Here is a 57,671-nt window from a genome sequence, read left to right on the forward strand (position 1 = left end):
TCGTCCCGTTGGCGCAGGCCACCGTGTCGAGCTGCGGAGCGAAGGCGGCCGCGCTCGGCGTACTCCGGCGTGCTGGTCTGCCGGTGCCGGACGGCTTCGTCGTGCCGTTCGACGCGTACCGCCGGGCCGAGGGAGAGGCCGACGCAGCGCTGCCCGACGACCTGTTCGACGCGGTGCGGCGGGGGCTGGACGAGATCGGTGATCCACCGGTCGCGGTTCGATCTTCGGCTGCGCATGAGGACTCCGCTACTGCGTCGGCCGCCGGGCAATACGACAGCGTTCTCGGCGTACGCGGTGTCGGCGCGGTGGCGCAAGCGATCCGGGCCTGCTGGGCTTCGCTGCACTCCGCTCGGGCGGTCGCGTACCAGGACGTCGCCGGCTCCGAACCGGCGACGGCGGTGCTGATCCAGCGGCTGGTCGACGCCGACGTCGCCGGGGTCATGTTCACCGGCGGTCCGGACGGCTCGACCGCCATCGAGGCGTCGTGGGGGCTCGGCCCGAGCGTGGTCGGCGGCGTTGTCACACCTGATGCGTACCAGGTGATGGACGGCGTGGTCAGCGCGACCGTCGGCGACAAGCGGGTCCGGCTGGACCGGCGGGCCGGTGGGTTGGTTCGTGACATCGTGCCGGGGTCGGACCGGGTCCGTCCGTGTCTGGACGACGCGACCGCCGTTCGGCTCGCCCGGCTGGGCGACGTCGTCGCGGGGCTGTCCGGTGCACCGCAGGACATCGAGTGGGCGATCACCGGCGAAACGATCTGGCTGCTGCAATCCCGGCCGATCACCGTCGCGCCACCGGCGGCGCTGTTGCTGACTTCGGACCCGGCAGGCGCGTTCACCGGCACACCGGCCAGCCGGGGTTCGGCGACCGGCGTCGCGCGCGTCGTCCATAGCCCGGCCGACTTCGGCCGCCTGCGCCCGGGTGACATCCTCGTGTGCCGGTACACCGATCCAGCGTGGACGCCGCTGTTCCGCGTCGCCGCGGGGGTCGTCACCGAGACTGGCGGCGTGCTGTCCCATGCCGCGATCGTCGCCCGCGAGTACCGGATCCCGGCTGTGCTCGGCCTGCCGCGGGCCATGACCGTGCTCCGCGACGGAGCCGTCATCACGGTCGACGGAACCGCCGGGACCGTCACGGCGACTGATCCACCCACCTGAGAGGAGTGGCGCGTATGCGAACGCGGCATCTCTACCTCGCCCGCCACGGCCATGCCGACGCCCTCGGCGGACTCACCGACGACGGCCGGGCGCAAGCGAGCCTGCTCGGCCGGCGCCTGGCTGCCGTCCCCGCCGCCGTCATCTGGCACTCGCCGGTGCCACGGGCCGTCGCGACCGCGCGGCACATCGCGGAGCACCTGCCCGATGCGATCGTGGCCGAAGCAGATGAACTCGCCGATCACGTGCCCTACATCCCCGTCGCCGAACAGACGCCGTCGGCCTGGCGTGGCCGATTCGACGGCTCGAGCGCCGTGGACGCTGCCGATGCCTCCCGTCGGGCTACCGCGCTGCTTGCTCGGTTCGCCACTGCCGACCCGGTGCCGGGCAGTCCGGCGGCGGACACTCACGAGATTCTGATCAGCCACGCCCCGCCGATCGCCTGGCTCGTCCGGGACGCGCTGGGCGCGCCACCGTCGCGGTGGCTCGGCCTGGACAGTGCGAACACGGCCCTGACCGTCATCCGCTACCGGACCGGCGAGCCTCCCGCGCTCGTCGTCTTCAACGACCAGAGCCATCTGCCGCCCGAGCTGCGCTGGACGGGCTTTCCCCGGACGGTGGTGCTATGAGGAGGGTCCGGCCGCTTGTGGCGACCGGACCCGGGATCACTGGGTGAATCAGGCGTGGCGGATGAAGGAATTGGCCAAGGTCAGGTCCTCCATGATCGAGACCACGTCGGGCAGGCCCTCGATGTACGTACCGTCGGCCAGTTCCCGTGAGTGCGCCTCGTAGCGGGTGGCCAGCACGTTGGTGCGGTGCTGGCCGATGCCCAGCAGGCAGTCGCCGACCGGGTCGCCGCTGGCGCCGGGAGCGCCGTTTGCGGTGCAGCCGTTCCAGACCGTCGTCTGGTTCGCCATCGGGTCGACGGGCTGCGCGCCCTCGGCGCACGCCCCGCCCGGCCCGGTCAGCGAGCAGCCGGCGTAGTTGGTCTGCGCCCGGAGGAACGCCTGGCTCATCGTGTTGATGCCGTCCAGGTCGGACGGCAGCCGCTCGCCGCCGACGGTGAGCAGGCTGAGTAGTTCGTCCTGGCTCATCGCCTTGGCGAAGCCCACCTGCGTGTACGCCCGGAGCATCGCCACCGCCCGGGTGAGGCGGGTGTTGGCGGCGAACAGGGGGACGTTGGGCGACCCGAGCGCGGTGACGACCGCGTTGTAGTACGACTTCTGCCGCCCGGTCAGGTACTCGTTCATCCGGTTCCGGGCGTAGGTCGCGGGGGTCTCGTCGGTCTGGGTCGTCGCCCCAGCGGTGAACCCGGCGAGGTACGACGCGTCCCACTTGTTCAGGTAGTAGGTGAGGTTGTTGCAGAAGCCGCCGGGCGCGCCGGTGACGTAGCTGCGGCAGATCTCACCGAGGTACCACGACGAGTGCCAGGTGCGGTAGTCCCACTCCTGGCCGCCCCAGGTGACCTTGATCTTGAAGGTCATGTCCAGGTCGGCGTACGTGTGGTTGAACTTGTAGTCCTCGGCCGTCTCCACGTTGGCGAAGCCGGCCGTGTAGCAGAGCCGCACCACGGGCTGCTGCGGGTGGGCGTACTTGGCGAACTGCAGCGCGCTGGGCGCCTGAGTGATCGACATCGTGGACGGCCGGGTCAGCGACGGCGTCGCGCCCGTGCACGGGCCGACCTTCGCCGGATCGGTCAGCTGGGCCGCCGAGTTCAGCGACTGGTCGGCGTTGCGGAACATGTCGTAGATCTTGTTGTCGGGGTTGGCGCCCCGGATCGCGCCTAGCTCGGCCGAGAACGACTGCAACGCGGTGCGGTACTCGGCCATCGCGTTGGTGAACAGGGCGTTGGTCCGGTTGCCCTGAGCGTCCGGTGTGGAGCGGGGAGCGCTGAACCGCCGGGCGGCGGCCAGAATGCCCTGACCCTTGGCGAGGATCCCGTTGGTCTGGCTCTCGCTGACCTGGACGGCGTAGTTCGGGTTCTCCGCCACCATCCGGGCGTACGCCCGAGCCGACATCGTCCACGGCGCGATCGCGGCCGGCTTCTGGTCCAATGACCGGGTTCCGCCGTAGTACCTGGCCGCGTACCAGTCGAGGTAGTCGATGGCGGTGGCCGGGCCGGTGTCGCCGTCGTCGAACGCCCGCGTGGTCGTCACCGGGTCCAGACCCTCGTACTGGGACTCGACGAACGGGAAGAACGGCGTGCCGTAGGCCTTGTACGTGGTGGCCATGACGTCCAGCTCGTTCACCGTGTCCTGGTATTCGCCATAGGTCTGGATCGGCTCGTTGTAGGTGTACTTGTGGCCCACATACTGGTTGATCGCCACGATGGCGTCGTGCATCTCGGCCTTCGCCAGCGCCCGGACGATGGCCGAGCCCCAGTTGTCGACCTTGACGTTGAGCGCGTAGAGCTCCTGCTCCAGGTAGGTCAGCTCGGCGAGCGTCGCGTGCTGAAGACCGATGACCTGGTCGAACCGGTCCAGCATCGACCCGTACATGACGGTCAGCGCGTGGTCGACGCGGTCGAACCGGGAGGTCATCGTGGTGGCCAGCTGGCCGACCTGGTCGCGCAGCTTGTGGATCTCGTCCATGAGCAACTGGTCGGGGGTCGGCCCGGTGGCGAAGACCGGCAGCAGCGCACCGATCGCGCCGAGGATGTTGCCGGTCAGCGCGACCGTGCTCATCGAGGTCAGCGCCTGGGCCAGGCTCAGACCGGCGATCGACGGGATGTACTTGTTGATCGCGGTCGCCACCTGCATCAGCGACTTGCCGACCCCACCGACGATCCGCCCGGCGGTCGGGTCGGCGAAGCCGAGTGCCGTGGCGAGCGCCTGGATCGCCATGCCGGCGGCGTCGATGTCCTTCTGCCGATTGACCGCCGCCTCCCGCTGTGTGTTGAAGGTGGCCGGACTCGGGGGCGCAGTCGTGGAGGTCACCGGGAACTGCTGCCCGAGCTGGCCCACCTGGCCGATGAGCTGGGCGTTCTGGGACTCCAGCCGGGTGATCGCGGAGACGATCTGCGCCCGCGCCTCGGTGATGTAGTTCTCGGTGTTGTTGGCGTGCTCCAGCAAGGCGTTGACGTTCATCCAGGTGGCGATCGCGGGATCGGCGGCGAGCTGCTCCTCCGACGCGGTCGACAGCACGCCGAGGCGCGCGCCGAAGTTGCTGTCCCAGGCGGTGGCGAAGGTCGGATCACCCTGTGCCTGCGTCGTGATCCGGCGCCAGATCATGTCCTGCACCGGGTAGAACCGCTCGAACTGGTCGTAGGAGAACTGCGCCGTCGCGACCTGGTTGATCCGTTCGCCGTAGTCCTTACTCACCGGCCCGACCGTCATCTCGAGCAGTTCCTTCATGATCGGCGCTGCGACCGCCGCCTGCGGCCAGGCCGACATCATGGTCAGCACGTGCGGCAACGCCTCATAGGTCTGCAAGGCGAAGTCGGTGCCGTCCAGATGGCTGTCGTACCACTGGCTCATCAGCGCCGCGTGCGCCAGGATCTCGTCCTTGGTCTTGGCCGGGAACCGCTGGTGGTAGCCGAGCATCTCGGCGCTCAGCACCAGATCCTTCAGCCCTTGCGCGCCTTGGGTGCGGGAGTGCACCGACGCGACGAACAAGTCGTCGCGCAACTGCTGTCCCTCGATCTCCACCGGGTCGGCGTACGCGGCTGTGCTGACCGCGAACACCGCGGCGACCGCGACAGTGGTCGCGATGGCGACCCTCCGCAGGTTGGCCGTGAGTCTCACGTTACGTCCCTTCTAGATGGCGAGGCACGGTCGTGCTCGCTTCGCCAGGACAGCGGACGCGACTTGGGAACGACTTGGGCCAGACATCGACGACTGTGCGCTCAGCTGGGGGCCGTGACGTAGGCCACGCTCGGGTTGTCGATTTCTCGACGAAGCAACGAAAGCGATGGAACCAACCGGGGGAGAGGCCGTACTTTGCGTTCCCATGTCCACAGTTGAGATTCGAATCCTCGGCAGTCTCAGCGTCCTCGTCGACGGCGCCGAGGCGTCGCTGGGCGGCCCCAAACAGCGGGCGGTCCTCGCCAGCCTGCTGCTGGCCCGGCCGCGCTCGGTCTCGACCGCCCGGGTCGTCGACGACGTGTGGGACGGCGAGGCCGCGCCGTCGCCGACCACCCTGCACGCGTACATCGCCGAGTTGCGGCGTGTGCTGGAACCCGGCCGGCGCGTACGCACCGCGGCCCGGGTGCTGACCACCGAAGGCAACGGGTACGCCTTGCGCGTGGACGCCGCCCAGGTCGACAGCGCCGAGTTCGCCCGGCTGGCCGCCGACGGAGCGCGGCTGTTGCGCGACGGCGACTGCGCGGCCGCCCTCGCCGCGCTCGACGCCGCGATCGCGTTGTGGCGCGGGCCGGCGTACGGGGATCTGGCGGGCTTCGCCTTCCTGGCCGCCGAGATCCGCCGCCTCGAGCAGTTGCACGACACCGTCACACTCGACCGCTTCGAGGCGATGACCGGCCTGGGCCGGCACGGCGAACTGCTCGGCGACCTGGATGCGTACACGGCCGAGCATCCGCTGGCCGAGCGCGGCTGGCGGCTGTACGCCTTGGCGCTCTACCGGGCCGGCCGGCAGACCGACGCGCTCGACGTGCTACGTACCGCCGAGGACCAGTTGGCCGACAGCTTCGGGCTGGACGCCAGTCCGGTGCTGCGGGATCTGCGTACGGCGATCCTGCGGCACGAGCCGCAGCTGACGCTCGCTTCCGTCGCGCAGCCGGAAACGATTCCGAACCTGCCGCATCCGGTGTCGTCGTTCATCGGCCGCGACAGCGAACTGACCCTGGTGGCCCGCGCGCTTTCCGGGTCCCGGCTCGTCACCGTCACCGGCCCGGCCGGCATCGGCAAGACCCGGCTGGCGATCGAAGCCGCCCATCGCCTGCCCGGCCCGGACGGCCCCTGGTTCGTCGACCTCGCCGACCTGCGCCAGCCCGAACTGGTCCCCACCCAGATCGGTCAGGCGCTGGGCGTACCGGCCGAAGCGCTGACCCACGTGCTCGCCGCCCGGCAGACCGTCATCGTCGTCGACAACTGCGAGCACCTCGTCGACGCCGTCCGGGACTGGTGCGAGCAGATCCTCAGCCGCTGTCCCGGCGTGCGCGTCCTGGCCACCAGCCGCGAAGCGCTCGGCATCACCGGCGAGGTCATCGCCGACCTGCCGCCGATGACCACCGACGCCGCGCGGCTGTTCACCGACCGGGCCGCCAACGCCCTGCCGGGCTGGACGCCGGACGCCGACGAGTCACGGCTCATCGACCAGATCTGCGTCCAGCTCGACGGGCTCCCGCTCGCGATCGAACTGACCGCCGCCCAGTGCCGCGTGCTGTCGCTGAGCCAGCTCGCCGCCGGGCTGCCAGGCCCCATGGCGCCGGCCGAACCCGACCGCGCCGCCCGCCACCGCGACCTCAACCTCGCCATCGCCGTGAGCTACGACCTGCTGCGACCCGCCGAACGCGCTCTGTTCGAGCGGCTCAGCACGTTCGCGGGCCGCTTCGACCTCGACGCCGCCGCACACGTCACGGGCACTTCCAACGCTCTGCCCTCGGTGGCCGAGCTGGTGCGCAAGTCACTGCTGCGCGTCGAATACGGCCCCGGACCACGCCGCTACCGCATGCTCACCGCGCTGCGCGCGTTCGCCGCCGCCAAACTGTCCACTGGCGACACCGCCGAACTCGCGGCCCGGCATCGGGTCTGGGTCACCGGCTGGGTCGAGGCCGCGGAATCCGGCCTGCGGGGATTTGAAGCGTACGCGGAGATCCGCCGGCTGGAAGCCGATCAAGCCGAAGCCCGAGCGGCGCTCACCTCGGCCCTGCTCGACGGCGACGGACACACCGCACTGCGCATCGCGGCCGCCCTGCACTGGTTCTGGTATCGGCGCGGCCAGATCACCGAGGGCCTCACCTGGTTGCAGTCGGCGCTGGACCTGGCCCGCGACGCGCCCGACTCGCTGCGCGCGCGGGCGCTGCTCGCGGTCGCCGGACTGAGCTACCTGCGCGGCGACGCGGCCACCGCGATCGCAGCCGCCGAACAGGCGCACGAGGCCGCCCAGCGCGCCCACGACCGGCTCACCACCACGTACGCGGTGATGCACCTGGGCCACTTCCGTTCCCTGCTCGGCGACCTCGACACCGCGTACGCCCACGCCGTCGTGGCCGAACGACGCGCTCGGGCGCTGCGCGTACCGTGGCTGCACACCGAGAGCCTGATGGTCCTCGGCATGGTCCACCGGCTGCGCGGCGACACCGCCCGAGCCCGCGCCGACCTCGCGGCCGCGATCAGGACTGGGCGACGCTGCGGCCATCAGTGGGCGACCGGTTCCGCGGCGTGGACCGCGATGAAGTCGGCAATCGACGCGGGCGAGCCGGAAACGGCGCTGGCGATGGCCGCGGACATCGTCGGCCCGTTGGAGGCGGACCTGGATCTCACCGCGTGGCTGGTCCTGGCGCACACGACGGCCGCGGCCTTCGCCCACAGCGGCCGGCCCGAATCGGGCGCGCTGCTGCTGGGCGCGATCCAGACGCTCGGCGGCCACGTCGGGTTCTCGCCGGAGCTGATGGACCCGATCGACGGCCCACGTGAAGCCGCCGCCATACGCAGCTCGCTGTCGCCCGATATGCTCGCCGACCTCCTGGCGCAGGGCTCGCAGCTGAGCCGGGCGCAGGCCAGTGAGATCATCGCGGGCGTCGGCGTAGCGGTGTGACGGAAGCGGAACGTGTCTACACGGTCATCGTCACGCCGCCCCACGTGTTCGTCACGCTGTCATAGCCGGACAACGAGCACCCGTAGCCGACGCGGGCCTGCCCGTCCGGGGTCGCGTCGCCGCGTACCCACGCCGCGTATCGGCCGGATTCGTCCGTGCCCACGAGGTAGCTGTCCGCGAAGCCGATCTGAACGGCATGCCCGGCGCGGCGGATCAACTCTCGCTCCACCACGGTGCGGCACTTGGCCTGCGCCGCTGGGCCGGCACCGTCCGGTGGCGCGGGTTCGCCATATCGCCGTGCCGCGTACCAGCCGAGCGAACCGGCCGACGCCGCCGTCACGACGATGGCGAGCGTCATGCCGAACCACCGGCGGCGCGGTCGCTTCGGCTCGCCCTTCGCCGTCTGTGCGCCCACAGTCAGACAGTAGTGAAGACCCGCAAGATCTCTCGCCGCCCGCTACGGGCCGGGCCACTGCCAACTGATGCCGTACGCCCCGGGAGCGGGGTCGAGCGTGACGTACTGGAACGCCTGGATCTGTTCGTGCGGGCCGGTTTCGGAGGTGGTGAGCAACGGCGCGTCGACCGTCGGCTGGAAGTGGCCGACGCACCGCACCGGTACGCGCCTCGGGTCGAACACGACGCGCAACGCCACATCTCGGCAGGCCCGGCCGATCTCCACCCGGACGTAGGTGTCGAGCTGCCCGGGCGGGTAGCGCAGGCCGAACTCGACCATCGCCGTCTCGCCCGCCCGCAACGGCCGATCGAGCAGGAACTCGAAGACGCACGTGGAGGTGGGCACATCGGCGCGGAACCGGCCGGGGTGGCAGCCTTCGGTGAAGGTGACGGCCGGCGGTTGCGGCAGCGTGACGCACCGGGTGAGGAACAGGAATCGGCGTAAGCCGTCGCGGCGGGCCCGGATCAGGCGATGGACCCGGATCGCGGCCTCGTGACCGTGCTCGTCGACCCGATATGTGAAACTCTGCGAGAGCTTGACCGGATCGGCCAGGTCGGCCCGCGTCGCATCCAGCTTGGCGAGAGCACGCAGGACCGCGTCGGGCTGATGCCAGAACAGGTTCGGCGGCCGGACGTCGGGCGGCAGCGCCACGGCCCGGCGTCCCCGGGGCCGCCGTGGCCCGAGCAGCGCCGCCAGCGCGCCCGGCGACTCGCCCAGGACTTCCTCCAAAGTGGCCAGCGCGGCCAGGGAAGAGGCCCGTTCCGGCCGGTTGCCGCCGTTCTGCCAGTAACTGAGCGCGCTGGCGCTGACCGGCGTCCCGCGCTCGCGGAGCACCTCCGCCAACTCGTCGAGGCTACGGCCGCTGCGCTGGACGGCGACCCGCAACGCATCCCCGAACGCGGTCACCCTCACCCGCTCTCCGCCGCCCCTTCCGCGCGATCATGAACTATCGGTCGTGATCGACCGGCGTGTCGTGTCCCGCGCGCCCTGATCGACTCCTCAGCGCCCTGATCATCAGGACGGTACATCCAGAGTTATCCAGATGGCTATGGCCTTCACGCGTTGACGTACGCCGATGTCTGGCTAGGGTCGGTGACACCGATCGCGACACGTGGCGCCACGCCGGGCGCGTCGATCGATGCGCCCGGACCACACTTCGCCGCCGCCCGGCCCACCGGCCGGCGCGGTCCCACCTTGCGAGGAGCCATGCCTAGTCCTCACCTGCGCCGCCGCCGTGGTGGCGCGGCCGCCCTCGCGGCCCTGCTGACGATCGCCGGACTCGTTCTGGCGGCCGAACCCACTGCCGCCCGGCGCGCTTCCGGCCCCGACACCGTCGCCGAGATCGCCGAGCCGTCCGACCAGACCCCGCAGATCGCCGAGGCGGGCGCGGTCACCCACCGGCTCGCCCTGTCCGGGCGGGCGGGGGCCACAGCGCAACCGGTCTGCCAGGACGGCGCCGCGTGGCTGCGGCTGCGGTTCACCGAGCTGACCCTGCGGGGCGGCGACACGATAACGCTTACCGGGCAGGACGGCCGGTCGCTCACGCTGAGCGCTCGCTCCTGGCCCGGCCGCGCCTTCCACACCCGGGCCTTCGCAGGCGGTTGCGTGCGAGTCGCGCCCGCGCTACGCGATCCCACCAGTCGGTACGCCGTCGACGCGGTCCAGTCCGGCAGTCAGTCGCTCGCCGCCGCGACCGTGACCGTGGCCGCGGCCGGTGACATCTGCGGCACCGCCTGCAACCAGACCGACGACCTGGTGGCAGCCATGAATCCGACCGCCGTGATCACCATGGGCGACCAGGCCTACGAGAGCGGCACCCTCACCGAGTACAACACCAACTACAACCCGACATGGGGCCAGTTCAAGGCCATCACCTACCCAGTGCCGGGCAACCACGAGTACAACACCTCCGGCGCGGCCGGCTACTTCGACTACTTCAACGGCACCGGCAATCAGACCGGCCGGGCGGGGGATCGCAGCAAGGGTTATTACAGCTTCGACGTCGGTGACTGGCATTTCGTCGCGCTCAACTCCAACATCTCCACCGCCGCTGGATCGGCGCAGGAACAGTGGCTGCGTACGGATCTGGTGGCCACCACGAAGCCGTGCACCGCGGCGTTCTGGCACCATCCCCGCTTCGCCAAGGGAAACTACGGCGACAACACGGCCGTCCGGCCGCTGTTCCAAGCGTTGTACGACAATCGCGCCGACCTCGTCCTCAACGGACACGACCACAACTACGTCCGGTACGCGATGTCCCGGCCGGACGGCGTCAAGGACACCGTCAACGGCGTACGGGAGTTGCTGATCGGCACCGGCGGCCGAGCGCTCTACACCAGCACGAGCACGACCTCCGCGACCGTGGAGGCGAGCAACAACGCCACCTTCGGCGTCGGGCGGCTGACCCTGACCGCGACCGGCTACACCGCGGCGTTCGTGCCCGTGGCTGGGCGCACCTTCACCGATTCGGTCACCGGCACCTGCAAAAAGGCCGCCGCGACACCCGACTTCGCGGTGACGGCGAACCCGGCGTCGCTGGCCGTCACCCGAGGCGCCAGCACGTCGACGACGGTGAGCGTGTCGAGCACCGGCGGCTTCTCCGCGGCGACCGCCCTGTCGGTCAGCGGCCTGCCCACCGGCGTCACCGCGTCCTTCTCGCCCACCAGCGTCACCCCGCCGGCCAATGGTGCGGCGACCGCGGCCTTGACCCTGACCGCGTCGTCGACCGCGACCACCGGTTCGGCGACGCTGACCGTCTCCGGCGTCTCGGGGGCGACCACCCGCACCGCCACCCTGCCGCTCACCGTCAGCGCGAGCAGCACGACGGTCTTCTCGGACGACTTCGAGACCGACAAAGGCTGGACGGTCAATCCGTCCGGCACCGACACCGCCACGGCCGGGCTGATCGAGCGCGGCGTCGCGGAGCAGACCACCTCCACCTACAGCAACCAGATCAAGCAGCTGGGTACGCCGACCAGCGGAACCAGCTGCCTGGTCACCGGCCGGCTGGCCGGATCGTCCTACGGCGCCAATGACCTCGACGGCGGCGTCACCTCCATCCGTTCCCCGTTGATCACGCTGCCCGCTGGAACGTCGACGCTGAGCCTGAAGTACAACCTGGCCCACGGCGACAACTCCAGCGCCGACGACTATCTGCGGGTGTCCGTCGTCGACGGCACGACCGTGACCGTCGTCGTCCAGCGGCTCGGCAGCGCGACCGAGGTCGCCGGAGCCTGGCAGACCGCGACCGCCGACCTCTCGGCGTACGCGGGACGGTCGATCCGGCTGCTCGTGAGCGTGGCTGACGCCGGCACCGGCAGCCTTCTGGAAGCACAGGTCGACGACATAGCCGTCGCCGGCAGCTGATCACCAGTCCGGCCGCCTGCCGTCCAGCGGGCGGCCGGACCCCCTTCCCTCCGGAGGACACGATGCGTGTCAGGCACACCGTGAGCGCCGCCGCGCTCGCCGTCGTCATCAGCATCACCGCCGGGTACGCCGGCTGGCTGTCGTTCGACCATCGCTCCGCTGCCGCGCCACCACGAGTGGACCCCGGTCGCGGCGACACGATGATCTACCTGGACGCCGAGGCGCGAGTACGGCAGGCCACCAGAGCCGACCCAGCCCACCCGTTCGCCGAGGGGCCCACCTGCCATCGGGCGTACGCCGCCGCCGGGACGCTGATCTGCCTGCGCCCGGCCGACGGCGTGCCGGACGCGTACGAGGCGGCGATCTTCGACCGGAACCTGGTGCTGCGCAAGCGAATCGACCTCTGGGGTACGCCCAGCCGAGCCCGCGTCTCACCGAGCGGCCACCTGATCGCCTGGACGGTGTTCCACTCCGGCGACTCCTATCTGCTGGCCGGACAGTTCTCCACCATCGCCGGCATCTACGACCTGACGACCGGCGAACACCACGGCTCGCTCGAAGACTTCACCGCCCGCGTCGACGGCGTCACAGTGACCTCCACCCACGTGAACTACTGGGGGATCACGTTTGCCGCAGACGACCACACCTTCTACGCCACCATGGGCATCGACGGCCAGACCTGGCTGGTCCGCGGCGACCTTCGCGACCGAACCCTCACCGCGCTCCAGGGGAACGTCGAATGCCCGTCGCTGTCACCGGACGGCACTCGAATCGCGTACAAGAAGAAAATCGGGGGACACTGGCGCCTCCACGTGCTGGACCTGACGACGGGCCGGCAGACGCCCTTGGCCGAGCAGCGCGACGTGGACGACCAGGCCGCGTGGCTGGACACGCAGACGGTCGCCTACCGCCAGAACGGTGGGGTCTTCGCGGTGCCCGCCGACGGCACCGGAACTGCCCGCCTGTTGCTGCCCGGCGCATCCTCCCCAGCATCGCTGCCCTGATCCCGCAACACCGGTACTGTCGCGCTCATGACCGGGGCCGAGCTGAACGAACCATGCGCGACCTGCGGCGAGTCGATGGCCGGGTACGTCTCCGAGGCGATCGCGGGGCACCGGCTCGTCTGGGCGGTGTCGATGCGATGCGACGGATGTGGCGCTGCCCTCGAAATCGACGACAGCGGCGAGATGCCCGCGCCTGTGCGGGCGGCGCTAGTCGCACGAGTGGGTCTGGTCCGGCTGCACGTCGAACCGGAGTCCGCCCGGGGACTTCGCGTGCCGCTGCTTGCGGTGTTCCGGAAGCAGGGCATGACATATAGCGAAGCGATCGCTGCTTACAACGACATCATCGCTGGTGGCGTCGCCGGGACGCCCGCCGAGATGAAGCTGCTCGCAGGACTGGTGAATGCGACGGGAGCGACCCCGGTGCTGCGAGTCGTGGTTTAGATCCGACGGATTCCTCGGACAACGACGCGGAGTTGGCACGACGGCGACGAACGCGTGCACCCGTTGCGGCTGGCGGCATTCGACATCGAAGGCATCGAACGCTCGCTCGCAGCCTTCGCCGCCGACAAGTACATTCCCTAGCGGTCCTCTGTCGCCGATCGTGTCACTCGGGTGGCGCGGCAAGCATGCGCTGAAGCTGGTGATCGAAGGGTCTATGCCGTAAGCGTCGGTTTGCGGCCCGACCAGACGGGGTTGACGCGTCGTAGGACGAAGTCCTTCGCTTGCAGCGCAAGCATTCGGTCGTGGAACTCGGCGCGGCGGGCGTCCGGCAGATCGTCGATGAAGGCTCGATATCCGTGCGTCAGCGACCAGCGCCAGAGGGCTTCGGCGTCGTCGAACGGGATGGCGACCTCGGCGAAGTCCTCGCGCAGGTCGACGAAGCCCGCGTCCTCCAGCATGTCTGCCGCGTCGTCCCACTTGCCGATGCTGCCGTTGGGCGGCAGGTAGGCGGTGAACTCGGCGAACAGTTCGTTGAGGCGTACGCCCAGCTCGTCGGCGGCTGACACGGTCGGCCCGCCCTTGCTCCGTTCGCTGCCGCCGGTGAACGCGAATCGGCCGCCGGGTTTGAGGACCCGGTACGCCTCGGCCACTCCGGCCGCCGGATCGTCGAGCAGGTGGATGACGAACGATGAGGCGACAACGTCGAAGCTGTCGTCCGCAAACGCGAGCGCCTGGGCGTCCATCGTGTGCACCTCGGCGTCCGGAAATGTGGCAGCGAGGCGGCGCACCATGCCGGGTGCGGCGTCGATCGCGGTGACGTGGCAGCCTCGGGCGAGCGCGGGTGCCGTCAGCGCTCCACGTCCGGCACCGAGATCCAGCAGCCGGGCGCCCGGCGGTGGGTCGATCGTCGCCATGATGGCCGCGCCGAACGAGGCGAAGAAGGGCACGACTTCGTCGTAGTCGGCTGAGACGCGATCGAACAGCTCCCACGATGACCCGTTCATGGTCCGAGATGGTGGCGGATCCGGCCCGCCCCGGCAACAGATATTCCAACCCCGCGTTCGGTGTCGGTTAGCAGCGTGTCGCGGTGCGGACGAGCTGGGCAACCGCTTTGGACCTGCTGTGAGGTGGCCAAGCGATGACGGTCGTGACGGCCGGTGCGTCCGGCACGGGCACGGCGGCGTGACCGTCGCGTAGCTGGGTTCGCAGCGACTCGGGCACGACCGCGCAGGCCAGTCCGAGCGCGATCAGCTGGAGTAGTTGGGTATGGTCGCGCACCTGCGGGCCGGGGCCGTCGGGATAGCTGCCATCCCGGCCTGGCCAGCGCGGCAGGGGCAGGTCCGTCAGGGCCTTGACCTCGGCCAATGACACGTTCGCCCGGTTGGCGAGGGGATGGCCCGCGGGCAGGACCACGACCTGCTGCTCGGTGTGCAGATCCTCGCTGTCGAATCCGGCTGTCGTGTCGTAAGGCCGGTGGAGCAGAGCAACGTCGGCCTGCCCGGTGCGCAGCAGATCCTCCGGCTGGCCGGGCCCGCACAGCATCACCTCGACGGCCACGGCGCCCGGTTCGGCGGCGTAGGCGTGCAGCAGCTTCGACAACAGGTCGCTGGACGCTCCGGCCTTGGTGGCCAGCACCATGCCGGGTTGGCCGGCGACGGCACGGCGAGTTCGCCGCTCGGCGGCTTCGACCGCGTCGAGTGCGGCTCGGGCCTCCCGCAGCAGCACCGACCCTGCCTCGGTCAATGCGATGGCACGAGTGGTGCGGTGCAGCAGGACGACTCCGAGTCGCCGTTCGAGCTGCTGGATCGCCCGCGACAGCGGTGGCTGCGCCATCGCGAGCCGTTGTGCCGCCCGCCCGAAGTGCAACTCCTCGGCCACAGCGACGAAGTATCGCATCTCCCGCGTCTCCACCCGGGCATGGTATCCGGCGATGACCACGACTTATACCCGTGCGGTATTACCGCCCACCCGATCGGTCTTGGACGCCGTACCCGGAGCCGCAGCAGGATCGGCGGTGTGAGTGAACAGACGATTGCGCTGGTGACCGGCGCTAACAAGGGAATCGGATACGAGATCGCCGCGGGCCTGGGCGCGCTCGGCTGGCGAATCGGTGTGGGTGCGCGCGATCGGCAACGCCGCGACACCGCGGTGGAGAAGCTGCTCGCGGCCGGGATCGATGCGTTCGGGGTGCCGCTCGACGTGACCGACGACGTGAGTGTGGCCGCGGCGGCCGAGGTGATCGCCGACCATGCCGGAGGGCTCGACGTCCTGGTCAACAATGCCGCGATCACCGGCGGTATGCCGCAGACGCCGACCACGGTCGATCCTGCGACCGTGCGAGCTGTCGTGGAGACCAACGTGATCGGGGTCATCCGGGTCACGAACGCGATGCTGCCGATGCTGCGCGCCTCGGCCGCACCGCGGATCGTCAACATGTCCAGCAGCGTCGGCTCGCTGGCCCTGCAGACCACGCCCGGCATCGACATGGGCCCGGTGCCGGCCGCCTACTTGGCCTCGAAGACCTTCCTCAACGCCCTCACCATCCAATACGTCAGGGAACTGGCCGACACCAACATCCTGATCAACTCCGGCTGTCCCGGGTTCACCGCCACCGACCTCAACGGGTTTCGCGGCGTCCGTACGCCGGAACAGGGTGCGGCCATCGCAATTCGCCTCGCGACCCTGCCCGACGACGGGCCGACCGGCGGATTCTTCGACGACGCCGGAACGGTGCCCTGGTGACGGGCACCCCGGTCATCGAGGATCTGCGCTCAGGTACGCCTTTCGGCCGCTGAATCACTGATCACCAGTGCGGTCAGCGGATGGCGAAGAGCCGGTCCGACGGGTCGACCACAGCGCCCAGCACGACGCCGGGCACCAGCGCGACGTCGACCGGGCGGGTCGTCTCCGCCTCGAACGCGACGAATCCCGGCCCGCTGACGCGTACGCAGAGCTTCAGCGCCGGATCCTCGTCGCCGAGGTGGTTCGCCACGGTCAGAATCTCCGCCGTCGCGGCGACGCCGGCGGCCGCGAGCTGGCGGGCATCGCGGCGCGAGCGATTGACGACGCGAAAGCCGAACATGCCGAAGCCGACGCCGACGATCGTCGTCAGCACGCCGCCGGCGAGCAGACCCCAAGTGTCCTGAGTGGACAGCTTCCCGGCTTGCGACACGTCGGCGGCGAGCAGGATCGGCCCCGGTAGGCAGATCGCCAGAAAGGCCACCCGGCACAGGAATGCGCCGACCGGGCCGATGCTGCGTTCGGCCTCACGGGGCGTACTCGTCATGGGAGCAATCTACTGCCTCCGCTTGGTGATCAAGGAGTGCGAATGGTTCGATAGTGAGCGGCGAGCTCATCGAATCCGGACGGGGAGGATTTATGACCAGGCGTACGCTCCTGCGCGTCGTCGTATCCGCAGCTTTGGCGCTGACATCCACGGTCGCGGTCAGGCCGGCGATCGCCCAGGCCACCACCACCAATCCAGTCGTCACCTGGGACGCCAACGCCCAGCAGGCCATCTGGGACGTGGCGCAGCAGCAGCCCAACGAGCAGGCCCGCAGTTTCGCGATGGTGCACGGGGCGGTCTACGACGCGGTGAACGCGATCGCGGGCAAGCCGTACCAGCCGTATCTGGTCGCGCCGGCCGCCAAGGGCACCGAATCCACCGACGCCGCGGTCGCTGCGGCGGCGTACCAGATGCTCGTGTCCTTGTTCCCGGCGCAGCAGGCCCGCCTGCAGGCGCAGTACGACGAAGCCCTGGTCGCGATCGCCGACGGTGCGGCCAAGCAGGGCGGCATCGCGGTCGGTACGCAGGCGGCGGCCGCGATGATCGCGGCGCGGCAGAACGACGGCGCGTTCGGTTCGCAGACCTGGGTGATCGGCACGCAGCCCGGGCAGTGGCGCCCGACGCCGCCCACCTACGCCTCGGCCGGGGCGTGGACCGGGCACGTCAAGCCGTTCCTGCTCCCCAGCGCGTCGATGTTCCGCACGTCCGGCCCGCCCGCGCTCACCAGCGCTGCTTATGCTCGCGACCTCAACGAGGTGAAGCGGATCGGCGGGGTCGACAGTACGGTCCGCACCGCCGACCAGACCGAGGCGGCGATCTGGTGGCACGACCGGCACCTCGCCGAATGGGAGATCAAGCGGCAGATCGTGGTCAGCCAAGGACTGAGCCCGCTGCAGGCCGCGCGCATGTTCGCCATGGTCGACATGACCGAGGCCGACGCGCTGATCGCCTGCTACAACGAGAAGGAGTACTGGGGCTTCTGGCGGCCGGTGACCGCGGTCCAGCTCGCCGACACCGACGGCAACAAGGCGACCGCGGGCGACCCGAGCTGGATGCCGCTGCTGGTCACGCCGGCGTTCCCCGAGTACACGTCGGGCCACACCTGCTTCACCTCGGCGTCGATGACGACCTTGGCGTACTTCTTCCACCGCGACGACATCTCGTTCAGCGCGTACAGCCCGGCCGCGAACGCGACCCGGCACTACAGCAGCTTCTCGCAGGCGCTGGCCGAGGTCGTCGAGGCGCGCATCTGGGGCGGCGTCCACTTCCGCTCCGCCGACAACCAGGGCGTGCGGATCGGCCTGTCGGTGTTCGCGTACATGGCCGCCGGACCCTACTTCAAACCCCGGCGATAAGAAGGCACAGGCGTTCAGTCGTCCTTGGTCTCCGTGACGGTGGCGGTGGTGCCGTCGCAGGTCACGGAGACCACGAACTCCTGCCCGCGACCGTGGCCGCCGCCGTCCTGCTTGAACTTCACCCAGGCCGTACGCGCGGGGCCGCGTTGCGACTCGTCGAGCCGGAAGCCGGTCTTCGGAGTGATCCCCTCGACGGACGCGAGCCCGTTGCGGCAGGTCGCCCACAGGCTGCCGCCCGACCCGGTGAAATGCCGCCGGGCCGACGAAGCCGCGGGGGATGCCGTCGGAGAGGCGGCGGAGGACGACGACGGGGACGAGCTGGGCTGGGCCGTCGCCTGCGCTGTCGTCTGCGCCAGCCGGTCCTCGACCTCTTGCCGCGACAACGGCCGGCCGGGGAACTCGTCGCCGAGCGAGCTGACCGCCGTGAAGCCGAGCACGGTCGCGGTGGCCACCGCAGTGACCCAACCGGCCGTGATGAGAAGCCCTCGCCGCATCGGCCCAGTATCCGGGAGGCAAGGATAACGGGAGGATAAGGGCGGCTCATGATGCCGCAAACGGGGGTCGCGGGCGTACGCGGTCGGCGGCTAGCGTGGCCGCGTGACGAAGGTCCTGCTGGTGGAGGACGACGCGACCATTCGCGTCGCGGTGGTGCGCGCGCTCGGGCAACGGGGTCATGCGGTGGCGACCGCGCCGGACGCGCTGACCGGGCTGCAACTGGCGGTGTCCGAACGGCCGGAGATCGTGCTGCTCGACCTGGGGTTGCCGGATCTGGACGGCCGCGAGGCGCTGCGGATGCTGCGGGCGGTCAGCGCGGTCCCGGTCATCGTCGTCACCGCCGCCGGGGCGGAGAGCGACATGGTGCGCGCACTGGACGCCGGGGCCGACGACTACATCGTCAAACCGTTCGGCGCGGACCAGCTCGACGCCCGGATCCGGGCGGTGCTACGGCGGCTCGGCAGCGAAACGGCGGCCGGGCCGATCGTCGTCGGCGGGCTCGTGGTCGACGCCCGGGCCCGGCAGGCCAGCGTCGACGGGCGGCGACTGGAGCTGACCCCGCGAGAGTTCGACCTGCTGCACTATCTGGCGCAGCGGCCGGATCAAGTGGTCAGCAAGGCGGACCTGCTGACCCACGTGTGGCAGATCCCGTACGCGCGGGCGGACAAGACGGTCGACGTGCACCTGTCCTGGCTGCGGCGCAAACTGGGGGAGACCGCGCTGGAACCCCGCTACCTGCACACCGTGCGGCGGGTCGGCGTACGGCTGTCCGCGCCGGAGGCGCTGGGGACATCGCCGGAGCAGGGGACGGCCGCGTGAGACTGCGGCAAGCCGCACTGCTGATCGCGGCGATGACCCTCGTGCTGGCCGCGCTGCTGCTGCCGTTGGCTCGGCTGGTGCAGGTGCTGGCGGCCGACCGGGCCCTGTCGGCCGCGGTCGACAAGGCTCGCAACCTGGAGTTCCTCGTCACCAGCGTCAGCCAGGACGACCTGGCCGCGGCCGTCGACCAGGCCAATTCCGATCTGCCGCGATATCCGGCCACCGTCTACCTGCCCGACGGCACCGTCCTCGGCTCGGCCCAGCCGCGTACGGCGGCGGTGGAACTGGCCGCACGCGGGTCCAGCCTCACCGCCGAAGGCGACGGCGGCTGGGAGGTCGTCGGCCCGGTCGCCGGGAGCGCGTACACCGGGATCGTGGTGGTCCGCGTGTTCGTCGGCGACGACGAACTGACCCGAGGCGTCGCCCGGACCTGGACCGTCCTCGGCGTACTGGGTGCGGGTGCGCTGCTGCTCGCCGTGCTCGCGGGGGACTGGCTCACCCGCGCGGCGGTCCGCCCGATCCGGGAACTGGCCGCGCTCTCGCACCAGCTCGCCTCCGGCCGGCTCGCGGCCCGCTCGCGCGTCCACGGCCCACCCGAGGTCCAGGCCGTCGCCGAGGGCCTCAACCATCTCGCCGGCCGCATCGAAGACCTGCTCCGCGCCGAGCGCGAGTCCGTCGCCGACATCTCTCACCAGTTGCGTACGCCGTTGACGGCGCTGCGTCTGGAGGTGGAGGCCACCCCGGGCACGGCTGCGATCGCCGAACACGTCGCGAGCCTGGAAGCCGCCGTCACCCGGGTCATCGAGCAGGCCCGCCGATCCGGCGTACCGGTGGCCCCGGCGGCCTGCGACGCGGCCCTGATCGTCGCCGAGCGCGCCGAGTTCTGGGCGGCGCTGGCCGAGGACCAGGCCCGGCCGGTCACGACGGAGATCGCGGCCGGTCCGGTGCTGGTCGGCGTCGCCGAGGCGGATCTGCGTACGTGTGTGGATGTGTTGCTGGGCAACGTTTTCGCCCACACCCCGGACGGAGCCGCGTACGCCGTCAGGTTGACCGGCGGGGGACAGCTGACCGTCGAGGACGCCGGACCCGGCTTCAGCTCACCCGACGTACGCCGTGGTGAAAGCGGTGGCGGGTCGACCGGGCTCGGCCTGGACATCGCCCGGCGGACCGCCCAGTCCAGCGGCGGCGACCTGACCATCGGCCCGTCCCGGCTCGGCGGCGCCCGGGTCGTCGTCGACCTCGGCCCGCCCCGGCAACCATCCTTTGCCGTTCGTTAGCCGTCGCACTGCCCGCCCATAGGCGCCCTCCCGGCAAAGTCAGGTCCATCGAAACCGACGCTGACAGGGAGGACGTTGTGCGTACCAAATGGATTGTCGTGGCCGGGGTGACTGCCGGAGTGCTGGTCAGCGGAACCGCGGTGGCCGCCGCCACAGACCGGGTCGTGCCCACGGTCGCGAGCAGCCCGAGCGCGAGCCCGGCGGGCGTGAGCCGGGCGGAGGCCGAGCGGATCGCGCAGGCGTTGGTGCCCGGCGCGCGGGTCGTCGAGACCAAGCGGGACGTCGACGGCGGCCGGGCGGTGTGGAACGTGCACCTGATCACCGCGCAGGGGGCGAAGGTCGAGGTCAAGGTCGACCTGAGCACCGGTGCAGCTCGGATCGACGACCGCCGCGAAACCGAGCCCGGCGACGACCGCGGCCGGGACGATTCTGGAACCGACGACCACGGCGGCCGTGGCCGTGACGATTCTGAAACCGACGACCACGGTGGACACGGCAACGACGACACCGGAACCGACGACCACGGCGGACACGGCAACGACGACACCGGAACCGACGACCACGGCGGCCGTGGCCGTCACTAACCCCCAAGCGTGATCATCGCGCCAGCCATGTCGTTCCGGCGGCGAAAGGTCCGCCGAAACCGCTTGGTCGGCGCGATGATCACGCTTTCTGGTGGCGACTCCGGTACGCGAATAGGCGGTCGAGGTGGTAGATCAGAATCGCCTCGGCCGCCGCACCGTCGCGTTGACCGCCGAGCACGCTGGAACCGAGCCCGTTGGTGAGGGCGAGCAGCGCGGCGGCCACTGTCGGTGCCACCAGGTCCGGATCGACCTCGCCCTGCTCCTGCGCGGTCTGTAGCTGCCGGGTCAGGAACCGTTCCAGCGCGTCGGGATAGGTGCCACCGTGCTCCGCGCCCAAGGCCGGCTCGGCGAGCACGAGGGTGTAGTAGGCCGCGTAGGTGCGTGTCAGCCGACGGCTCTCGTCGTCGGTGGGCAGGATCGCCGACAGCGTGCCGTAGATGGTCGATTGTGGAGTCGGCGGCAGGCCCCGAGCGCGGATGTGCCGCTCCACCCGGGCCGACAGCTGCTCGCCCAGGTACACCATCGCGCCGAGCAACAGCTCGTTCTTGCTGTGGAAGTAGTACTGCACCAGGCGCAGCGACACGCCTGCCTCGGCGGCCACCTCCCGCATGCTCGCCGCCTGGAGACCTCGCGACGCCGCGATGCGTAGCAGTGCTTCACCGATCTCGCGACGGCGTACGTCGTGGTCCACCCGCTTCGGCATGCGGCTAGCCTACCTCATCGTGATACAGTCGTATCATCAAAAGCGAGGAGGCACCTCATGGGAGTCAGCTCCTTCACCAGTGACCAGGCCCGCAGCACCTTCACCCTCGCGTACGACGAGGCGATGCAACGCCTCTGGCCGGCCGGGTGGACCTCGACCGACATCACGACGGCCTACGGGCCGACGCGGGTCAACCGGTTCGGGCCGGCGGACGGCGTACCCGTGGTGTTGCTGCCGGGCGCGGCCGGGAACTCACTGATGTGGTACCGATACGTCGCCGACCTCGGCCGCGACCACCAGGTGCTCGCGGTGGACCCGGTGGGCGAGCCGGGCGGATCGCGGCAGGACAAGCCGATCGACACCGCCGACGACCTCACCGAATGGCTTGGCGAAGTGTTCACCGGGCTGGGCGTCGCCCAGGCGCACCTGATCGGCTGCTCCTACGGCGGCTGGACCGCGATGCAGTACGCCCTGCGCCACCCCGACCGCGTCGCGACGATGACCCTGCTGGATCCGGCCGGCTTCGGTAAGGTCGGCGGGCGCTTCCTCGCCTGGGTCATCCTCGGTGGACTCGCGGGGCTGGCCCCTCGGGGCGTACGCCATCGGGCCGCTCGGTGGCTTCGCAACGCCACGCTGTTGGACGACGACCTCATGGGGATGGCTCGCGTCTCGATGAGCTTCCGGCGGCGGCTGCCCGTCCCGCCCTCGTCGACCGACGACGAGCTGCGTACTTCGTCGACGCCCGCGCTGGTGTTGTTGGGTGCGAACAGCCAGCTCTACGACGCTGCTTCCGTTGCTCAGCGATTGCGTACTGTCGGCTCCTTCCACGTTGACGTGGTGCCGGATGCGGGGCACGACCTGCCGGTCAGCTGCCCATCGCTGGTCGTCGAACGTTCGCTCGCTTTCCTGGCACGGACCTCGTCGCGCGCTGCTTGATCGGCTCGTGCTGCGATCGGCTCGTGCTGCGATCGGCTCGTGCTGCGATCGGCTCGTGCTGCGATCGGGGACGCAAGATTGTCGGCGGCCGTCGATCTTGGGTGTTTTAGCCCCATGAACGGCGGCAGCCGACGATCTTCGAGGAGCGGATCGCGATGAATGGCGGCAGCCGACGATCATCGCGGCCGTGTCCGGACTGGCCGGCATCAATCGGCGGGTCGAGGGCGCGGACTCCATGATCGACGGGGCGTCAGGCCTTCGGCGTGCTCGCGCGGGCGCGGCCGTAGTCGGCTAGGGCGTGGAAGGCGGCCTTGGGCTCCCATGGCATTCCTGGATAGACAGTTCCGGTACGCCCAGCCGGGAGGATCTTCACGATCCCGAAGCTGCCGAGGTCGAAGTCCTGCTCGGGATCATCGGATGTGGGCAGATGCCGGGACGCGAAGGTGTAGACGAACGCGGTGTCCACGCCACCGGCGTCGTAGAGGTCGAGCAGCTCACGCACGTACGCAGCCTGCTCAGGTTCGTTGCGCTCCACGACCTCGGTGAGCCGGACCGCCTGCGCGGTGTTCTCGTCGTAGCCGATGATCTCCCCACGGCTGCCCCGATCCGCCGCACCGGTGAAGGGCGCGCAGCCGAACTCGGTGACGGCGAACGGCTTGCCCTGCGCGGTCATTTTCGCGAGGTTCGCGGGCAGGTCTGCCGCGTTGCTCGCGTCGCGGTAGGCGGCGTCGGTGGCGATGAAGTCGAACGGCGTCCAGTCCACCCCCTCCATAGGGAGCGAGGCGTACCCTATGAGTCCGCCGAACCGCTCGCGGGCGCCGGCCGCGGCCTGGGCCAGCAGTGCGTTGACGTCTCGCTGCAGGCCGGGGAGGATCTCGCGGATCCGCGCGGGATCGGTGAGGGCGGCTGCCCGCTCCGTGAGGGTGTCGCCGGGCAGCAGCCCGATCGTCATGATGCTGATCTCCGAGCCGGTCAGGAACCGGATGTCCGCCCCTTCCCGCCGGATCTGCTCCGCACGCTCGGCCCCATCCAGGAGGAACTCCAGCAACTGGCTGGTAGTCAGGTCGTTGGTGAACGGGCAGTACCAGACCTCCAGCCCGACTGCGGCCGCGTGCCGGGCGGCGATCTCCAGACGGTCGGCGACTCCGCCGGTGATGCGTACGGCGTCGGCGTGCAACTCGTCGCGGATGATCCGCATGTCCTCGGCGACGATGCCGGGGTCGAAGGGTTCGTGCGTGGTGCTGCCGAGATTGGTGAAGCCGGTGTCGTAGGTGACGCCCCAGGCGCGCATGACTGCCTCCTTTAAGGTACTCGCAGTACCGTACACTAAATAGCGTACGATGCGTACCGTGGCGGAAGCGCGGCGGCGAGGCGCGGAACTGGAGCAGGCGATCCTGCGGGCAGCCGCAGCAGAACTCGAGACCTCCGGCTACGCCGGCATGACCATGGACAAGGTCGCCCAGCGCGCGGGCACCAACAAGAACGCGATCTACCGCCGTTGGCCACAGCGTGCCGCGCTGGGCATTGCCGCGTACAAGTTCCTGGCCAGTGCCCGCACGCCGGCGCCCGACACGGGCAGCCTTCGCGGTGACGCGCTCGAACTGCTGAGGCAGGCCAACGCGACCTGGTCGTCACCGCGCGGCGCGATCCTGCGCGACCTCCTGGCCGCAGCCGCCGACGAGCCCGCGCTACTTGACCTGCTCCGCGAGCAAGCCGGCGGTGGTGCGATGAACGCAGCCTGGTTCACCAGCCTGAGCCGCGCGGTGGCGCGCGGCGAAGCACCTCCCGAGGCGGTCCAGCCACGCGTGGCCGCGCTGCCGATGATGCTGCTCCGCGGCGAGTACGCGCTGCGAGGCGTCCCGTCGGTGTCGGACGAGACGCTGGTCGAGATCGTCGACGAGATCTTCCTGCCCCTGGTACGCGGCCGGGGCGTAGCCGCCTGATCTCTCCAGTCGCCACCCGATCGGCGACTGCCGGATCGACTGTCGGGCGATGCGATCTCCGGACGGCTACGCACGTTTCCGCGTCACCGAAAGGTGGCCCCTCCACCGGAGATCACCTGGTTCGTCAACGGCAAGGAAGTGACCGCGTGGCGGTACTCCACGACTTCCCGGTCGCCGCGAGGGGCTCCGGCAATCTTATCGACATCGCGTTGGTAAGATGCCGACATGATGTCGATAAGATTCACAGGGGGACGCTGATGTTCCTGGCACTTCGGGAACTGCGGTTCGCCCGGGTGAGGTTCGCCTTGGTAGGCGCGGTGGTCGCGCTGATCGCGGTGTTGATGGTGATGCTGTCCGGATTGTCGGTGGGGCTCGTCCGGGACGGTGTCTCCGGCCTGCAGAACCTGCCGGTGACGTCGTTCGCTTTCGCGCACGGCGTGCAACACGATTCGGCGTTCACTCGCAGCGTCGTCGATATGTCGGCGGTGGACACCTGGCGGGCGCAGCCGGGCGTCACCGACGCGGCCCCGTTTGGGAGCATGCTGGTCAACACCCGTACCGATCGCGGGACGGAGATCGATCTGGCGTTGTTCGGGGTGCAGCCGGACTCGTTCGTCGCACCGGCGGTCGGCGCCGGTGAACGGCTCGGCTCGGCGGACGGGATCGTCGTGAGCCCGACCGCGCTGGACGCGGGCCTGCGCCTCGGTGACGTCGTCACCGTGGCCCGGTTGGGCATCACCTTGCGGGTCGTGGGTGTCACCCGCCAGCAGGACACGTTCGGGCACGTGGACGTGGCGTACGTTCCGCTGTCGCTGTGGCAGGCGATCAAGTCCGACACCCCGCCGGGCACCGCGCTCCCGGCGCATGCCTCGCGGGAGATCACGGCGGTCGCGGTCCGCGCGGACTCCGGGGGGTCCGGGCACCTTGCCGCCGGTGACACGGCGGCGGGCACCGAGAGCCTCACCCGTTCCCAGTCGTACGCCGCCTCGCCCGGGTACACGGCCGAAACGACGACCCTCCAACTGATCCAAGGCTTCCTGTACGCGATCTCGGCGCTGGTCGCGGGTGCGTTCTTCGCGGTATGGGCGATTCAGCGCAAGCAGGAGGTGGCCGTCCTGCGCGCCATGGGCGCCTCGACCGGCTGGGTGTTGCGTGATGCGCTGACACAGGCGTTCATGTTGCTCACCGGTGCCGTCATCGTCGGGGTGGGCATCGGGCTGGCGCTCGGCGTCCCCGTCGCCGGCAGCGGCGTCCCGTTCGCGCTGAGTACGCCCAGCGTCGCGGCCGCGGCGATCGCCCTGATCGTGCTGGGCCTGATCGGTGCGGCAGCAGCTGTCATCCGCCTGACCTCCGTCGACCCCGCGACCGCTCTGGGAGGAAACCGATGAGCCGCAGCGTCGCCCCGTCCGCCACCTCCTCGGTCGGCGACCCCGCGTCGCCTGGATCCGGACTCGTGCTGCAGGCGGTGTATCTGCAGCACGGTGATGCCGCGGAGACCGTGCAAGCCCTCGACGACGTCCATCTCAGCGTCCAGCCGGGTGAGCTGGCCGCCGTCGTCGGGCCGTCCGGCGCCGGCAAATCCAGCCTGCTGGCCGTCGCGGGTGGCTTGGCCCGCCCCGACCGCGGGATCGTCACCGTGGCCGGACACGACATGACCGTCGCGAGTCGGCGTCTCCGCACCAGCCTGCGGCAACGCCACGTCGGTTTCGTGTTCCAATCGGGCAACCTGCTGCCCGCGTTGACCGCCGTCGACCAGCTGCGGCTGGCGCAGCGCATCGCACCACGCGCTGAGCGCGCCGTTCGTGACCCGTACGAGCTGCTGACGGAGGTCGGCATGGCCGACAAGGCCAACCGGCGGCCCGACCAGCTGTCCGGCGGCGAGCGCCAGCGCGTCGGAATCGCCCGCGCGCTCGTGACCGAACCCAGCGTGCTGTTGGTCGACGAGCCCACCGCGGCGCTGGACCGGGCCCGCAGCCACGACATCGTGCAGCTGCTGGCCCGTGAGGCCGCCCGGCGATCGGTCGCGGTGGTCATGGTCACTCATGACCACGACGTGCTGCAATACTGTGACACGGTCTACGAGATGATCGACGGCAAGCTCAGGGCCGACAAATAGCGGCGACAGCGGGCGCGGGCGCAGACCGGCGGACCACGCGCTGCCGGGACGACAGGGGGACGGCAGTGCCGAAGATCCAAGCCTCGACCGTCGCCGAACACCGGGCCACCCAGCGCGCAGCGCTGCTGGAGGCGGCCCGCGCCCTGCTGTCGCAACACCCCGACCAGATCCCCAGCCTCGCGGACGTCGCCGAGCATGCCGGCCTCGCCCGCTCCAGCGTCTACTCCTACTTCAAGTCCCGCGCCGACATGTTCGACGCCCTCGTGACCGACACCTTTCCCCGCTGGTCGGCCTACGTCGACAAGCAGATGGACTCCGCCACCACATCAGGGCAGAAGATCCTGACCTACGTGGAGGCCAACCTGCAACTGGTCGCCCGGGGCGACCACGCGCTCGCGCGGGCGTTGGCCGCGATCGGGGGCAGCGAGACCCTCGCAAGCTCCAGCCGGCTGCTGCACGACAGTCTCGAAGTGCCGTTGCGCACCGCACTGGCCGAGCACGGAGCTGCCCAGCCCGAATACATGGCTGAGCTGATCCAGTCGATCGTCTACACCTTGAGCCGGATGATCGAGAACGGGCTGTCCCTCCGCGCGGCCACGGGCCTGGCCCGGGAGCTGCTTGCCCCGTACGTGGCGCAGAAGGCCGGCTGACCTCAACGGGTGTCGGTGGCCCAGCCCGGCGGGCGCATAACGACTGCACATTTCGCGTACATCGATGCGTTGGGCCCATCCTGCCGTTCCCGAGAAGGAACCGAGGTCAGAAGGCTTGCGTGCGGCGCTCGGGGTGAAGAAGGCAACCAGCGTCGAGGCAGTTAATCGCACACCGGGCACATCTCGTTGATCGTTACATCTTTACGTATACGAAGATCGAATTTACGGTGAGGGGCATTCCCTCGAGCGGCCATCGACACGTTCCACAGGCTGCTGGTCCCGCACCGGAGGTTCGAGACATGCGCGTCGCCCGAAGCTGGTTCACCAGAGCGGTGCTGCCGCTGCTCGCCATCACCCTGGTCGGCGCGCCGGCACCGATCGCCGCCGTGGCGGCACCATCCGCGCAGTCGGCGGCATCGGCGGCGGGGACCTCGCCCCAGCCCGGGGTTCTCGACCTGCTGAGCGGGCTCCCGGTCGAGGCGACAGACTTCGGCGCCGAGCCGGTAACCAAGGGCACCCAGCCGCCGAGCGGCGTGGCCGCAGAGGTACGCGCGGCACTGGCCGACGGCGGCACCGCCAACGTCATCATCCGGCTGCGAGCGCAGCCAGACCTGACCGCGATCACGCGGCGGGCGGCCGACGAGGGCCGGACGGCGGCCGAGACCACGCGCCGACAGCTCACCGTGGCCAGCACCTACATTGGACGGCAGGCCGTGGAGCGGCAGGTCGCCGATGCCGCTCAAAGCGCACGAGCGCGTACCGTGCGCGACGGCATGCGGCAAACCGCCGACGCCTCCCAGCCGGCCGTACGCGGGCTGCTCGCCAGCCAAGAGAAGGCGGGCCATGCTCGCGCCGTCAAGCCGTACTGGATCTTCAACGGCTTCGCCGCCACCGTCGACAAGCAGGCGCTCGACGCGCTCGCCAGCCATCCCGACGTCGCGAGCATCACGCCCGACGTCGAGATCCGGCAGGAGGAGCCCATCGCACCGGCGTCAGGTGAACCGCTGCTGCCGACCTGGAGCCTCGAGTCGATCAACGCACCGGAAACCTGGGGCGAGTACGGCGTACGCGGCAACGGTGTCGTCGTGGGCATCATGGACGGTGGCGCGGACGGCGGCCACCCGGCGCTGCATGACTCGTGGCGCGGTGTCACCGGCGACCCGGCGGCGAGCTGGTACGTGCCGACGGGGGAGAACTACCCGACGCCCGGCGACGGCGGCGGCCACGGCACCCACGTCACCGGCAGCATCGTCGGCTCCGCGCCGGGCGAGCTGACGGGCGTGGCGCCGGGCGCGCAGTGGATCGCCGCGAAGATCTTCCGAGACTCCGGCAGCACGACCGAGTCGATCATCCACGACGCGTTCCAGTGGATGATGGCGCCCGGCGGCGACCCGTCCGCAGCGCCCGACGTCGTCAACAACTCTTGGGGCGCCGACGCGCCGAACGCCACGACGTTCTGGAACGACCTGCTCGCCTGGGAGGCCGCGGGAATCGTCGCGGTGTTCGCCAACGGCAACAACGGACCCGGGCCGGGCACCGTCGGTTCGCCCGGCAGCTATCCGCACGTCATCGGCATCGGCGCGACCGACCAGCAGGACCGCATCGCCGGCTTCTCCAGCCGCGGGCCGGTCACCTGGGACGGCGTCACCCACATCAAGCCCGACGTCAGCGCACCCGGCCACCTGATCCGCTCGACCTGGCCACGGCAGTTGAGCGCGTCCGGATACAACACGATCTCGGGCACCTCGATGGCCACGCCACACGCCACCGGCGTCGTCGCCCTCATGCTCTCGGCCAATCCGGAGCTGACCGTCGCCGAGGTACGCCAGATACTCACGGGCACGGCGAGAGTCGAGTCGCACATGGGCGCGGTGCCCAACAACGCCTACGGCACGGGGATCATCGACGCGTACGCCGCCGTCACCCGGGCCGCATACTCGGGCACCGTCACCGGCCGGGTGACCGGGCCGGACGGCAAACCGCGGGCGGCCACGGTCACCATCGCGGGAGCGTTGACGACCGCCGACCCGCAGACCGGTGCGTACTCGCTGGTGGCACCGGCCGGCGCGCAGGACGTCACCGTCAGCGCGTACGGGTTCGTCACCCACCGTGGCAAGGTCGCCGTCACCATCGGTCAGTCGCTGACGCACGACGTGTCCCTCGTCGCCGCGCCCGACCGGCGGGTCGTCGGCACGGTCACCGGCCCGTCCGGTGCGGTCCGGGGCGCCCGGATCACCGTCAGCGGCACCCCGCTCGACGTCGCGACGACGGACGCCGATGGACGGTTCGAGCTGAGGATCGCCGAGGGCGTCTACCAGCTGCGTGTCGCCGCGGCCGGGTTCAAACCCGCCACCGTCGAGACCACTGTAGACGGTGACGAGAGCCTCCGATTCACCCTGGAGGCATTGAACCAGCCGACCGCAGCGGGCTGGGCGCAGTACCAGAACAACCCGAGCCGGGCCGGCCTGTCCGGTGATCGGATCGCGGGCCGCACTCTGCAGCCGGCCTGGAACGCGGCCACGGGCAGCTCGGTGGTCTTCGCCAGTCCGGTCATCGCCGACGGCCGGGTGTTCCTCGGCTCCGACGCCGGGCGGCTGACCGCGCGCGACGTCGCAACCGGGCGACAGCTGTGGGCCTTCCAGACCGGTCAGGCATTGCGGGGCAGCCCGGCCGTCGCGGACGGACTGGTGTTCACCGGTGGCGGGCTGAGCGGCGGCATCTACGCCCTCGACATCGCCACCGGCAAGGTGCGCTGGCAGGTGCCCACCCCGGATCGCTTGACCGTTTACACGGCGCCTTCGGTCGTGAACGGCGTCCTGTACGCCGCGACCGGGCCGACGCAAGGACGCGCGGACACGGTGTTCGCGCTCGACGCCGCCACCGGCCGGCAGCTCTGGGCCACCGACGTCGGCACGTCGGTCTTCGCCGGCCCAGCCGTCGGCAACGGCCTGGTCATCGTCGGCAACGCCGACGACGGGCAACTCATCGCGCTCGACGCGGCCACCGGAACCCGGAAGTGGACCTACACCCGCACCGGTGACTACTTCATCGGCGGAGCGAGCATCGTCGGCGGCACCGTCTACGTCACGACGACCGACGGCAACAGCGGCGGCAGCATGCTCGCCCTCGACGCCGCCAGCGGCGCGCTGCGCTGGGAGAACAACACCCACGGCGACGGCCAGGGCAGCACCCCGGCGGTCTACGGCGACCTCGTCATCGCCGGGTCGCACGGGCTCGGCTTCGTCGCCGCCTACGACGCGGCGACCGGCAAAGCGGTCTGGCACTACGGGCTCAACGGTGCGGTCAGCGCGTCCGTGCTCGTCAGCGACGACGGCTACGTGATCGGCGGCGCCCAGCTCGACCGGCGGATCTGGGCGCTCGACGCGGCCACCGGCGACCTGGTCTGGCAGGCCACCACCGGCGCGAACGTGACCGCCTCCCCGGCGTACGCCCAAGGACTGCTGGTCACCGCGGACGTCGACGGGAAGGTCTACGCGTACCACCCGACCGGCAAGATCACCGGCACCGTCACCGGGCCGTCCGGCCCGATCGCCGCCACGGTACGCGTACAGGAGACCGGTGCGCAGGTCGCCACCGATCCGGCCACCGGCCGGTTCGAGCTGACCCATCAGCCCGGGCGTGTCACGGTCGTCGTCACCGCGTACGGACTGGCCGGTCAGACCCGCGAGATCGACGTGGTCGCGGGCGAGACCAGCACGCTGGACGCCGCTCTCGTCTCCGTCGGCACCGGCGCGATCCGCGGTGTGGTGCGCGACGAGGCCGGGGCGCCCCTGCCGGGTGCCACCGTCACCCTGGAGTCCACCCCGGTCGGTCCGGCGACCAGCGGCACTGCGGGCGAGTTCACGTTCGCGGACGTCGCAGCCGGCACATATCGCGTCACGATCGCGCTCACGGGCTACGCGCCGCAGACGCGGTCCGTGACCGTCGTGGCCGGGCAGACCGTGGCGGTCGACACCACCCTGAAGCGGTATGACCTGGCGGTCGTCGGCGACTACGAGGGACGCATCGCCGCCGAACTCACCTCGCTCGGGTACTCCGTCCAACCCGCGACCTACGCCGAGGTGACTGCCCGGCCAGGTGATTTCCGCGCGGTCGTGGCCAACGGCACCAGTGGCAGCGATCCCGGACCGGACGCGTTCCGGGCCTTCCTCACCGCGACGGACGCGGCGGGCACCAGCGTGGTCTTCCTCGACCAGTGGTCGCTGGGCTACGGAGCGATCAACCAGCTGAGCAAGCACACTGGCGATCCGCAGGCCCTGCCGGGAGACCTGAACACCTCCGGACGCATCTCCGTCGTCGCCACGACCGCGCACCCGCTGACCGCGGGCCTCACTCCCGGCGCGCGCACCGAGATCCTCGCGCCGCGCGGCGCGTGGTCGGCCTTCACCGGCTACTCCGGCACCACGGTCGCCACCCTGAACACCGACGAATCCGGTGACGTCGGCAGCGCCATCGCCTTCGACCCGCGCGGCACCGAAAGCACCCACGTGCTGCTCGGATCGCTGGCCGCCGCGGCCTCGTGGGGGGTCCCGGCCGACGACTGGCTGCCTGCCGCGCGCACCATCCTCAAGAATGCCATCGGGTACGCCATCGACGCGCGTTACGGCGCTGTCGAGGGCACGGTCACCGATCCGTCGGGTACGCCACTGGCGGGAGTGACGGTGGCGGTGCCCGCGACGGGTGAGCGGACCACGACGGCCGCCGACGGCACCTATCGGCTGCTCGTCACCCCCGGCACGCCGACGCTGCGGTTCACCCGGGTCGGCAGCGCACCGTTCGAGCAGACGATCACGGTGACGGCGGGCGACTTGATCACCGTCAACCCCACCCTGGCGGTCTCCGGCGCCGGCGGCGTACGCGGCGTCGTCACCAGCGGACGCGACGGCTCACCGGTGAACGGCGCATCCATCGTGGTCGAGGGCACCGATCTCGCCGCGACCACAGCCGCCGACGGTGCATACGCCGTCGACCTGCCGGCCGGTACGTACCAGATCCGGACGAGCGCTGCCGGTCATCTGAGCACGACGGCCACGGTCGAGGTCCGGGCCGGCGCCGAAACGGTGTCGAATGTAGAGCTGGCTGCGGCGCCCCGGGTCGCGGTGCTGGGCGACTACTCCGGCGACAGCGTCGTCGCCCTGATGCGGGCCAACGAGATCGCCGCGGAGCCGATCGACTGGACCGATGTCGGGCGGCTGCCGCAGTTGGACGTCGTCGTCTTCAACGACCCGACCGACCCGGGCGCGGCCGTATTCGCCGGCTTCCTCACGGCCATGGACGCCGCTTCGGTGAGCGGGGTCTTCCCCGACGATCGCTACTCCACTGACGGCGGTGCGCGCCTGCTGCGCAAGTACCTGGCCGATCCGAGCGGGACGCTGCCCGTCAGCGGCGAAGGCATCATCTCGTACGCGCCGACCGTCGCCGGGCATCCGCTGTTCGCCGGTCTGCCCGAGCGGCCGGAGATCTTCCGCGCCGGTCGGACCGCCGCGGCGATCGTGGGTTACTCCGGTACGCCGCTGGCCGACGTGCACTCCGAGACGGGCGGCCGGCGTGGGGTCGCCGCCGCGTACACGGTGCGTACCACCGGCAGCGTGCACCTGGTGCTCGGCGGCTTCGCCGGCACGACGCTGCAGGGGCCGAAGGACGACTGGACGCCCGACGGTGTCAAGCTCTACCTCAACGCGATCCGGTGGACCGCCGCACCGGGGCTGGCGGGCGCGACCGGCCGGGTCGTCGGCGTCGACGCCACGGCGCTGCCGGCGACCGTCGAACTTGTCGGCGGCACGCGCCGGGTGACGACCGACGCCGCCGGTGAATACACGTTCCCGCTGGAACCCGGCACACACAGACTGCGGTTCAGCTCCTTCGGCTACACCCCGGTCGAGCGTGAGGTGACCGTCGAGCGCAACGGAACGGCCAGGCTGGATGTCGAGATGCAGCCGGGGACCGTCGGCGGTATCGCCGGGACGATCACCGCGCTGACCGACATCGAAGCCAGCGGCCGGCAGGCGAGCACCGCCGGGCCGGTCGACGGTGCGACGATCACCCTGCTGGGCACCACCGCGCACACCGTCACCGACAGCACCGGGCACTACCGGCTGCCGCTGGTCGAACCCGGGTCATACGAGCTGGAGGTGGCCTCCGACGGCTACGTCCGCACCCGGATACCGGTGACCGTGATCGGCGGCGGCGAGACCGGCGCCGACGCCGCACTGCGCCCGTCGCCGGTGGTCGGCGTCCTCGACGACTTCGAGGGCCGGCTGGCCGCATACCTCTCGTACTGGGGCTACGAGCCGCGTCCCGTCGGGTGGACCGACACGGCGGCACTCGGCGACCTCGACCTGCTCATCGGCAACATGGCGACCTACACCGGGACCGACCCGGGCGCAGCGGGCTGGGCCGCCTTCGACGACGCGCTCAACCGCTCCGGCGTACCGGCCTTGTGGCTGGACCAACTGGGGCGCGGATCGTTCCGCTACCTGAAGGCGTACGAGCAAGATCCTGGTGTGGAAGGTGAGGGACGTAACGACGGCACCGTGACCGCGCACGCGACCGTGACCGGCCACCCGCTGCTCGCGGGGCTGCCGGCGTCGTTCGAGCTGGTGCCGCCGAACAAGGAGTACTCGTGGTTCGGTGAGTTCAGCGGGACCACGATCGCGACCGTGACCTCAGACGACCCGGCGGCGGGCGGCGGCCTCGTGGGCGTGCGGCACCGCGGGGCGCGGGCCGTCGACGTGCTGCTCGGCACGTTGTCGGTGAGCACCTACGGATACCCGGGCTACGGCGACCATCCCGGGCTCACCTGGACCGGCGGCGCGGAGCGGCTGCTGCGCAACGCGCTGTCCTACGCGCTGGACACCGACGGGCGCGGCGGCGAGGTGCGCGGCACCCTGCGTACCGCGGCCCAGGCACCGCTCGCGGGCACGGTCAAGGTCGTCGAGACCGGCGACACGGTGCCCGCGCGGTCCGGTGACGGCACCTTCGTCGTGCCGCTGCCCGCCGGCCGGTGGACCCTTCAAGCGTCGAGCTTCGGGTACGCCGACGCCACGACCGTCGTCGACATCACCGCGGGCGGCGTGGTGACACTGCCGTTGACACTCACCAGCGACCCGGCCGGGACGATCAGTGGGATCGTCACGGGACCGGCGGGCCCCATCGTGGGGGCGGCCGTCGCCGTCGCCGGTACGCCGCTGAGCGCGACCACTGGCTCCGACGGCTCGTACACGATCATCGGTGTGCCGGCGGCCACCTGGACGCTGCGGGTGACCGCTGCGGGCCACCAAGTCGCCACGCGTACCGTCACGGTGCCCGCCGACGGGACCTTGCCGGTGAACGTCACACTGGTGGCCTCGCATCGGGTCGCCGTCATCGCCGACTCGTCCAACGCGATCACCGGACTGCTGCAGCGCGAGGGCTATGCCGTCGAGCAGTTCACAGCGGCCCAGATCAGCACGCTGGTCCCCCGAGTGAGCGAGTTCGATCTGATCATCGTCAACGGATCGGTGAGCACCTCGTACCGTCCGGCGCTGCTCCAGATGATCAACGAAGCGGCCGCCCGGGGCGTATCGACGCTCTATGGTGGACAGTGGGGCGGCGCTGCCGTCGGTGCGCTCTCCGACGTGCGCCACGATCCCACCGCCGTCGCCTACGACTTCGAGCCCACCGACATCGCGTACGTCGTCGGCAAGCCGCACCCGATCTTCGCCGGGTTCCCGGCCGGCGAGCCGGTCGTCGTGCTCACCAACCCCGGCGACAACCAGCAATGGATGACGTACTCGGGATACAGCGGCACCACCGTCGCCGACGCGCGATCGGCGACGACCGACCTCGGCAACGCGGTCGGTTACCGGTTCACCTCGGGGTCCAGCGTCGAGGTGCTGCTCGGCGGCTTGTCGGCCGGCTCCTACGGCCGGCCCGGCACACGGTGGACACCGGCGGCCGAGCAGATCTACCGCAACGCGGTCGCGTGGGCGGTCGACGCGCGACAAGCCGCCGTAGCCGGCGTGGTGACCGGCGCCGAGGGCACTCCCATCGGCGGGGTGCGGGTCACCGCCGTCGAGGCCGGCGCCAGCACGGTGACCGCGGCGAACGGCGCCTACACCCTGGGCCTGGCCGCCGGCACACACACGATCCGGATCGAGGCATTCGGCTACGAGACGACCGAGCGTTCGGTGACCATGCCGGAGAGCGGGACACTGACGCTCGACATCGCCCTGGTGCCGCTGCCCCGAGGCGTCGTCACCGGCACCGTCCGCTCGACGGACGGCACGGTCATACCGGCCGCCACCCTGACGGCCCACGGCGTACAACCCTGGTCGGCGACCACCGGCGAGGCAGGAACGTTCACCGCGGACCAGTTGCTCGAGGGCGACTACACCGTCGACGTGACAGCGCCGGGACACCTGCCAGCGACGGCGTCGGTGACGGTCACCGCCGGCGCGGTCGCCCGGCTCGACGTGACGCTGCGGCCCTACGACGTCGGCGTGCTCGGCGACGCCGACGGAACACTGGTGGCGTTCCTGCGGGCGAACGGCCTGGCGGCCACGGAACTGCCCTGGTCGCGCAGCCTCGATCTCGACGGCTACGACACCGTGGTGGTCAACGGCGGAACGCCGGACAAGGCGACCTACGACGCCGTGGTGGCCGCCGCGGACGCAGCCCGGACCAGCCTCGTCTACACCGGCACCTGGGGCGCGGACCGAGGCGGCCTGCGGCTGCTCGAACGTCACACCGGCAGGATTTCCGTCACCGGGCAGGGCTACGGCGAAGGCGCCGTGACGCTGGCCGGCTTCGACCGCGGGCACCCGCTGTTCGCCGGGCTCGCCGATCCGGCCGAGCTGATCGTCGCGGGCGGCTACTACAGCATCGCGGGCGGCTACGCCGGGAAGCCACTGGCCGAGCTGTCAGTCCGCCGCCCGGACGGGTCGGTGGTACGCGGCCTGGGCGTCGGCTTCGACTGGCGAACGACCGGCAGCGTCGAGGTCGTGCTGTCCGCCAGCGCCGTGACCGAAGCGGTCGGCCCTGACCTGGGCTGGACCGAAGCGGGCCGCCGTCTGCTGCTGAACGCGGTCTCCTGGACGCGCACCGTCTCCATGCCACGCCCGGCACCTCCGGTCGTGAGCGCACCGGCGGTGACCCTCGACGACTCGATCACGGTGTCAGGCACTGCGGACTGGCCGTCGACCGTGCACCTGCGCATCGGCACGAGAGACGTGGCCACCACCTTGACCGCGCAGGACGGCACGTGGACGGCCAAGGTGCCGCTGTCGCTGGGCCGCAACGTGCTGACCGCGACGGCGACGAACGCGGCCGGTACGTCCGCCGCAACCACGCCCGTCGTCATCCAGCGCTGGCATCCCGACTGGACACTGCCCGGCAGTGGCCGATCGCGCCCAGTCCAGCTCCGGCTCGACGGCATCACACCCGGCGGAGCGCCGGCCGACAACGCGATCCTCGTGGTACGCAATGCCCTCGGCGTGGAAACGGCGCGCCTGCCGCTGAAATGGACGACGGACCAGTTCTACCTGGTCGTGCTGAAGAACCTGCCGACCGGCACGTATTCGCTCAGCGCGGAGCTGACCGTCGGCGGCACCACCGTCGTCGCCGACGGCCCGGAGGTGGTGATGGGCTGACCCGGCGAAGCGGGCGGTCGGGTCGCACCGTGAACGCGACCCGACCCGCTCCCGCCGGTTCGGTGATCGTGGGCTTAGCATCCGCGATCATCAACGGATCATGAGGTGCCGTAGACCTCGACGTGCATCGCTGGCCCGTGCCCGAACGGAAAAGCTATTGTTCGCCGATGCCGACCACCGCACAGCCTGACCCCGACGACGAGGGCCTCAGCCTGTCGCAGCGGTGGGCCGCCGAGCGCGTATCCGGTCGAGAGACGTTGCTGCTCGGCGCGATGGCGGTGGTGGCCTGGCCGTTCATCATGATCGGCAAAGCCTTGTACGCGTTGCGCTGGATCGTCCTGGGCCCGTGGGAGCTGATCCAGATCCTTCGCTATCTGCGCCGCAGCCGCGACGAATAGCTTGCGCCCGCGTAACTCCGGCTGCTGCCGACCGTGTTTTGGTTGCTCTACCTGGTGGGTTGGCTGAGCTGGGGATGGGCTACCTTGGGGGCCACGAGCGGACTGCCGAGGCGGCCGCACGTTCTACTGCCGGCCCCGGAAGGTTGCTTCGATGACTTCGTACACCGTGACGATCGCGCCGGACGATCCGGGTCTGCCCACGACGACCATCCGCCTGGACGTCAGCGGCGCTGCGGCGTCGATCCGTGAACTGCGGCTGGTTCCTGGCGCGGCCGGTGGCCTCAAGCCCGGTGAGTTGCCGGTGCTCGACCTGAACCAACTGGTCGCAGCGGTGGTGGCCTCGGTTGCCCCCACGGCCACTTCCGAAGGCGGCACCGGTGCGCGGCGTACGCGGACGAGCCGAGCCAAAGCGAGCGACGCGGCAGATGAACCCGTTGCCCGGCCGACCGAGGTAGGTGCCCCGGCGGCTGCCCGGCGGAAGAAGCCGGCTCGGAAGTCGCCAGCTGCGACGGCACAACCGGCGGCGGCTCCATCCGTGCCGTCGGCACAGTCCGCGCAGTCCGCGCCGGCCGCGCCGGCCAGCAAGGCCGCCGTCGTCAAGGTGACGACGGCAAAGCCGTCTGCCCGGAAGCCGGCGGCCCGGAAGGCGCCAGCCGCAGAGGCTACGACCGCAAAGGCATCCGCCGCGAAGGCATCAGCCGCGACGGCGCCAGCCGCGAAGGCGCCAGCCGCGAAGGCACCGGCCGCGAAGCCGGCCGCAGCACCGAAACCAGGCGGCCGGACGTACCGCCGGATGCCGGAGGACTTCAACGAGGTGCTCCGGCAGGCGGGGGAGAACGCGAGCATCATCGCCGACCACTACGCCGTCCCACGGCACACCGCGTACGGGTGGATCCGTAACGCGCGTGCGAAGGAAGCCGCTACGGCCTGAATAGTCGGCAGGACGTTGCCGGACGCGAGGCGGCTACAGCGTCATCATGTAGCCGAACGCGCAGACGACGGCAGCGAGCCCGGCTATGGCGAACGCGAGCAATGGAGCCCCGACGCTGGTGATCCGGCGAATCATCAGGACCGCGCCGAGCAGCGTCATCTCGGATGAGGCCGCCCGGCCGGAGCCTCCCCGGTCCGGTTCGCGACTCACCTGGAAGGCGTGACCGGGGATCGCATGCCGAGCCATTGTTCGGCATCCCAGGCCGCGAACCGTTCTACCTCAACGAATCCCAGCTTCTGCGCCAGGCGCATCGATGCGACGTTGGCGCTCTGCGTGGTGAGCACCACCGGCTCGCCGGGAAGGGCGCCCGCGAGCCAGTCGAGTGCCGCCGTGCAAGCCTCTGCGGCGTACCCGAAGCCCCATGCGTGGGGCAGGAACAGGTAGCCGAGATCGGCTTTCCCTGCGGCAGCCGGGCTGCGGTGCCCAGTTGCTCGCCTGAGCAGGATCTGGCCGATCATCGCCCCGTCGAGGTCGACGACGAAGTTCCCGGGCCATCGCCTGGGCACCTCGGGCATCGCACGCTCGAGTTCCGCACGCGGCTGGGGGCCACCGACGTACATGTTGACTTCTGCCGAGGCGTACAAGTCGATGAACGCCGCACGGTCCCGCGCCTCGGGCTCGCGGAGCACGAGCCGCGCGGTCCTGATCGGCTCAGGCGGCCACGCGACGTTTGCCAGATCGTCCATCCGCGCAGACTAACCCGATGTCGGTGGTCGTCCGGAATCAGCCATGCTGCGACAGCGACGGGCTACCCGTCCACCTGCTGGGTGAGGAACTCCCGCTCCGCCTCATTGGTCGTCAGAGCCAACGCCTGCGTGTACGCCTCGCGGGCCTCGGCGTCACGGCCCAGCTGCCGCAACAGATCAGCCCGAACCGCAGGCAGATACTGATACCCCGGAAGGTCCAGCTGCGAGATCTCGGCGAGCGCAACCTCCGGCCCGGCCACCATCGCCAGCGGCACCGCCCGGTTCAACGCGACGACCGGCGACGGCCAGATCTTCAACAGCGTGTCGTAGAGCTGCACGATCTGTGCGAAGTCCGTCTCCGCGTACGACGGCGCTTCGGCGTACAAGGAGGCGATCGCGGCTTGCAGCGCGTAACGCCCGATCCGGCCGTCGCGCAGCCCGGCCACGATCAGGTCGTGCGCCTCGGCCATCGCCGCGCGATCCCACAGTGCGCGATCTTGATCCGGCAGGCGCACCAGCCGGCCCGCCGCGTCCACGCGCGTCGCCCGGCGCGCGTCGGTGACCAGCAGCAACGCGAGCAGGCCGGCGGCCTCTGGCTCGTCGGGCATCAGTTCGCGCAGCATCCGCGCCAGGTGCAGCGCGCGGTCCACCAGGTCCGCGCGCACGAGGTCCGCGCCGGACGGCGCGGTGTGGCCTGCGGTGAACAGCAGGTGGACGACCGCGAGCACGCCCCGCAGGCGGTCGGGCAATTCAGCACCATGTGGTACGCGGAAAGGAATGCGAGCGCCCGAGACCTTCTTCTTCGCTCGCGTGATCCGGGCCGCCATCGTCGGTTCCGTGACGAGGAAAGCGCGCGCCACATCTGGTGTGGGAATGCCGCATACCAGCCGCAACGTCAGAGCCACCTGAGCCTCTTGCGCGAGTGCCGGGTGGCAGCAGGTGAAGATGAGCCGCAGTCGCTCGTCGGGGATCTCGTCGTCGTGATCTTCGGCCGGCGGGTGATCCATCACCGTGTCCTCAACGGTCGCCTCGGGCTCCAACAGCAGCGGAAGTTTCGACCGTAGTGTGCGTTCGCGCCGGATCGCGTCCATCGCCCGGCGGCGGGCGGTCGTCGTCAGCCACGCCAGCGGTTGGTCCGGGACGCCGTCACGCGCCCAGCTCTGCAATGCCGCGGCGTACGCCTCTTGCACGCATTCTTCGGCCAGGTCAAGGTCGTTGGTCACCCGCATCGTCGCGGCGAGCACGAGTGCCCAGCCGCGACGATGCGCTTCGGCGACCGCCTCTTCGATCATCCGCGCTGAATGGGCCCGCCACCGGCGACCGGGCGTACCTCGACGCCGCCGCCCATCTGGCAGACCGGGTTGAGCTTCGCGATCGCCAGCGCCGCGTCGAGGTCGGGCGCCTCGAGGATGTAGAACCCGGCGACGATCTCCTTCGCCTCGATGAACGGGCCGTCAGTGATCGCGTCGCCACGCACAGTCGTGGCCAGGTCCCTCGGCGTGAGCGCGTACGCGGCCAGCAGAGCACCTGAGCGCTCCAGCTCCTCGGCGTGCCGGTCGTGCGGTGCGGTGTCCTGCGGGGTCGCGTCCGGTCCGTGTGCGGCGTCGCCGGCGTAGATCAGCACTGCGTACTGGGCCATGATTCGCTGCCTTCCTGGTCGAACATCGTCGGTACGCCTACATGTCGAACGGGCTCCGCGAAATCGACAACCGGTCCGGCAGATTCTTCTCGAGAGTTTTCTCGAGATTCTGAGTCAACTCCCGCACCGTACCCGTCGTCCCTGCTCAGGGCGGAAGTGGTTGCGGCTCAGCTTCCGTATTTTCCGCTGGGTCGTTGATGAGCGCCGGGGACCTCATTGTCGTCCTGGTCGGAGACCGTCGCGAAGAAGGAGGTCACCCAGATCGTGATGCAGTTGGGTTCGTGGACGGTCCCGAAGGGATGGCCGTCCCAGTGGCCGTACGACGTGACGATGACGGACTCGCCGGGCTGGAGCCAGTAGTCCTGCCCGAAGGGTTCGAGCCACAGTTCGAGCAGTTCGCTGCCGTCGTTCTTCACGAGCATCGGCACGGGGTTGCCGAGCGCCTGGATCGCCTCGAAGCTGAAGTCTCCCGCCAGCAGCATGTTTTTGATCAACGGCGCGGTGACCTTCGCCGCCCAGGTCTGGCCCGGCTCGTCTGCTGATCCGTGCTCCGTCATGGTGAGAGCCTGCCATGAGTGCAGGCGCCCGAGTGCGTGACCGCGTCGGTGCGGGGTGAACGCCCCGCACCGACGCCGCCCTGCTCAGGTGGTCGGTGGGACGAACCGCACGGTGATGCCCGGGCGGGCGTACGCGCCGTTGAAGTCGTTCACGTATTGCAGGAAGCGCGAACCAGTGGCGTCTTCGATCCCGACGTTGGCGGGATAGGTCGCGACGGTCTGATACCCGGTCGCCACCTGCCCGTTCTCGTAGAGGGTGACGGAGAACGTGTTGCGTTGGCTCGTCCACTTGTCCTGCACGTTGCGCCACTCGATGATCAGCCGCCGGTTCGTCCCGGACCCGGCCACCGAGGTGCGTACGCTCGCCGACCCGTCGACCACGAAGTCACCCCACAGCGCGTAGACCGCCGCGTTGGGCGTACCGGTGCTCGGCAGCCACGACATGACCGGCGCCGGGACGGCGTCGGTGAAGCTGACGAACCCGTTCGTCGAGACGTACACGCTGCTGTACTGCGTACCGTAGAAGCTGAACGTGAAGGGAAGCGGCACCGTCGCGACCGAGTCGTCGCCGGTGAGCGCGAGCACGGTCTCGCCGGTCTCCCAGACGGATGCCTCGGTGCGGCACGTGTAGCCGTAGCCGTCGGCGTAGCGGGTCATGGTCGTGTCGATGACCTGATCCGCGGTGATGACCACGTCGGTGGTGCGGGAGCGCAGGCAGCCGTCGCCGTAGGCGGCGAGCAGCAGGGTGTGCGTGCCGTCGCCGACTCCGTCGAGCCGGTAGGAGCCGTCGGCGGCGGTCGTGGTCTCGACGGTCAGCCCGTTGGCCCTGATCTTGGTGTTGACCCCGGCCAGCGGTACGCCGGTGGCGTCCGTGATTCGGCCGGTGATCGTGTTCACCGGCAGGGCGAGATCGGCGATAACGGTGGTTCCGACGCCGGGCACTGTGACTGTCCGGCTGGTCGTCGAGGTGCCCTTGACGACCTCGACCGTGTAGTCCCCGGGTTGCAGCGGCAGGACGTAGTGGCCGGTCGCGTCGGCGTGGACCTCTTTCACCTTGCTGCCGTTGCGGAGCCCGCGCACGATCGCGTCGGCGACCGCGGTGCCGTCGTCAGCGTCGGTGACGGCGCCTTGGACCTGGCCGGGTGGCGTGAACCGCACGGCGAGCCCGTCGCGGATCGGATAGAACGTGTCGTCGTAGCGGTAGCCGACCGTCCCGGTCGCGTTCTCGATGCCCAGACGCGCCCGGTAACTGCCCAGCGAGTCGCGTACGCGTATCTCGACGGTGCCGTCCTCGCCGAGCACGATCTCCATCGACACCCGGTCGAGGGTGAATTCGACGAGCGCGTTGCGCCACTCGACGACGAATCGACGGTTGGGCGCCTGGCCGGTGACGGCGGTGCGGACGCTGCCCGCGCCGTCGATCATGAGGTCCTGCCAGAGGGCGTAGATCGCGGCGTTGGGCGTACCCGGTGTGGGGAAGCTGTCGCTGATCTCGCCGACGTCGTTGCCGGTGAAGCTCAGGAACCCGTTGGTCGACACGTACGCCGACGTGTACGCCGTTCCGTACAGCCGGAACGGGAACGGCAGGGTCACGCCGGTGGTGGCTTCGTCGGCGGTCAGCGGCAGCACCCCGGTCGCGTCGACGTACGCCGCGTTCACCGGCCGGCACTGGTAGCCGAAGTCGTCGTACCGGGTGGTCACGGCGAAGTCGGCGGACTCGTCCCCGTCGACGGTCATCGTCGAGGCGCTGCCGAACACGCACGGGCTGCCGACCGAGACGTTGTACGAGCCGAGCGGCACGTTCGTCATCCGGTACGCGCCGGTGTCGTCGGTGGTCGCCGTGAACTCGGCCAGCCCGGTGAACAACCGCACCCGCTGCCCCGACGCCGGATTGCCCCGGTCGTCCCGGACGATCCCGCTGATGGTCTTGCCGGACCCGGACATCGCCAGATTGCGTACGGCGACCTCGCCCTCCGCCGTCAGCGTCACGTCCGCGCTGCCCATCAGATAGCCCGGCAACGTGTACGTCAGACTGTAGGCGCCCGCCGGCAGCGCGACCGCGTACTTCCCAGTGTCGTCGGTGGTCTTGGTCGCGACGAACTCACCCGCCCGATACGCCGAGACCGTGACCCCGCTGAGCGCATGGCCGTCCTCGGCGTCGGTCACCGTGCCGGTCACGGTCGCCGGCGGCCGGAACACCAGCGTCGCGCCGGGCTCCAGGGCCACTTCGTTGTACGCGTACTGCAGGCCGACTGTGCCGGTGGAGTCCTCGACGCCGATCGACGCGCTCGCACCATGGGCCTGCGTCTCGGCCGACAGTGACTGGTAGCCGAACTGGACCCGGCCGTTCTCCGACAACACCGCCTCGAACGTGACCCGCCCCGGCAACCCGTAGAACGTCGCGTTGCGCCACTCGACCACGAATCGGCGATTCGGGGCGGTGCCGACGACCGTGGTGTAGATCCCGGCGGCCGAGTCGACCACCAGGTCGTCCCAGAACGGATAGAGCCCGGCGTTCGGGTACGCGGTGGACGGGATCGGACGGTTCGTCGAGGAGTACACCGCGCGGTCGAACGTCAGGAAGCCGTTCGTGGTCACCGTGACCGTCGTGTAGGTCCGGCCGTAGAGCGGGAACGGGAACGGTGTCGCGATCGTCGTCAGCGCCTGATCGCCGGTCAGCGCCAGCAGATCCGTCCCCGGCACCCATTCCGACGCCGTGGCCTGGCACGTGTAACCCGAAACATCCGGTCTCGGCGGCACCGCCAGGTCGGTGACCTCATCGCCGTCCACGACGACGCGTTGCAGGGTGGCCGCGGTGCAGCCGCCGTCGGTCACGCTGACGTCGTAGGCGCCGTCCGGCACGCCGGTGAAGTGGTACGCCCCGTCGACGCCGGTGACGACGGACGGAATCGGCGTGCCGTCGAGGCGTACGGTGACGCCGTGCACCGGCCCGCCGCCGACGTCCCGCACGACACCGGTGACGGCGTGCCGGGGCGCCTGCCCCAGTGCGACGTTGACCACGACCGTGGTGCCGGTGGTCACCTGGACGGTCCGCTGCGCGGTCAGGAACGCGAACTTCGCATACGTCATCTGGTACGCGCCGACCGACAACACCATCCGATAGGTGCCGTCCGCCGCAGTGGCGACCCCGTAGCGCGACGACGATCCGCTGCCGACGTTCACGCTGACCCCGCCGAGCGGCAAGCCGGTCACCGCGTCCGTCACCACGCCGGACAGGACACCGGTCGGACCACGTGGCGAGCGTTCGACTGCGGCGTACGCGTCGAGGCGGCCCTCGCCCCACACGTTGTTGTCGGCGATGGTGCCACCGCACGAGGTGTCGGCGGTGTCGATGGCGCTCTGGTCCAGCAGATTGCGAGTCAGTCCTACGTCACCGCGTAGGGCGGGCGCGGCCGACCACATCAGTGCGACGACTCCGGCGACGTGCGGGGTCGCCATCGACGTGCCGCTCCACGACTCGTACCGGCCGCCCGGAACACTGGAGCGGATGCCGGAGCCGGGGGCGGCGATGTTCGGCTTGATCTCCCCGTCGAACACCGACGCGCCCCGACTGGAGAACGGTGCGATCGAGTTCGAGCTGTCGAACGCGCCGACGGCGTACGAGTTCTGGTAATCGCCGGGCGATCCGGCGGTGCCGCAACCCGGACCCGAATTACCGGCCGCGAACGCGGGGAAGATACCGACCGACGTCCACGCGTTGATGATGTCCTGGTAGAAGTCGTCGCCCGGTCCGCCGCCCCAGGAGTTGTTCACGATGTTCGGCGCCAGGTCGGGACGCGGGTTGTTGCCGGAGAGATCGGTCGGGGCCATCACCCACTGCCCGGAGCGGATCAGCGCCACGTCGGAGCAGGAGTCGCTCTCACAGCCCTTCGCCGAGATCCACTTAGCCCCGGGTGCGACGCCGATCACCGTGCCGGCGCCGTCGTCACCGGTCATCGTGCCGGTCACATGCGTACCGTGACCATTGTTGTCGCACGGCACAGGACTGGGACAGATGTGGCTGGGGTCGAACCAGTTGTAGTTGTGGTTGAAGGCGCCACCGAGGTTGCCGCGATACTGCCGCGTCACCGCGGGATGGGTGAAGTCGACCCCGGTGTCGATGCTCGCCACGACCACGCCTTCGCCGGACACGCCGAACTGCGCCCAGGTCTGCGGTGCGCGGATCCGGTCGAGGTTCCAGTCGACCGCCGCGTCAGCGGAGACACCGGTGATCGGCGTGGGAATGTGCCGCTCGCCGGCCAGGCGTACGCGCCGCACGTCAGCGCGACCGGCCAGCTCCCGGATCACCTCCGCCGAGGCACTGCGAACCAGGACGGTGTTGACGATCCAATACGGCTCGTACGCCACCTTGCGGCGGGCCAGCGCTGTGCGTACCCCTGCCTGAGTGTTCTCCGCGGTGGTGATGAGCGCCTGGCGGCCCCGGGCCACCTGCTCGCCGTGAGTGCGACCGGCAGCCGGACCACTGAGCGTCGCCTTCGCGCGGAGCATGACGAACACGTCGGCGGTGTGCTCTTGCGCGAGGCGTGTCGTCACCGCGGCGTCGACCGTGGCGGGGAGTGGGCGGGCGGTGGGCGTGGCGCCGGTCAGCCCGCTCAGCACGAGCAGCGGGACCAACATCCCGGCGAACGGGAAACGACGACGGCCCCGCATCATGCACCGAAGGCGGTGTCGAGGAACTGCCGGGCGTGTGCGGCGTCGAGCCCGACGAGATCATCGAGATCGACCTGCGCGCGTTCGACAGCGAGCAGGTCGGCCAGATCGTGGCCGCCGGCCGCCAAGTCCGCCGCCGCGAGCGCGTCGAGCAACGCGTTGACCTGCGCCACGTTCTGGGCGGTGACAGTCGCTTGCGGCGACGAATCGTCCGCCAGGGACTTCACGACTGGTTGCATGGCGTAGAGCACCGCCGCGAACTGATTCTTCAGAGCCGCGTTCGCCAGCATCAGCTCACTCATCCGGTCGCTGCCGGCCAGGAACGCCTCCGCATAGTGCCGGAGAGAGACGGAGACGTCGGTGCCGGCGACCGCCAGCAGCCGGTGCAGGTCGAGGTAGAGCTGCTGAGCGAGCGGGCCACCGCCCGTTCCGCCGCCGCTGGTGCCGAGGCTGGTGGTGGCGGCGCAAGTGCACTCGTCGGGATGGTTGATCACCGTCGTGTCCTCCACACCGACCGCGCTCCACGCCTGCTCGACCGTCTGCGACCACGGCGAATTTCGGCCATACAGAGCCTCGGCCGTGGCGATCTGCTGGATCCGGAAGTCCGCGAACGACGAGTCGGAGGCCAGCATGCCGAAGTCGCCGCCGGCGATCGTGTACCAGAGCAGGTTCGCGGCGAACGAGATGCCCTGCTGCTGGGCGATCAGATAGAACGCGTGGTTGGGAATGCCGCTGTTCGAGTGGACGCCGCCCGCGTCCTCCCAGGAGCACATCTCCTTGTAGTCGCGCACGTGCGCGGGCTGCTTGTACCTACCCGGATCCGCCATGCTGCGCAGTGCGCCGCCCTTGAGCTCCGCGCCCATGAGCCAGTCGTTGGAGCCGCGCGTGTACGACTCGATCCGCTCGGCGAACGAGTCGGAGATGCTCTCGTTCAGCGCGCCGGATTCGAACTCGTAGGTGAGGCCACCGCCACCGGTGTTGCGCTGGAACACCATCTGGGTCAGCGCATGGGTCCATTCGTGGGCCACCACGTCGAGCTTGGTGAAGCCGTCGCCGAACGCGGTGAATCCGAAGGCGCCACCGCCGGACCACTCCGCGTTGCCAACGTCCTCGCCCCACCGGACCTTGGCCAACATGTCGGCACCGTGCCCGTCGAAGCTGTCCTGAGCGAGCGCGTGGAGGAAATACTGATACGTCTCGCCACTGTGGTCGTAGACCTCGTTGGCGTCGGCGATCGAGCTGGGCGGGCCGCTCTCCTGCCGCAGCAACACGCCAGACGCGTACTCCCACTCCCGGTGCTGCAAGTCGTAGACGTATCGGCGGAGCACCGGCATCGCCTGGTTGCGTACCTGGACGATCCGCTCAGGCCCGGCCGCCGCCACGAGATACTCGAGCGACACACCCCGATCGCCGTCGGCGAGGGCGACACTCCACACCGGAACCGCGACCACCTCGACTCCGGAACGTGCACGATCGAGCGGATGCATCACCAGCCGCGTTTCGCGCGTCGGCACACCCTTCGGCAGATCCTTTCCGGCACGCCGCCTCGCGGCTCCGGCGTCGCGGGCCACCGGCGTACGGTCCGGCAGCAGATCGGGTCGCAGACCGTTCCTCACCAGCTGCACGCGCCGCCCGGACTCGTCCAGCTGCACGCCAAGTTCGGCGTTCTCGACCGGAATCCCACCGACCACCTGCTGGAACCAGACATGCCGCCGGCGCAGGTCGTCGCGTCCGTCGAGCGTCTGCCGCAGCACCGTCGTCACGTCCCGGAAGCCGAACAGCCGCGAGTTGGTACGCAGCCAGGTCAGCACATCGGAGCCGAGCGGAACGTCGAGCTGCACAGTCGACGGCACTCCGCGGTTTGGCGAGTACGCCACCCGCCAGGTCTCCGGGCTCGCCGCGTGCAGCCGCTCCAGCGCCGCCTCAACCCCCGGCCGCCGGTACGCCACCACGCCCGCCGAACCTGGTGTGGCCTGCGCGGGCGCGAACATCAGCACCGAACCGCCCACCAGAACCGACACCACCAGCGCCCTGACTCTTCGGCGAGTCCGCGGTAGACCCGACGGTGAACGGCGACGCACCGCCGCCGCCCGCCATGCAGCCACCGCGCCGCCCACGATCGCACTCCCGGTGAACGCGAGACCGAACGCGGGCCAGATGCCCACGTGGTACGCGATGAGCCCACCATCGGGCCGCCCGACCGTGCCGATCGCCACCGCGACCACGATCCCGAACGCCAGCGCTGTCACCGGAACGGTCAGCGCCAACGGGAATCGATGCCGCGCCGCCGATCTGGCGGCCAGCCAACCGATCGTGACAGCCGCCGTCAGCGGGCCAAGCAGAAGAAGCAACGCTGGACCGAGATGCGCGGAATCGACCGGAAGCGCCACGGGAACACCGGCGATCTCCACCGTCAGCGGGGCGCCGGTCGCGGCGCCGAACGCAGTCAAGACGCCCTGCGCGGTCGTCGCCAGACGACCGGAGACCGCGCCAAGGACATCGGTCCGTCCAGAAAGTACAGTCAACGCGCCCCACGAGGCGGCGAGGGCGGCGGCCAACGCCGCGACACCGGCGAACACGGCTGAACACAGGAACCTGGCCACGCGACCCATCGAGTCTCCCAAGGTTGGCTGCGACGCTCCAGAAGAGGGCTGAACTCCCGCCGAACAGGTCCAGCGGGCGGTACGCGGCGGCGCGAAACGTGCCGCATCATCGTTTCCGCCGGGTCACCCGTTGGACAGGAGCGGAACCGGAGATTGACCGGCATCTTCCACGCCGCGCGAGCCGCGACACCCCACGGCAGAGTCACGTCGCGCTATGATCTCGGCACGTCCCAGCCGGTCAGCAAGGTCTTGGTCTCGTCGTTCTGATCGGGAACCATCGCGATGAGCTGGCTGGGCATCGGAATGCTCCACGTCAGATTCGAGCAGTCCCCGGTGATAGGTCCGCCGGCGGCGAACGGCGCGCTCAAGGCGTTCTTGCCAAGATCTTTCTTCCCGATCCCCGGCGTGTCGATGGTGTAGACGAGCTTGGTGATCATCGGTGCGGCGACGGTGCCCCCGATCTGCCAGCCGACTTCGATGGATCCGCCTGGCCCCGCGTCGGTGAAGGTCACCACCTTGCCGCTGACCGAACCGTCCGAGCTGACCTGCAGGTCGAGGATCTGCTGCTGGGATGTGCCGTCGCCGAGATCCTTCTTGTTGCGACCGAGTCGGTAGTGGCCGGGCGCGACGTCGTTCGGGCCACAGGACAGCCCTTTGCCGCCGCCCGTCGTCGCCGTCGGGGTGGGCTGCTTGTCGGCGTGATACAGGATGCCGATGTAGGTGACGGCTTTGACATCGGTGAGCGCGGCCAGGCGCCGGGTCGCCAGGTCGAGCACCGGCTTGGCCACCGCCTCCACCAGGTCGCGGACAGCCGCCGGGATCTGATCGAAGACGAGTTTGGTGAACAGCCGGCGCACTCGCTCGATGTCGTTGCGCTGGACCGACGCGGTCAGCTGCAGCAGGCCGCCGCGTTCCTGCTCCTTGCCTCCGGCGGCGAGTTTCGCACTCTCCTGGCCGGTGGCGTAGGTGTAGTCGGCGGTCTGGTTCTTGCCCAGCTCACCATCGGCCGACTTCTTGCTGCTGAGGTCCGGCCGACCCTGATTGATCGCAGCCCAGGCGAGTTTCGATCCGGCCGCCGAACCGACCTCGCGTAGATCGACCCCGAACGCGTCGGCGCAGTCGAGGATCAGCTCCGATATCGGGAGCTTGTTGTCGCTGATCGTGAGCTTGACCCGGCCGGTGACGACCTCGGCGTCGACGCCGAACCGGTTCTCCTCCGGATCCGGGCTGAGGACGGCCCGCCACACGGTCAGGAAGGTGGAGACCTGTTCGATGGTGGCGATGACGCCGAACACATTGGCCATCAGACTCACCACCGGCTGGGTCACCGTCTCGATGAGACCTTTGACCAGCCCGGCCGCCAGGTCGACAGCCGCGTTCCAGATCTTGCCGAGGAAGCCGAGGAAGCCTCCCTTGGACGCGTTGACCTTCAGCACGTTCGCGACCGAGTAGATGGCGCGCTGGACGAAGTTGGTCACGGCGGTGCACGGACCGGCGAGCCCTCCGGCCAGGACCGGTTGTCCGGCGGGTCCGATGGCAGGCGAAGCCGCGCTGGCACCGTCGGCGGCCGCCGCCTTCGTCGCGTCGGCGAGGAACAGGGTGAGCACCGCGTTCGGGAAGACGATCTGCTCCGGCCGGTGGAAGTCGCGCTCGCCGAGCAGGGCATATGCGAACCGCGCGCCAGGGCTGTCGTAGGTGGTGGCCCATGCGGCGATCAGGTACCCGAGCGGTGGTGCTCCCTGCGGGGTCGGTGCCGTCGTGGCAAGCAGATCGCCGCGTACGCCGCCGCCGTTGGCGGCCTCGGCCGCCATGTTCTGCAGCTGCCATCCGGTCAGCCGAACCGTCTGCAGCTGGAGCGTCGGTCCGCTCGGCGTCGTCGGATCCTGCGTGATCCCGACCCCAGCGGCCGCCAGCTCGTCAGCCAGTACGCCTACCTGGTCGGCGTCGAACGGCAGTCGGCGTAGCTTGCTGACCTTGGCCGCTGACGCCGGGTCGATCGACGGCCGCGCCGAGTCCGGCTTGTCGTCGTGCGAACACGCTGAGACGGTGGCGAGCAGGGCGACGGCGACCACGGCGGCGATCAGGCGCGACGATCTCATGCCCTGATGCTCACGGATACGGTCGGCAGATCACATCGTGGCTACCACCGAGAAAGTTGCCGCAGCGGCTGACGACCGCTTGCCATCGGTCCTGGGGCGAGCACTTCCAGGGCGGCCTGACCGTCGCCGGCTCGCGGACGTGCAGGCCGAGGCCGGTGCCCGGCGGCAGCGGCAGCGAGCTGCCCACAGCAGGGCTGGGAAACAGCGCGTCCGCGGACTGGGTTAAGGTACAAAGGCGAGGCGTTGATGGGGACGAGTAGCTCCGGACGCAGCCCAGAGAGACCCGGGGACGGTGGAAGCCCGGGGGCGTGCCCGTTGTGAAGATCACCCCAGAGCCGTCGGAGGAAAGGCCCCCGGGCCGAGTAGAACCGACCGCATGAATGAGCGGGCCGCTTTGCGGCCAAGGAGGGTGGTACCGCGGGGTTCGCCTCGTCCCTCCGGGAACGTGTGAACGAGACCGGAGGAAAGATGCCGTACCAGCCCGTGCCCGCCCAGGTCGACCTTCCCGCGCTCGAGCACGCCGTGCTCGACCTCTGGCGCGACCGCAAGGTCTTCCAGCGCAGCCTCGACCAGTCGCAGGGCAAACCGGAGTGGGTGTTCTACGAGGGTCCGCCAACCGCCAACGGGATGCCCGGCGCCCACCACATCGAGGCGCGCGTGTTCAAGGACGTCTTCCCGCGCTACAAGACGATGAAGGGCTTTCACGTCGCCCGTAAGGCCGGCTGGGACTGCCATGGTCTGCCGGTCGAGCTGGCCGTCGAGAAGGAGCTCGGCTTCTCCGGCAAGCAGGACATCGAGGCCTACGGGATCGCCGAGTTCAACGCGCGCTGCCGGGCCTCGGTGACCCGGCATACCGACGCCTTCGCGCAGCTCACCGAGCGGATGGGCTACTGGGTCGACCTCGACGACGCGTACCGGACGATGGACTCGGACTACATCGAGTCGGTGTGGTGGTCGCTGCAGCAGATCTTCGACAAGGGCCTGCTCGTGCAGGACTTTCGCGTCGCGCCGTGGTGTCCGCGCTGCGGCACCGGCCTGTCCGACCACGAACTGGCCCAGGGCTACGAGAACGTCGTCGACCCGTCGGTCTACGTGCGCTTCCCGCTGACGTCCGGCCCGCTGGCCGGGACCGCCTCCCTGCTGGTATGGACGACGACGCCGTGGACGCTGGTCTCCAACGTCGCGGTCGCCGCCCACCCGGACGTCACCTACGTCGTCGCCACCGACGGCACCGAGCGCCTGGTCCTTGCCGAACCGCTGGTGGGCAAGGTGCTCGGCGAGGGCTGGTCGGTCGAACAGTCCTTCACCGGCACGCAGATGCTGCAGTGGGCGTACGAGCGGCCGTTCGATCTGGTGGCGGTCGAGGACGCGAACTTCGTGGTGACGGCCGACTACGTCACCGTCGAGGACGGGTCCGGTCTGGTCCACATCGCGCCGGCCTTCGGCGCCGACGACCTCGCGGTCAGCCGCGCGCACGGCCTGCCCATGGTGAACCCGGTGCGCCCGGACGGCACGTTCGAGGACTGGGTGCCCCTGGTCGGCGGCGTGTTCTTCAAGACGGCCGACAAGGCGCTGGTGAAAGATCTCGCCGAACGGGGCCGGCTGTTCCGTGACCTGCCCTACGAGCACAGCTATCCGCACTGCTGGCGTTGCCACACCGCGCTGCTGTACTACGCGCAGCCGTCCTGGTACATCCGCACCACCGCCATCAAGGACGAGCTGCTGCGGGAGAACGAGAAGACCACCTGGCAGCCGGAGACGGTCAAGTACGGCCGCTACGGCGACTGGCTCAACAACAACATCGACTGGGCGCTGTCCCGCAGCCGCTACTGGGGCACGCCGTTGCCGATCTGGCGCTGCGAGGCCGGCCACCTGACCTGTGTCGGCTCGCTGGCCCAGCTGACCGAGCTGACCGGCCGCGAGCAGTCCGACCTGGACCCGCATCGGCCGTTCATCGACGAGGTGGCCTTCGACTGCCCGCAGTGCGCCGCCCTCGCGACGCGGGTGCCGGAGGTCATCGACGCCTGGTACGACTCGGGTGCGATGCCGTTCGCCCAGTACGGCTACCCGTACAAGAATCAGGACCTGTTCGAGAAGCGGTATCCGGCCCAGTTCATCTCCGAGGCCATCGACCAGACGCGCGGCTGGTTCTACACGCTGATGGCGGTCGGCACGCTGGTGTTCGACAAGTCGTCCTACGAGAACGTGGTCTGCCTGGGGCACATCTTGGCCGAGGACGGCCGCAAGATGTCCAAACACCTGGGCAACATCCTCGAGCCGATCCCGCTGATGGACCAGCACGGCGCGGATGCGGTCCGGTGGTTCATGGCGGCCGCCGGCTCGCCGTGGTCCGCGCGCCGCGTCGGCCACAGCACCATCCAGGAGGTCGTCCGCAAGATCCTGCTGACGTTCTGGAACACCGTCGCCTTCCAGGCGCTGTATGCGCGTACCGGTGGATGGTCGCCGTCGGCCGCGGATCCGTCACCGGCCGAGCGGCCCCTGCTGGACCGCTGGGTGCTCTCGGAGCTGAACTCGCTGGTGGGTGCGGTCGACGCCGCGATGGAGGCGTTCGACACGCAGCGGGCCGGCAAGCTGCTGGCGGCGTTCGTCGACGACCTGTCGAACTGGTATGTCCGACGGAGCCGGCGCCGGTTCTGGCGGGGAGACCAAGCCGCCCTCGCGACGCTGCACGAGGTGCTGGTGACCGTGACCAAGCTGCTCGCTCCGATCACGCCGTTCCTGGCCGAGCGCGTATGGCAGGACATCGTCGTTCCGGTGACGCCGTCCGCGCCCGAGTCGGTGCATCTGGCCGACTACCCGACGGCCGACCCCACTCTGGTCGACGACGGCCTGGCGGCCGGCATGTCTCTCGTACGCCGCCTGGTGGAGCTGGGCCGCACGGCCCGTGCCGAGTCGTCGGTCAAGACCCGACAGCCGCTGTCGCGGGCCCTGGTGTCCGCACCTGGCTTCGCCGAGCTGCCGGAGTCCCTGGTCGACCAGATCATCGACGAGCTGAACGTCCAGAGCGTGCAGTCGCTGGCTGACGTCGGCGGATCTCTGGTCGACACGACCGCCAAGGCCAACTTCCGCACGCTGGGCAAGCGGTTCGGCAAGACAGTCCAGGCGGTGGCCGCCGCGATCGCCGCCGCCGACGCAGCAGCCCTGAGCGCCTCCTTGCGTACCAGCGGATCCGCTTCGGTCGAGGTGGACGGCTCGGTCGTGGAGCTCGGTCCGGACGAGGTCGTCATCACCGAGACGCCCCGGTCGGGCTGGGCGGTGGCCAGCGGCGGCGGCGCGACCGTAGCGCTGGACCTGGAGATCACGCCGGACCTGCGGCTGGCCGGTCTCGCGCGCGAAGTCGTCCGGCTGGTGCAGGAGGCCCGCAAGTCCAGCGGCCTGGATGTATCCGACCGCATCACGGTGCGATACGAGGCGACCGAGGAAACCGCGGAGGCGTTGCGGGAACATCGTGCCCTCGTCGCCGAGGAGGTGCTCGCCACTGACTTGGCGGCCGGTGCGGGCATCGGCGAGTCGTTCAGCGACGAGGCGCTGGGGCTGAGGTTCTGGATTACCAAGGCTTAAGGGCTTCCCGGGCGTCCGATCGCATCGATGAGACCGGCGCGCGGCGTCAGCGCCTTGACCGTCAGGCAATGAAACGAGGTGAAGGCAGCGTCTTTCGGTCGATGAGGGTGGCGATGGCCGATCAGCTGTCGCGCTGATGATCAGACCGCCTTCCCGTCGCCGATTCGCTTACGCTCTACTGAGATGCAAGCGGCACGCGAGGCGTTAGCGTGTGCCTATGACTGTGGTGTGGGTGAGTTGTGCTGTGGCGGCGCTGCTTGCCGTCTCGGTCGCAGTCCTCTGGGCACGTCGTAGGCGTGCCCTCGACGGTCAGTCGGCGATGCGCGAGTTGGCGAAGGAACGGCGACGACGGCAGCGGGGGACAATTCGCGGCGCGGGCCAGGGAGGTAACGAGGGCCTGTCGCATGACGCTGCTTATGGCACCGATTCCAGTGGATCTGGGATTTGATCAGCAACGGACGCGGCCAACACTGGCGGTGGGCGTATCACGGTGACTGGGGTTCGGCGCCGACGCGGAGGTGCCAGCCGTCTATTCGGCTCTCTGAACCGTGTGGCCGGCTCATTGCGTGGCCGCAGATAAGGCCGCCTGCGTCGGTCGGAATACTGGCTGGGACGCGGGATACTGTCACCGCGGACCAGGCGACCTGCGTCGGGGAGCAGCCGGTCGCAGCCCACCAGGAGGCGATGACGAGTGCGACGCGGTGACGTCTGGTGGGCCTTCGTCGGGGAGAAGTGCCTCATTGTGCTTCTCTCTGGCGATGAGGACCTGGAGCTGCGTGCCATACAGATCGTGGCTCCGGCCACCGCTCCCGAGAAACACGGGTTCGTGGTGCTGTCCGGCGAGCAGGCGGCCGACCCCGGGGTGATGCGGCAGGTCATCGCCTCAGCCGGACCCGGCGTAGGTGGTGTGGCCATCGAGGTCGACGTCGGCGCCTGGGAAGGGCTTACGCATGGCGGTGTCGTACGCGTGGGGCTTCCCCGCGAAGACCGCATCTTCTGCACGTGGCTGGTGACGCTGACACAGCAGAGCTTGGCTGAGAAGGCGGGGGAGTTGTCCCCTGCGACGCTCGATCAACTCGCCAACGCGCTGCGACTGGCCCGAATGGAGTAGCCGCGCGGACGACGCACGACGGTGGCAATCCAGGTGGGACCAGGAAACATCAAGCCTCTTGCCGTGGGCACCCGCAGCGCCTTGGTCTTGTTGGGCGGAGGGCTTATGAGGTGGGCCGGCTTCCCCTGCGTGCGCGCGGGGGAAGCCGGCCTGTTGCTGTCGGGCCTCGCGCTACACGATCAGGTTGAATCCGCCCCAGCCGGTGCCGATTTTGCTGCCGGTGCCGCTGTAGGGGTCGCCGTTGTCGCGTTCGATGTTGTTGGAGTAGAGCCAGAGTGTGCCGTCGGGCTTGCGGCCTACGAGGTCGGTGTATCCGTCGCCGGTTACGTCGGCTCCGATGATCTGGTTGAACTCGCCCCAGCCGGTGCCGATTTTGCTGCCGGTGCCGCTGTAGGGGTCGCCGTTGTCGCGTTCGATGTTGTTGGAGTAGAGCCAGAGTGTGCCGTCGGGCTTGCGGCCTACGAGGTCGGTGTATCCGTCGCCGGTTACGTCGGCTCCGATGATCTGGTTGAATCCGCCCCAGCCGGTGCCGATTTTGCTGCCGGTGCCGCTGTAGGGGTCGCCGTTGTCGCGTTCGATGTTGTTGGAGTAGAGCCAGAGTGTGCCGTCGGGCTTGCGGCCTACGAGGTCGGTGTATCCGTCGCCGGTTACGTCGGCTCCGATGATCTGGTTGAACTCGCCCCAGCCGGTGCCGATTTTGCTGCCGGTGCCGCTGTAGGGGTCGCCGTTGTCGCGCTCGATGTTGTTGGAGTAGAGCCACAGTGTGCCGTCGGATTTGCGGCCTACGAGGTCGGTGTATCCGTCGCCGGTTACGTCGGCTCCGATGATCTGGTTGAATCCGCCCCAGCCGGTGCCGATTTTGCTGCCGGTGCCGCTGTACGGGTCGCCGTTGTCGCGCTCGATGTTGTTCGAATACATCAGTAGGGTGCCGTCGGATTTGCGGCCCACCAGGTCGGCGTACGAGTCACCGGTGACGCTATGGCCGAGCCTGCGTTCCGGCGGCGTCGCCCCGCCGGTCACGCCGACTGGCTCGATGTATCCGACGATGTCGACGTCCGAGCGTTTCTTGTGGACCGCCGTGATCCCATCGCTCTGGTTGCCCCCGATGTAGTAGACGTCGGTGTCGTCTGAGCTGGTGACGATGGCGACGTGGTCGATCGCGTTCGTGTCGCTGCTGTTGTGGTCCCAGTCGAACACGACCGCGTCACCGGCCTGGGGCTTATACCCGGTGCTGCGGGCGTGGTAAGTCCCGTTGTCATCGCCATACGCCTTGAATGACTGCGCATACCCGTTGATGGCACCGAGGCCAGTGGTCACGCCGGCTTCACGCCAGACGTACTTGGCGAATGCCGCGCACCAGGCATATGCGCTGCCGCCACCTCCCCAGCCGCTTCTGCCGCCACAGGCGGGCCAGCCGAACATCTCTCCGCCGTAGTAGGTGCAGTTGACGCCGATCTCCTTGTTACGCGAGTCGTCGTTCTTCTCCCGCTTCGCAATGCTCACGATGCCGCTACGGCTCGCCGCGGCGCTGGCCGGCGGCGGGCTGATCAGGATGCCGCCGCCTAGCGCAACGACGACCGTCGCCGAAGCGACCGCCCAGCGCCGAAGCCTGGTGTGTCCCATGGGCCATCTGTCCTTTCCGTGGGTTGCTCGCCACTACGAGCAGCCCATCGCCTGACTACTGACGCCGGGCAACGTATCGGGGGGCTATTGCGGCGGTCTTGCAGAAACCTTGAATCGGCAGCTCACGGCGAGGGTCTGAGCGGACCACAGCGCGACTCGGCAGGAACGAGCCGACCGCGCAAGACACGGAACTCGCGAGCGAACTGGTGATGGCGTTCTCGCGCTATCGGAACGCGATCGTGGAGCGGGTGCTCACTAACCAGGACCGGCCGGTGGCGCGCACAACGCGGCGCGGTCGTCCGAAGGTAAAGGCGGCAGAGAAGACCGAATAGCACCACCCCTCATGAAGGCTTCCGGCGCTAAGGGACGCGTCGGGGGATGCGTGCTGCCCTGGGCGCGCGCTGGCATCTATCCATGCACCGCATCACGAAGGAGAGGCGAGAGTGCACACCCCCAAACTCATGCGTGGTCTGACCACGCTAGTCGTCGTCGCGCTGGTTGGCTTGCTCGGCGCTCAACTGGCGACGGCGAAGCCCGCTCCCGGTCCGGGTCCATCGTCGGCGTCGGTGACGGCCAACGGCGTCGTCAGCAGCTTTACGTGCGCGATGACGTTCAATCCGGAGCCGCAGTACTCCGGCACGAACAAGGTGATCCACTATGGCGTTCGCGGCGACTGTGACAAGCCGGTTGACCTGATGTTCCAGGGCTGGCTGTACACCGTCGTCGGGACCGGTGACAACACGCGGTATGTCCTGGAGGAC

Annotated in this window: 40 protein-coding genes (2 of these 40 running past the window's edge); 22 read left to right on the forward strand and 18 right to left on the reverse strand. The window is 69.8% G+C overall.

The genetic code is table 11. The annotated features are described in order from the left end of the window. Together HDA40_RS34320 and HDA40_RS34325 are read left to right on the forward strand one after the other, a co-directional pair. Positions 1–1,157: the 3' portion of a PEP/pyruvate-binding domain-containing protein gene (locus tag HDA40_RS34320; RefSeq protein WP_253761945.1), read on the forward strand. The gene continues 4 nt to the left of window position 1, outside the view; only the last 1,157 of its 1,161 coding nucleotides appear in the window; its start codon lies beyond the left edge, outside the window; the stop codon is at positions 1,155–1,157. Between the two features lie 14 nt (positions 1,158–1,171). After that, entirely contained in the window at positions 1,172–1,783 is a 612-nt protein-coding gene (locus HDA40_RS34325) for a histidine phosphatase family protein (protein ID WP_253761946.1), read from the forward strand. A 48-nt stretch (positions 1,784–1,831) separates the two neighbouring features. Here the strand turns inward: HDA40_RS34325 and HDA40_RS34330 are convergent, their stop codons facing one another. Further along, complete coding sequence (locus tag HDA40_RS34330) at positions 1,832–4,897, reverse strand: hypothetical protein (RefSeq protein WP_253761947.1); 3,066 nt, start codon at positions 4,895–4,897, stop codon at positions 1,832–1,834. Between the two features lie 205 nt (positions 4,898–5,102). On the opposite strand from HDA40_RS34330, the gene HDA40_RS34335 reads away from it, so the two are divergent. After that, a complete protein-coding gene (locus tag HDA40_RS34335) occupies positions 5,103–7,871 on the forward strand; it encodes an AfsR/SARP family transcriptional regulator (protein ID WP_253761948.1) in 2,769 nt (922 codons plus the stop codon). A gap of 16 nt (positions 7,872–7,887) precedes the next feature. Here the strand turns inward: HDA40_RS34335 and HDA40_RS34340 are convergent, their stop codons facing one another. Continuing rightward, positions 7,888–8,286 carry a hypothetical protein gene (locus HDA40_RS34340; RefSeq protein WP_253761949.1) on the reverse strand — a complete coding sequence of 133 codons (399 nt, stop codon included), beginning with the start codon at positions 8,284–8,286 and terminating at the stop codon, positions 7,888–7,890. Between the two features lie 42 nt (positions 8,287–8,328). Next, on the reverse strand, positions 8,329–9,231 hold the full coding sequence (locus tag HDA40_RS34345; RefSeq protein WP_253761950.1) for a hypothetical protein: 903 nt from the start codon (positions 9,229–9,231) through the stop codon (positions 8,329–8,331). Between the two features lie 300 nt (positions 9,232–9,531). On the opposite strand from HDA40_RS34345, the gene HDA40_RS34350 reads away from it, so the two are divergent. From HDA40_RS34350 to HDA40_RS34360, 3 genes are all read left to right on the forward strand, one after another. Continuing rightward, on the forward strand, positions 9,532–11,691 hold the full coding sequence (locus HDA40_RS34350) for a metallophosphoesterase (RefSeq protein ID WP_253761951.1): 2,160 nt from the start codon (positions 9,532–9,534) through the stop codon (positions 11,689–11,691). 62 nt (positions 11,692–11,753) lie between these two features. After that, on the forward strand, positions 11,754–12,695 hold the full coding sequence (locus tag HDA40_RS34355) for a hypothetical protein (protein ID WP_253761952.1): 942 nt from the start codon (positions 11,754–11,756) through the stop codon (positions 12,693–12,695). A 27-nt stretch (positions 12,696–12,722) separates the two neighbouring features. Further along, positions 12,723–13,136, forward strand: a complete 414-nt coding sequence (locus HDA40_RS34360; RefSeq protein WP_253761953.1) for a hypothetical protein — start codon at positions 12,723–12,725, stop codon at positions 13,134–13,136. Between the two features lie 212 nt (positions 13,137–13,348). Here the strand turns inward: HDA40_RS34360 and HDA40_RS34365 are convergent, their stop codons facing one another. Both HDA40_RS34365 and HDA40_RS34370 read right to left on the reverse strand, forming a co-directional pair. Continuing rightward, positions 13,349–14,140 carry a class I SAM-dependent methyltransferase gene (locus HDA40_RS34365; protein ID WP_253761954.1) on the reverse strand — a complete coding sequence of 264 codons (792 nt, stop codon included), beginning with the start codon at positions 14,138–14,140 and terminating at the stop codon, positions 13,349–13,351. Between the two features lie 67 nt (positions 14,141–14,207). Continuing rightward, positions 14,208–15,047, reverse strand: coding sequence for a LysR family transcriptional regulator (locus HDA40_RS34370; RefSeq protein ID WP_253761955.1), 840 nt, complete (start codon positions 15,045–15,047; stop codon positions 14,208–14,210). Positions 15,048–15,152: 105 nt separating this feature from the next. Here HDA40_RS34370 and HDA40_RS34375 point away from each other — a divergent pair, with 105 nt between their 5' ends. Continuing rightward, the gene (locus HDA40_RS34375; protein ID WP_253761956.1) at positions 15,153–15,878 is read left to right on the forward strand and encodes an SDR family oxidoreductase; all 726 of its coding nucleotides are present in this window, start codon (positions 15,153–15,155) and stop codon (positions 15,876–15,878) included. A gap of 73 nt (positions 15,879–15,951) precedes the next feature. Here HDA40_RS34375 and HDA40_RS34380 read toward each other — a convergent pair whose 3' ends face one another. Continuing rightward, positions 15,952–16,422 carry a hypothetical protein gene (locus HDA40_RS34380; RefSeq protein ID WP_253761957.1) on the reverse strand — a complete coding sequence of 157 codons (471 nt, stop codon included), beginning with the start codon at positions 16,420–16,422 and terminating at the stop codon, positions 15,952–15,954. Between the two features lie 92 nt (positions 16,423–16,514). Between HDA40_RS34380 and HDA40_RS34385 the strand changes: the two genes are divergently transcribed. Continuing rightward, positions 16,515–17,777 (forward strand): vanadium-dependent haloperoxidase, encoded by a 1,263-nt coding sequence (locus tag HDA40_RS34385; RefSeq protein WP_253761958.1) that lies wholly within the window; start codon positions 16,515–16,517, stop codon positions 17,775–17,777. 14 nt (positions 17,778–17,791) lie between these two features. On the opposite strand, the gene HDA40_RS34390 is transcribed toward HDA40_RS34385, so the two are convergent. Continuing rightward, positions 17,792–18,271 (reverse strand): hypothetical protein, encoded by a 480-nt coding sequence (locus HDA40_RS34390; protein ID WP_253761959.1) that lies wholly within the window; start codon positions 18,269–18,271, stop codon positions 17,792–17,794. A gap of 103 nt (positions 18,272–18,374) precedes the next feature. On the opposite strand from HDA40_RS34390, the gene HDA40_RS34395 reads away from it, so the two are divergent. The 3 genes from HDA40_RS34395 to HDA40_RS34405 all read left to right on the forward strand — a co-directional run bounded on the left by HDA40_RS34395 (position 18,375) and on the right by HDA40_RS34405 (position 20,952). Beyond that, positions 18,375–19,091: a response regulator transcription factor gene (locus tag HDA40_RS34395; protein ID WP_253761960.1), complete on the forward strand. Its 717-nt coding sequence runs from the start codon at positions 18,375–18,377 to the stop codon at positions 19,089–19,091. Then, a complete protein-coding gene (locus tag HDA40_RS34400) occupies positions 19,088–20,368 on the forward strand; it encodes a sensor histidine kinase (RefSeq protein WP_253761961.1) in 1,281 nt (426 codons plus the stop codon). Before HDA40_RS34395 ends, HDA40_RS34400 begins: the two co-directional genes overlap by 4 nt. A gap of 77 nt (positions 20,369–20,445) precedes the next feature. Beyond that, positions 20,446–20,952 (forward strand): PepSY domain-containing protein, encoded by a 507-nt coding sequence (locus HDA40_RS34405; RefSeq protein WP_253761962.1) that lies wholly within the window; start codon positions 20,446–20,448, stop codon positions 20,950–20,952. Positions 20,953–21,031: 79 nt separating this feature from the next. On the opposite strand, the gene HDA40_RS34410 is transcribed toward HDA40_RS34405, so the two are convergent. After that, positions 21,032–21,655, reverse strand: coding sequence for a TetR/AcrR family transcriptional regulator (locus HDA40_RS34410; protein WP_253761963.1), 624 nt, complete (start codon positions 21,653–21,655; stop codon positions 21,032–21,034). Positions 21,656–21,712: 57 nt separating this feature from the next. On the opposite strand from HDA40_RS34410, the gene HDA40_RS34415 reads away from it, so the two are divergent. Continuing rightward, the gene (locus HDA40_RS34415; RefSeq protein WP_253761964.1) at positions 21,713–22,591 is read left to right on the forward strand and encodes an alpha/beta fold hydrolase; all 879 of its coding nucleotides are present in this window, start codon (positions 21,713–21,715) and stop codon (positions 22,589–22,591) included. A gap of 250 nt (positions 22,592–22,841) precedes the next feature. Here the strand turns inward: HDA40_RS34415 and HDA40_RS34420 are convergent, their stop codons facing one another. Further along, positions 22,842–23,882, reverse strand: coding sequence for a glycoside hydrolase family 113 protein (locus HDA40_RS34420; protein WP_253761965.1), 1,041 nt, complete (start codon positions 23,880–23,882; stop codon positions 22,842–22,844). 58 nt (positions 23,883–23,940) lie between these two features. On the opposite strand from HDA40_RS34420, the gene HDA40_RS34425 reads away from it, so the two are divergent. The 7 genes from HDA40_RS34425 to HDA40_RS34455 all read left to right on the forward strand — a co-directional run bounded on the left by HDA40_RS34425 (position 23,941) and on the right by HDA40_RS34455 (position 38,279). Further along, positions 23,941–24,534: a TetR/AcrR family transcriptional regulator gene (locus tag HDA40_RS34425; protein ID WP_253761966.1), complete on the forward strand. Its 594-nt coding sequence runs from the start codon at positions 23,941–23,943 to the stop codon at positions 24,532–24,534. A 257-nt stretch (positions 24,535–24,791) separates the two neighbouring features. After that, the gene (locus HDA40_RS34430; protein WP_253761967.1) at positions 24,792–25,922 is read left to right on the forward strand and encodes an ABC transporter permease; all 1,131 of its coding nucleotides are present in this window, start codon (positions 24,792–24,794) and stop codon (positions 25,920–25,922) included. Further along, complete coding sequence (locus HDA40_RS34435) at positions 25,919–26,650, forward strand: ABC transporter ATP-binding protein (protein WP_253761968.1); 732 nt, start codon at positions 25,919–25,921, stop codon at positions 26,648–26,650. Before HDA40_RS34430 ends, HDA40_RS34435 begins: the two co-directional genes overlap by 4 nt. A gap of 65 nt (positions 26,651–26,715) precedes the next feature. Continuing rightward, on the forward strand, positions 26,716–27,300 hold the full coding sequence (locus HDA40_RS34440; protein WP_253761969.1) for a TetR/AcrR family transcriptional regulator: 585 nt from the start codon (positions 26,716–26,718) through the stop codon (positions 27,298–27,300). A 299-nt stretch (positions 27,301–27,599) separates the two neighbouring features. Further along, complete coding sequence (locus HDA40_RS34445; RefSeq protein ID WP_253761970.1) at positions 27,600–36,950, forward strand: carboxypeptidase regulatory-like domain-containing protein; 9,351 nt, start codon at positions 27,600–27,602, stop codon at positions 36,948–36,950. Positions 36,951–37,117: 167 nt separating this feature from the next. After that, positions 37,118–37,348, forward strand: coding sequence for a hypothetical protein (locus tag HDA40_RS34450; RefSeq protein ID WP_253761971.1), 231 nt, complete (start codon positions 37,118–37,120; stop codon positions 37,346–37,348). Positions 37,349–37,499: 151 nt separating this feature from the next. Beyond that, positions 37,500–38,279 carry a hypothetical protein gene (locus tag HDA40_RS34455; RefSeq protein ID WP_253761972.1) on the forward strand — a complete coding sequence of 260 codons (780 nt, stop codon included), beginning with the start codon at positions 37,500–37,502 and terminating at the stop codon, positions 38,277–38,279. 33 nt (positions 38,280–38,312) lie between these two features. On the opposite strand, the gene HDA40_RS34460 is transcribed toward HDA40_RS34455, so the two are convergent. The 8 genes from HDA40_RS34460 to HDA40_RS34500 form a co-directional block, all read right to left on the reverse strand. After that, positions 38,313–38,489, reverse strand: a complete 177-nt coding sequence (locus HDA40_RS34460; RefSeq protein WP_253761973.1) for a hypothetical protein — start codon at positions 38,487–38,489, stop codon at positions 38,313–38,315. Next, positions 38,486–39,025, reverse strand: a complete 540-nt coding sequence (locus HDA40_RS34465; RefSeq protein WP_253761974.1) for a GNAT family N-acetyltransferase — start codon at positions 39,023–39,025, stop codon at positions 38,486–38,488. Before HDA40_RS34465 ends, HDA40_RS34460 begins: the two co-directional genes overlap by 4 nt. A 62-nt stretch (positions 39,026–39,087) precedes the next feature. Next, complete coding sequence (locus HDA40_RS34470) at positions 39,088–40,317, reverse strand: RNA polymerase sigma factor (protein ID WP_253761975.1); 1,230 nt, start codon at positions 40,315–40,317, stop codon at positions 39,088–39,090. Then, positions 40,314–40,664 carry a YciI family protein gene (locus HDA40_RS34475; RefSeq protein WP_253761976.1) on the reverse strand — a complete coding sequence of 117 codons (351 nt, stop codon included), beginning with the start codon at positions 40,662–40,664 and terminating at the stop codon, positions 40,314–40,316. Before HDA40_RS34475 ends, HDA40_RS34470 begins: the two co-directional genes overlap by 4 nt. A 167-nt stretch (positions 40,665–40,831) precedes the next feature. Next, complete coding sequence (locus HDA40_RS34480) at positions 40,832–41,221, reverse strand: hypothetical protein (RefSeq protein ID WP_253761977.1); 390 nt, start codon at positions 41,219–41,221, stop codon at positions 40,832–40,834. A gap of 84 nt (positions 41,222–41,305) precedes the next feature. Continuing rightward, positions 41,306–45,859 (reverse strand): NIDO-like domain-containing protein, encoded by a 4,554-nt coding sequence (locus HDA40_RS34485; protein ID WP_275978370.1) that lies wholly within the window; start codon positions 45,857–45,859, stop codon positions 41,306–41,308. Between the two features lie 32 nt (positions 45,860–45,891). Then, positions 45,892–48,495: a M4 family metallopeptidase gene (locus HDA40_RS34495; RefSeq protein WP_253761978.1), complete on the reverse strand. Its 2,604-nt coding sequence runs from the start codon at positions 48,493–48,495 to the stop codon at positions 45,892–45,894. A gap of 212 nt (positions 48,496–48,707) precedes the next feature. Continuing rightward, positions 48,708–50,594, reverse strand: coding sequence for a hypothetical protein (locus HDA40_RS34500; RefSeq protein WP_253761979.1), 1,887 nt, complete (start codon positions 50,592–50,594; stop codon positions 48,708–48,710). Between the two features lie 468 nt (positions 50,595–51,062). Here HDA40_RS34500 and ileS point away from each other — a divergent pair, with 468 nt between their 5' ends. Both ileS and HDA40_RS34510 read left to right on the forward strand, forming a co-directional pair. Beyond that, positions 51,063–54,176 (forward strand): isoleucine--tRNA ligase, encoded by a 3,114-nt coding sequence (gene ileS, locus HDA40_RS34505; RefSeq protein WP_253761980.1) that lies wholly within the window; start codon positions 51,063–51,065, stop codon positions 54,174–54,176. 691 nt (positions 54,177–54,867) lie between these two features. Continuing rightward, on the forward strand, positions 54,868–55,287 hold the full coding sequence (locus HDA40_RS34510; RefSeq protein ID WP_253761981.1) for a hypothetical protein: 420 nt from the start codon (positions 54,868–54,870) through the stop codon (positions 55,285–55,287). A 171-nt stretch (positions 55,288–55,458) separates the two neighbouring features. Here HDA40_RS34510 and HDA40_RS34515 read toward each other — a convergent pair whose 3' ends face one another. Then, on the reverse strand, positions 55,459–56,910 hold the full coding sequence (locus HDA40_RS34515) for a CHAP domain-containing protein (protein WP_253761982.1): 1,452 nt from the start codon (positions 56,908–56,910) through the stop codon (positions 55,459–55,461). A 443-nt stretch (positions 56,911–57,353) separates the two neighbouring features. On the opposite strand from HDA40_RS34515, the gene HDA40_RS34520 reads away from it, so the two are divergent. Continuing rightward, positions 57,354–57,671, forward strand: the 5' portion of a protein-coding gene (locus HDA40_RS34520; protein ID WP_253761983.1) for a hypothetical protein. It continues 48 nt past the right edge of the window; only the first 318 of its 366 coding nucleotides appear in the window; the start codon lies at positions 57,354–57,356; its stop codon lies beyond the right edge, outside the window.

Origin of the sequence: Hamadaea flava, assembly GCF_024172085.1 — a bacterium.
In the GTDB taxonomy this organism is placed as follows: domain Bacteria; phylum Actinomycetota; class Actinomycetes; order Mycobacteriales; family Micromonosporaceae; genus Hamadaea; species Hamadaea flava.

Coding starts and splice junctions, on each gene's coding strand:
- HDA40_RS34325 (WP_253761946.1), top strand. CDS start 1,172: ATGCGAACGCGGCATCTCTACCTCGCCCGCCACGGCCATGCCGACGCC.
- HDA40_RS34335 (WP_253761948.1), top strand. CDS start 5,103: ATGTCCACAGTTGAGATTCGAATCCTCGGCAGTCTCAGCGTCCTCGTC.
- HDA40_RS34350 (WP_253761951.1), top strand. CDS start 9,532: ATGCCTAGTCCTCACCTGCGCCGCCGCCGTGGTGGCGCGGCCGCCCTC.
- HDA40_RS34355 (WP_253761952.1), top strand. CDS start 11,754: ATGCGTGTCAGGCACACCGTGAGCGCCGCCGCGCTCGCCGTCGTCATC.
- HDA40_RS34360 (WP_253761953.1), top strand. CDS start 12,723: ATGACCGGGGCCGAGCTGAACGAACCATGCGCGACCTGCGGCGAGTCG.
- HDA40_RS34365 (WP_253761954.1), bottom strand. CDS start 14,140: ATGAACGGGTCATCGTGGGAGCTGTTCGATCGCGTCTCAGCCGACTAC.
- HDA40_RS34380 (WP_253761957.1), bottom strand. CDS start 16,422: ATGACGAGTACGCCCCGTGAGGCCGAACGCAGCATCGGCCCGGTCGGC.
- HDA40_RS34385 (WP_253761958.1), top strand. CDS start 16,515: ATGACCAGGCGTACGCTCCTGCGCGTCGTCGTATCCGCAGCTTTGGCG.
- HDA40_RS34390 (WP_253761959.1), bottom strand. CDS start 18,271: ATGCGGCGAGGGCTTCTCATCACGGCCGGTTGGGTCACTGCGGTGGCC.
- HDA40_RS34410 (WP_253761963.1), bottom strand. CDS start 21,655: ATGCCGAAGCGGGTGGACCACGACGTACGCCGTCGCGAGATCGGTGAA.
- HDA40_RS34415 (WP_253761964.1), top strand. CDS start 21,713: ATGGGAGTCAGCTCCTTCACCAGTGACCAGGCCCGCAGCACCTTCACC.
- HDA40_RS34420 (WP_253761965.1), bottom strand. CDS start 23,882: ATGCGCGCCTGGGGCGTCACCTACGACACCGGCTTCACCAATCTCGGC.
- HDA40_RS34430 (WP_253761967.1), top strand. CDS start 24,792: ATGTTCCTGGCACTTCGGGAACTGCGGTTCGCCCGGGTGAGGTTCGCC.
- HDA40_RS34435 (WP_253761968.1), top strand. CDS start 25,919: ATGAGCCGCAGCGTCGCCCCGTCCGCCACCTCCTCGGTCGGCGACCCC.
- HDA40_RS34445 (WP_253761970.1), top strand. CDS start 27,600: ATGCGCGTCGCCCGAAGCTGGTTCACCAGAGCGGTGCTGCCGCTGCTC.
- HDA40_RS34450 (WP_253761971.1), top strand. CDS start 37,118: ATGCCGACCACCGCACAGCCTGACCCCGACGACGAGGGCCTCAGCCTG.
- HDA40_RS34455 (WP_253761972.1), top strand. CDS start 37,500: ATGACTTCGTACACCGTGACGATCGCGCCGGACGATCCGGGTCTGCCC.
- HDA40_RS34465 (WP_253761974.1), bottom strand. CDS start 39,025: ATGGACGATCTGGCAAACGTCGCGTGGCCGCCTGAGCCGATCAGGACC.
- HDA40_RS34470 (WP_253761975.1), bottom strand. CDS start 40,317: ATGATCGAAGAGGCGGTCGCCGAAGCGCATCGTCGCGGCTGGGCACTC.
- HDA40_RS34475 (WP_253761976.1), bottom strand. CDS start 40,664: ATGGCCCAGTACGCAGTGCTGATCTACGCCGGCGACGCCGCACACGGA.
- HDA40_RS34480 (WP_253761977.1), bottom strand. CDS start 41,221: ATGACGGAGCACGGATCAGCAGACGAGCCGGGCCAGACCTGGGCGGCG.
- HDA40_RS34485 (WP_275978370.1), bottom strand. CDS start 45,859: ATGTTGGTCCCGCTGCTCGTGCTGAGCGGGCTGACCGGCGCCACGCCC.
- HDA40_RS34500 (WP_253761979.1), bottom strand. CDS start 50,594: ATGAGATCGTCGCGCCTGATCGCCGCCGTGGTCGCCGTCGCCCTGCTC.
- ileS (WP_253761980.1), top strand. CDS start 51,063: ATGCCGTACCAGCCCGTGCCCGCCCAGGTCGACCTTCCCGCGCTCGAG.
- HDA40_RS34515 (WP_253761982.1), bottom strand. CDS start 56,910: ATGGGACACACCAGGCTTCGGCGCTGGGCGGTCGCTTCGGCGACGGTC.